The following is a 49,087-nucleotide window of genomic DNA, read 5'->3' on the forward strand; positions in this document are numbered from 1 at the left end:
TTGAACTTCTTGACCAAGTTTTAACAACTTTCTTTTCTCCGTTAGCGTTCATTTCTTCTATTTTCTTTAAAAGTCCTGCATGGACGAAAGGTCCTTTTTTGATTGATCTACTCACTATATTTGCCTCCCTTCATTTCTTAGGCTCTAGCCTTGAAGAGAATGAATATTCTCTTCAAACTACTTCTTATTTCTACCCTTAATAATTAACTTATCTGAGTATTTTTTAGTTTTTCTAGTCTTGTATCCAAGAGCTGGTTTACCCCATGGAGTCATTGGACTTGGTCTACCTACTGGTGACTTACCTTCTCCACCACCGTGAGGGTGATCGCAAGGATTCATTACTGAACCTCTAACTGTAGGTCTTATTCCCATGTGTCTCTTTCTTCCAGCTTTACCTATTTTAACGATATCGTTAGTAGCATTTGATACAACACCGATTGTAGCTCTACATTCAATTCTAACATATCTCATTTCACCTGAAGGTAATCTTAATGTAGCATACTTACCTTCTTTAGCCATTAATTGTGCTGATAAACCAGCAGCTCTTACTAATTGAGCTCCCTTACCAACTTGTAATTCGATATTGTGGATGAATGTACCAACTGGGATATTAACTAATGGTAATGCGTTACCTGGTTTAATATCTGCTTCTGGTCCTGATACAATTGTATCTCCAACTTTTAATCCTGCAGGAGCGATTATGTATCTCTTTTCTCCATCTGCGTATACAACTAATGCAATGTATGCTGTTCTATTTGGATCGTATTCTATAGTAGCAACTTTTGCTGGAATACCATCCTTATTTCTCTTGAAATCTATTATTCTGTATTTTCTTTTAGCTCCACCACCGTGGTGTCTTACAGTTATTTTACCTTGTGCGTTTCTACCACCAGTCTTCTTTAAAGAAACTAATAATGACTTCTCAGGTACATTTGTAGTTATTTCTTCAAATGTTGGCATAGTCATATTTCTTCTTGATGGTGTCATAGGTCTAAATGTTTTAACTGCCATTTAAATTCCCTCCTTCTTTCAGCTTATCTGGTGCCTTAGCACCAATAAATCACCTTATTGACGTCTATTGCATTCCTTCGAAGAATTCAATAGTGCTGCCTTCAGCTAATGTAATGATTGCCTTCTTAAAGTCAGCTCTCTTTCCTACATGTACGCCCATTCTCTTAGTTTTTCCCATAGTTCTTGAAGTAGCTACGTTAGAAACTTTAACGTTGAATACTTCTTCAACAGCTCTCTTTATTTGAGACTTGTTAGCATTGATATGAACTATGAAAGTGTACTTATTTTCTGCCATTGCTGCCATACTCTTTTCAGTAATAACAGGCTTTCTTATGATATCATGGCTTGTTAATTTCATTATGCGTACACCTCCTCAATCTTTGATACAGCATCTTTAGTCATAACTACTTTTTCAAACTTAAGTAAGTCATAAACGTTGATGTTGTTTGCAGGCATAACTGCTACTCCTTCAATGTTTCTTGCTGATTTATAAACAACTTCGTTTGATTCAGCTGTTATAATTAAAGTCTTTTTAGCTTCCATTGCGTTTAACATGTTAACTACATTTTTAGTTTTTATTGAATCGAATGCTAAATCTTCAACAACAACCATTTGTCCGTCTTGAACTTTGCTTGTTAATGCTGATAACATAGCAACTTTCTTCATGCTCTTTGGTATAGCCATTCTATAATCTCTTGGCTTTGGTGCGAATACAATACCACCTTTGATCCATTGTGGAGCTCTGATTGAACCTTGTCTTGCTCTACCAGTTCCTTTTTGTCTCCAAGGCTTGATTCCGCCTCCTCTAACTTCAGCTCTAGTTTTAGCTGATTGAGTTCCTTGTCTCTTATTAGCTAATAATGCAACAACAACTTGGTGCATAGCATTTTCATTTACTTCAACTGCGAATATATTTTCGTTTAATTGGAAATCTCCAACTTGTTTACCTTCTTTATTAAATAATCCTACTGTAGGCATTCCTGCTTCCTCCTTTCCTTAAGAAATTAAGCCTTAACTGTATTTCTTATTACTACTGTGCTCTTATTTGGACCTGGAATTCCACCCTTAATTAATATTAAGTTCTTTTCTGCGATAACTTTAACTACTTCTAAGTTTAACACTGTAGTGTTAGCAGCTCCCATATGTCCTGGCATCTTTTTATTTTTGAATGTTCTTGATGGGTCTGAAGCAGCTCCCATTGAACCTGGTGCTCTCTTAAATTTTGAACCGTGTGACATAGGTCCTCTTTGTTGGTTCCATCTTTTGATAACACCTTGGAATCCCTTACCTTTAGAAACTCCTGATACATCTACTTTATCTCCTACTGCAAATAAGTCAGCCTTTATTTCTTGACCTACTTCATATGCACTAGTGTCTTCTAATCTGAATTCTTTAAGAGTTCTTCTTAATGAAACTCCTGCTTTTGCGAAGTGTCCTTTAGCTGGTTTGTTAACTAACTTTTCTCTTACATCTCCAAAACCAACTTGTATTGCATCATAACCGTCATTTTCAACAGTTTTCTTTTGAGTTACAACACATGGACCTGCTTCTACAACTGTTACAGGAAGAACTTTACCATTTTCATCAAAAATTTGAGTCATTCCTATTTTTTTACCAATTATAGCTTTTTTCATGTATCTACACCTCCCAAACTTATTAGCGGATTGCCTTGCAATCATAATAGTTCAATGTCTTTATTATAATTTGCTATTATAGCTTTATTTCTATATCTACACCTGCTGGTAGATTTAATCTCATTAATGCATCAACAGTTTTTGGTGATGGATTAACGATATCTATAAGTCTCTTATGAGTTCTAATTTCGAATTGCTCTCTTGAGTCCTTATATTTGTGAACTGCTCTTAATATAGTAACAACATCTTTTTCAGTTGGTAGTGGTACTGGACCTGCAACCTTAGCTCCTGTTGATTTAGCAGTTTCAACGATTTTTTCTGCTGATTGATCTAATATTGTATGATCAAAAGCTTTTAATCTAATTCTTATTTTTTGTTTTGACATCTTGGTTTCCCTCCTTTTCATGTACGCTTTACTTCTAACGCACAACAGCGGTTCTTCTATAAACTGTTCCTGGTGTTTCATACTTTTTGAACAAAATTATAGAATCCCTGTCGTCGGATTCTAGATCCTGACATACTCATCAAGAATTACCCGGAAGTCCGGCAACCTCTTGATTCATCGCCGCATGCTTCACAACTTCTACATTATACTATGATTTTATCCACTTTTCAAGTAATTTTTATCACATTTTATGTAATTTATTTTCCCGTGTTAGAATTAGTTCGCTTTTTATATTTTAATAGTATTTTATACAAATAGCAAGTATTTTCTTAAAGTAAATTTTACTATCTCTATGTAAACTTTTAAACAATATTACTATAATTTTATCCAAAACAAAATATTTTAAAACATAAAAAAAATAGTGAAGGACGTCTCCTTCACTATTTTATATAAAAGATTTATTACTATTCGATTATGCTAGTAACAACTCCTGAACCTACAGTTCTTCCACCTTCTCTGATTGCGAATCTTAATCCTTCGTCCATTGCTACTGGATTGATTAATTCAACGTTCATGTCGATGTGGTCTCCTGGCATTACCATTTCCATTCCTTCTGGTAATTTGATTGATCCTGTTACGTCAGTTGTTCTGAAGTAGAATTGTGGTCTGTATCCATCAAAGAATGGAGTGTGTCTTCCACCTTCTTCTTTTTTAAGTACGTATACTTGACCTACGAACTTTTTGTGTGGGTTAACTGAACCAGGTTTAGCTAATACTTGACCTCTTTCGATTTCAGTTCTTTGAACCCCTCTTAATAATGCTCCGATGTTATCTCCAGCTTGCGCTTCGTCTAGTAACTTTCTGAACATTTCGATTCCTGTAACAACAGTTTTCTTGATTTCTTCGCTTAATCCTACGATTTCAACTTCTGCTCCTACATTTAATATTCCTCTTTCAACTCTTCCTGTAGCAACTGTTCCTCTACCAGTAATTGTGAATACATCTTCGATTGGCATTAAGAATGGCTTATCTGTTGCTCTTTCTGGAGTTGGGATGTAGCTATCTACTGCTTCCATTAACTCTTCGATACATGCGATTGAAGCTTCATCAGTTGGGTTTTCTAATGCTTTTAATGCTGAACCCTTTATTACTGGAATATCATCTCCTGGGAAGTTGTATTCGCTTAATAATTCTCTGATTTCCATTTCAACTAATTCTAATAATTCTTCATCATCAACCATATCAGCTTTGTTTAAGAATACTACGATGTGGTCAACTCCAACTCTTGATGCAAGTAGGATGTGCTCTCTTGTTTGAGGCATTGGACCATCTGCTGCTGAACAAACTAAGATTGCTCCGTCCATTTGTGCTGCTCCTGTGATCATGTTCTTAACGTAGTCTGCGTGTCCTGGACAGTCAACGTGAGCATAGTGTCTGTTTTCTGTTTCATACTCAACGTGTGCTGAGTTGATTGTGATTCCTCTTTCTTTTTCTTCTGGTGCTTTATCGATTTCGTCATATTTGAATGACTCAGCGAATCCTTTGTTTGCTAATACTGTTGTAATAGCTGCTGTTAATGTAGTTTTACCGTGGTCTACGTGACCGATTGTTCCAATGTTAACGTGTGGTTTACTTCTTTCGAATTTTGCTTTTGACATTGTAATTCCTCCTTCATATAAATGACATAAGTCATTATTTAAATCGTAATCTATATCTTAATATTTGGTATGAAATATTTTTAACATAAATATTAAAAATATCTTCAATCTTATTTATTTAATTGAGAGAAACTACTAAAGTAGATCTCTCATATTTGCAATTTTAATCAAGAATTATTTTGCTTTCTTTCCAGCTACTTCTTCTTGAATGCTCTTTGGTACTTCTTCATAATGATCAAATACCATTACATATGTTCCTCTACCTTGAGTTCTTGATCTTAATGCTGTTGCATATCCGAACATTTCTGATAGTGGTACAAAAGCTCTGATAACTTGACGACCATTTCTTTGTTCCATACCTTCGATTCTACCTCTTCTTGAGTTAATATCACCCATTACATCTCCCATGTACTCTTCTGGTACAACTACTTCTACCTTCATTGAAGGTTCAAGTAATGTAGGATCTGCTTTCTTCATAGCATTTTTGAATGCCATTGATCCAGCAATCTTGAATGCCATTTCTGATGAATCGACATCATGGTATGATCCATCGAAACATTTTACTTTGAAGTTTATAGTTGGGAATCCTGCTATAACTCCACTTTCAGCTGCTTCTTGGATACCATTATCTACTGCTGGAATATATTCTCTTGGAATAGCTCCTCCAACGATAGCATTTTCGAATTCATATTCTCCTTCTGTTGGCATCATTTCTATCCAACAGTGTCCGTATTGTCCTCTACCACCTGATTGTCTTACAAACTTACCTTCAGCTTTAACAGCTTTCTTGATAGTTTCTTTGTAAGCAACTTGTGGAGCACCTACGTTACATTCAACTTTAAATTCTCTTTGTAATCTGTCAACGATGATATCTAAGTGTAATTCACCCATACCAGCGATGATTGTTTGACCAGTTTCTTGATCAGTCCAAGTCTTGAAAGTTGGATCTTCTTCAGCTAACTTCGCTAAAGCTATACCCATTTTTTCTTGACCAGCTTTTGTTTTTGGTTCAATAGCTATTGAAATAACTGGTTCTGGGAATTCCATACTTTCTAGTATAATTGGATTTGCTTCATCACATAAAGTATCTCCAGTAGTTGTATTTTTTAATCCAACTATTGCACCTAAGTCTCCAGCTCTTAATTCGCTGATTTCTTCTCTTGAGTTAGCGTGCATTTTAACTAATCTACCAATTCTTTCTTTCTTACCCTTTGTTGAGTTAAGAACGTAAGTTCCACTTTCCATTACTCCTGAGTAAACTCTTGTAAATGCAAGTCTTCCTACGAATGGGTCAGTAGCTATTTTGAATGCTAATGCTGACATTGGAGCATCATCACTAGCTTCTCTTTCTAATTCTACTTCTGGATTATCTACATCGATACCCTTAACTGCTGGAATATCAACTGGTGATGGTAAGTAATCAACAACTAAGTCGATCATTTCTTGAACACCTTTATTTTTGTATGATGATCCACAAATTACTGGTACTATTTCATTATTGATAGTAGCTTTTCTTAAAGCTAATTTTAACTCTTCTTTAGTTAACTCTTCACCATCTAAGTATTTCATCATTAACTCTTCATCAGTTTCAGCAATAGCTTCTATCATCATATTTCTGTATTCTTCAGCTTTATCCTTTAATTCTGCAGGAATTTCTCCTCTTTCGATATCTTTTCCTAAGTCATCTTTGTGGATAAGAGCTACATTTTCCATAAGGTCAATCATACCTACGAAAGTATCTTCTGAACCTATTGGAATTTGTATTGCTACAGCATTAGCATTTAATCTATCTCTTACTGAGTTGATACAAGCATAGAAGTCTGCTCCAGTAGCATCCATTTTATTTACATAAATTGCTCTTGGTACTCCATAATTATCTGCTTGAGTCCAAACTGTTTCAGTTTGTGGTTCAACCCCACTCTTAGCATCTAGTACAGTGATAGCACTATCTAGACATCTTAATGATCTTTCAACTTCAACTGTGAAGTCTACGTGTCCTGGAGTATCGATTATGTTAATTGCATAACCTTTCCATTGACAGAATGTAGCAGCAGAAGTAATTGTTATACCTCTTTCTTGCTCTTGTGCCATCCAGTCCATTTGTGAAGCACCATCATGTGTTTCACCTATTTTGTGTGTTCTACCTGTGTAGAATAATATACGCTCAGTAGTTGTTGTTTTACCAGCATCTATGTGAGCCATAATTCCTATATTACGAAATTTATCTAAAGGAAATTGTCTTGCCACAATAAACTCCTCCTCTCAAATAGTGATTTTAAATTCAACAAAACTGTTTTGGCAAAAGCCAAAACAGTTTTAAAATTAGTATCTGTAGTGAGCAAATGCTTTATTAGCTTCAGCCATTTTATGAGTATCTTCTCTCTTCTTAACAGCTGATCCTGTGTTGTTAGCAGCATCTAATAATTCAGCAGCTAATCTCTCACACATTAACTTTTCTCCTCTTTTTCTAGCAGCAGCTAGTATCCATCTGATACCTAAAGTCTGTCTTCTTTCAGCTCTAACTTCTATTGGAACTTGGTAAGTAGCTCCACCTATTCTTCTTGCCTTTACTTCTAATAATGGCATTACATTGTTCATAGCTTCTTCGAAAACTTCTAATGCATCTCTGCCAGTTTTTTCTGCCATAGTTTCAAAAGCTTGGTAGCATATTTTTTGTGCTACTCCTTTTTTACCGTCAAGCATGATTCCGTTTATTAACTTTGTAACAACCTTTGAGTTGTAAACTGGATCAGCTAAAACGTCTCTTTTTGCTATATGTCCTTTTCTTGGCACTTTTCTTCCCTCCTTAACAATTTGAATTTAAGTTCATCGGTACTCGACAATATTTCATGTCGCAAAGTGCTTCTCTCATCATCTATATAAACTTAATTTATAAATCTATGTAAACTTGAAGATAAGCACTATTTTAATTTAAGAAATCCTATTTTTTAGGTCTCTTAGCACCGTACTTTGATCTTCCTTGCATTCTGTTAGCTACACCAGCACAGTCAAGTGCTCCTCTTACGATATGGTATCTAACCCCAGGAAGGTCTTTTACTCTTCCACCTCTTATAAGAACAACGCTATGCTCTTGTAAGTTGTGTCCTACACCACCAATGTATGCAGTAACTTCGTATCCATTTGTAAGTCTTACTCTTGCAACCTTTCTTAAGGCTGAGTTAGGCTTCTTAGGAGTTGATGTTTTAACAACTGTACATACTCCTCTTTTTTGTGGACAGTTTTTTAATGCTGGAGCTGTTGATTGGTTAACAGCAGCTTTTCTTCCTTTTCTTACTAATTGGCTTATAGTTGGCATTCTTTCACCTCCTGAATTTATTTATCTATATTAAAATTAGATAAGCTTTTTTAAAATTGACTACCTTTTACAAATTTCTTTATAAAAACTTCACGAGGTAAAGTCTAACTTTACCTCTATGAAGTCATGTAGACAATTATTTTGTCGCATATTCATTAAACATACAACACGTATTGTAACATTTAAGAATAAACATGTCAATAAAATTAATTTCTATTCAGCATTTACTATTATTTCTTCTTCTATTTTATTATCTTCAACATCTAGTCTAGCTGATCTATATCTCATCATTCCAGTACCTGCTGGAATTAATTTACCTATTATTACATTTTCTTTTAATCCTACAAGTGGATCAATTTTTCCTTTGATAGCTGCTTCAGTAAGAACTCTTGTAGTTTCCTGGAATGATGCTGCTGATAAGAAACTATCTGTAGCAAGCGCTGCCTTAGTTATACCAAGAAGTACTTGATCTCCTTGAGCTTCTTCTCCACCAAACTCTCTTACTCTTGCATTTTCTTCCTCAAAATCGAAAATATCTATTGTAGTTCCTGGTAGAAGATTTGTATCTCCTGATTCAGTAACCTTTATCTTTCTAGTCATTTGTTTAACAACTACTTCTAAGTGCTTATCGTTGATATCAACACCTTGTAATCTATAAACTTTTTGAACTTCTGATAATAAGTATCTTCTAGCACCATCAACACCTTTTATAGCCATGATGTCATGAGGATTTACAGAACCTTCAGTAATCTCATCTCCAGCTTCAACATATTGATCGTTAGAAACCTTAACTCTTGATCCAAATGGAATATCATAGCTTACTTCTTCTCCATCTGCACCCATTACATATACAGTTCTTTTCTTTTTAGTTTCTTCTATTCTTACATTACCATCAATTTCAGTTACTATAGCAAGACCCTTAGGCTTTCTTGCTTCAAATAATTCCTCAACTCTAGGAAGACCTTGAGTGATATCCCCAGCTGATGCAACACCACCTGTATGGAATGTTCTCATTGTAAGCTGTGTACCTGGCTCTCCGATTGATTGAGCAGCTATTATACCAACTGCTTCACCAATGTTTATTTTTTGACCAGTTGCCATGTTCATACCATAACATTTAGCACAAACACCTATTTTACAATTACATGTAAATACTGATCTTATCTTAACTTTTTTAACACCAGCATCTGATACTTTTTCTGCAAGATCTACATCCATATATTCATCTTTATGAACAAGGATTTCTCCTGTTTCTGGATGTATTATATCTTCTGCTGTATATCTTCCAGTTAATCTTTCTTTTAATTCTTCTATTATTTCGTTACCTTCTCTTATTTCAGTAACTACCATACCTTCATCAGTTCCACAATCATGTTCTCTAACTATAACATCTTGTGATACATCAACAAGTCTTCTTGTTAAATATCCTGAGTCAGCAGTCTTAAGCGCTGTATCAGCATTACCCTTTCTAGCTCCGTGAGTTGATAAGAAGTATTCTAATATATCAAGACCTTCTCTGAATGAAGCTTTAATTGGTAACTCTATAATTTTACCTGATGGACTTGCCATAAGTCCTCTCATACCAGCTAATTGCTTAATCTGTGACTTAGAACCTCTGGCTCCTGAATCAGCCATCATAAATATAGGATTCCATTTATCCAAGCTATCCATTAAGGCATCAGCAACATCTTCTGTTGTCTTAGTCCATTTTTCGATAACTCTTTCATATCTTTCATCTTCTGATATGAAACCTCTTTTATACATTTTTTCAATCTTTTCAACTGTTTCTTCAGCATCTTTTAATAAAACATATTTTTCATCTGGTACTATCATATCTGAAGCAGCAACTGTAACAGCTCCAATTGATGAATAATGATATCCTAATGCTTTTATTCTATCTAACATTATAGAAGTTTTTGTTGAACCATGTTTTCTATAACATCTATCAATAATTTTTCCTAATGACTTTTTAGTTATTAAAAAGTCTACTTCTAAGTTAAACATTTCTTCTGGATTAGTTCTATCAACAAATCCTAGATCTTGAGGAATTGATTCATTAAATATTAACTTACCTACAGTAGTTTTAATAATACCTGACTTCATTTCCCCATTTATTTCTTTAAACATTTTAACAAAAATGTCAGCATGAATTTCTATTGCTTTAACTTGATAAGCCATTATAGCTTCATCTTTTGATGAGAAGTATTTACCGCTACCTTCTGCACCTTCTTTTTCCATTGTCATGTAATATGATCCTAAAACCATATCTTGTGTAGGAACACATACTGGCTTACCATCTGATGGTTTCATTATGTTTCCCGCTGCAAGCATTAAGAATCTAGCTTCAGCTTGAGCTTCAACTGATAATGGTACGTGAACAGCCATTTGGTCACCATCAAAGTCAGCATTATATGCTGTACATACTAATGGATGAAGTTTTATAGCTCTTCCTTCAACTAATACAGGTTGGAAAGCTTGAATTCCTAATCTATGTAGAGTAGGAGCACGGTTAAGTAATACTGGATGATCAGCTATTACTTCCTCTAAAACATCCCAAACTTGTGGCATAACTCTTTCTACCATTCTCTTAGCACTCTTTATGTTGTGTGCTATTCCATCTTGAACTAATTTTTTCATTACAAATGGCTTAAACAGTTCAAGTGCCATTTCTTTTGGAAGACCACATTGATACATTTGTAATTCTGGTCCAACAACGATAACTGATCTACCAGAATAGTCAACTCTCTTACCAAGTAAGTTTTGTCTAAATCTACCTTGCTTACCTTTAAGCATATCTGAAAGAGATTTTAATGGTCTGTTTCCAGGACCAGTAACAGGTCTTCCTCTTCTACCATTATCAATAAGAGCATCTACCGCTTCTTGAAGCATTCTCTTTTCGTTTCTAACGATTATATCTGGAGCTCCTAAATCTAATAGTTTCTTTAATCTGTTATTTCTATTTATAACTCTTCTGTATAAATCATTTAAGTCTGAAGTTGCAAATCTACCACCATCTAATTGAACCATAGGTCTTAAATCAGGTGGGATTACTGGAATAACATTTATAATCATCCATCTTGGATCATTTCCTGATGATCTAAATGATTCAACAACTTCTAATCTTCTTATTATTCTTACTTTCTTTTGACCAGTGCTTTGCTTTAATTCTTCCTTAAGCTCTTTAGTAGTAGTTTCTAAATCTATTTCTCCTAAAAGCTCTTGAATAGCTTCAGCTCCCATTGCTGCTACAAAGCTTTCCTCACCATATTTATCTACAGCTTCCCTATATTCTTTTTCATTAAGAAGTTGTTTCTTTAATAATGGTGTTTCTTTTGGGTCAATTACAACATATGATGCAAAATATAAAATCTTCTCTAAAGATCTTGGTGACATATCAAGTATTAATCCCATTCTTGATGGTATTCCCTTGAAGTACCAGATGTGAGAAACTGGGGCAGCAAGTTCTATATGCCCCATTCTTTCTCTTCTTACTTTAGCTTTTGTAACTTCAACTCCACATCTGTCACAAACTATACCTTTATATCTTACTCTCTTATATTTACCACAATGACATTCCCAATCTTTCATTGGTCCGAATATTCTTTCACAGAATAAACCGTCTCTTTCTGGTTTTAAAGTTCTATAATTTATTGTTTCTGGCTTTTTGACTTCTCCCCTTGACCATTCTCTGATTTGTTCAGGAGATGCTAAACCTATTTGTATGGCATCAAAATTATTTAATTCAAACAAGGGTAATCCTCCCTTCAAAATTAGTGTTCATCGTTAAAATCATCAAGTTCTAAGTTATCTTGAAATTCTTCTAACTGAAAACCGTCAAATTCTTCTTCAATTTCTTCAGGTTCTACTTCTGAAGTATATCCATCTTCTGCATCTACTTCAGTTTGTTTATCTTGAACAAACTCTTCAGTTCCTTCAATATTAACTTCTAAATCCGCTGAATCTTCTTCTTCAGTAAATTCCTTAATTCTTACTTCTTGGTTATCATCATTAAGAACTTTAACATCTAAACAAAGTGCTTGAAGTTCTTTAATAAGAACCTTAAATGACTCTGGAACTCCTGGTTCTGGGATATTTTCTCCCTTAACTATAGCTTCATAAGTCTTAACTCTACCAACAACATCATCAGACTTAACAGTTAAGATTTCTTGTAATGTATGTGCAGCACCATATGCTTCTAGTGCCCAAACTTCCATTTCTCCAAATCTTTGACCACCAAATTGAGCTTTACCTCCAAGTGGTTGTTGAGTAACTAATGAATATGGACCAGTTGATCTTGCGTGAATCTTATCATCAACTAAGTGAGCAAGTTTTAAGATGTACATTATACCAACAGTAACTTCATTATCAAATGCTTCTCCTGTTCTTCCATCATATAAAACAGTTTTTCCATTAGCATTGTATCCTGCATCTACTAAACATTGTTCTATATCTTTTTCTGTAGCTCCATCGAATACAGGAGTAGCAATGTGCCATCCTAATGCACTAGCCGCCCAACCTAAATGAACTTCTAATACCTGACCGATGTTCATACGTGATGGAACCCCTAATGGGTTTAAGCATATTTGAAGTGGTCTACCATCTGGTAAGAAAGGCATATCTTCTTCTGGAAGAACCCTTGAGATAACCCCTTTGTTACCGTGACGTCCAGCCATCTTATCTCCAACTGATATTTTTCTTTTTTGTGCTATATAACATCTTACAAGTTCATTTACTCCTGGATTTAATTCATCACCATTTTCTCTAGTAAATACTTTAACATCTACTATAATACCAGCTTCTCCATGAGGAACTCTTAATGAAGTATCTCTAACTTCTCTTGCTTTTTCTCCAAATATAGCTCTTAATAATCTTTCTTCTGCTGTTAATTCAGTTTCTCCCTTTGGAGTTACTTTACCAACAAGTATATCTCCTGATCTTACTTCAGCACCAATTCTGATTATTCCTCTTTCATCTATATCTCTTAAAGCATCTTCACTTACATTAGGAATATCTCTAGTTATTTCTTCCGGTCCTAATTTAGTGTCTCTTGCTTCACATTCATATTCTTCTATATGAATTGATGTAAATACATCTTCTCTTACTAATTCTTCTGAAATCAGCATAGCATCTTCGTAGTTATAACCTTCCCAAGTTATGAATCCCATTCTGATGTTTTTACCTAATGCTATTTCTCCTAAATCTGTTGATGGACCATCTGCAAGAACTTGGTTCTTAAATACCATTTCTCCTACACTAACTAAAGGTCTTTGATTTATACAAGTTCCTTGGTTACTTCTTTTGAACTTTAATAACTTGTATGTATCTATTCCACCATCAATATCTCTCTTAATTTTAACTTCACTAGCACTTACGTAAGTTACTACCCCAGCATTCTTAGCCTTAGGTAAAACCCCTGAGTCTGTAGCTGCTCTAAATTCTATTCCTGTACCAACTATAGGCGCTTGTGGCTTTAATAATGGAACTGCTTGACGTTGCATGTTTGATCCCATAAGAGCTCTTGATGCGTCATCATTTTCAAGGAACGGAATCATAGCTGTAGCAACAGATACGATTTGTCTTGGTGAAACATCCATTAAATCTACTTCACTTGCAGGTACTACTAATACATCTTCTAAATATCTAACAGTTACCTTTTCATTTACAAAATGACCTTCTGAATCTAACGGTTCATTTGCTTGAGCTACAAGATATTGATCTTCCTCATCAGCTGTGAAGTATCTTATTTCGTTAGTTGCTCTCTTATTTTCTTTATCAATTATTCTATATGGTGTTTCAATAAATCCGTATTCATTAACTTTAGCATATGTAGCTAGAGAGTTTATAAGACCTATATTTGGTCCTTCTGGAGTCTCGATAGGACACATTCTACCATAATGTGAATGGTGAACGTCTCTAACTTCGAAACCAGCTCTTTCTCTTGAAAGACCTCCTGGTCCTAATGCTGATAATCTTCTCTTGTGAGTTAATTCTGATAATGGATTTGTTTGATCCATGAATTGTGATAATTGTGAGCTACCAAAGAATTCTTTAATAGCAGCAGCAACTGGTCTTATATTAATTAACATTTGAGGAGTTATTGCTTCTTGGTCTTGAATAGTCATTCTTTCTTTAACTACTCTTTCCATTCTTGATAAACCAATTCTAAATTGATTTTGTAATAATTCACCTACAGATCTTAATCTTCTATTACCTAAATGATCTATATCATCTATATATCCAATTCCATAAGCTAAACCTAATTCATAACTAATAGTTGCAAATATATCATCTTTAACTATATGTTTAGGTATTAGTTTTGTAATGTTTTTCTTAATTTCTTCCTTAATGCTATCTTCATCACTGAAGTTATCAAGTATTTCTCTTAATGTTGGGTAGTGAACTAATTCTTTAATATTTAAATCACTTATATCAAAAGATACTTGTTTTGATAAATCAACAAAATGATTACCTATTACTCTTATAACTCTGTCTTCTATTAATACATCTACTGAGTTAATTCCAGCATTTTGTATTTCTTCAGCCATAGTTCTAGTAATTTTTTGACCTTGTTCCACCATTATTTCCCCAGTTGATGGATTTACTATATCAGCTGCAGCAATTTGGTTTGCAAGTCTTAAATTGATAGCTAACTTCTTGTTGAACTTATATCTACCAACTCTTGATAAATCATATCTCTTTGCATCAAAGAATAAAGAATCTATTAAAGATATTGCACTATCAACTGTTGGTGGCTCACCTGGTCTTAATCTCTTGTAGATTTCAAGTAAAGCTTCCTCTGTTGTTTTAGTATTATCTTTTTCAATTGTAGCTTTTAATCTTTCTTCTTCTCCAAAGTATTCAATTAATTCTTGATCACTTCCAAATCCCATAGCTCTTGCTAATATACTTATTGGAAGTTTTCTTGTTTTATCAATTCTAACTGATATTATATCATTAGAATCAGTTTCATATTCTAGCCAAGCACCTCTATTTGGTATAACAGTTGATGAGAATAATTTTTTACCACTCTTATCTCTGTTTTGACTATAATAAACTCCTGGAGATCTTACTAATTGGCTAACTATAACTCTTTCAGCACCATTTATAATAAATGTACCTTGCTCTGTCATTAATGGGAAATCTCCCATAAATACCTCTTGTTCTTTAATCTCTCCAGTTTCAGTATTTGTAAGTCTTACTGAGACTTTTAAAGGTGCAGCATACGTTGCATCTCTTTCTTTACACTCTTCTACAGAGTACTTGATATTATCCATATCAAGTTTGTAATCAACAAATTCTAATACTAAGTTTCCAGTAAAGTTTCCTATTGGATTTATGTCGTCAAATACCTCATGAAGTCCTTCTTTCAGGAACCAGTCATAAGAATCTAGTTGTACCTCAATAAGATTTGGCATTTCTGTTACATCTTTAACTTTACCAAAACTCATTCTTGTTCTTTTTCCAGATTGGACAGGATGTACCATGAATTTTCACCCCTTGTATAAACTAAAATAACCAAAAGCATAACTTCCCTAAGGACTTTTGCTTTCGGACAGCGTCATCTTTTTAGTATAACCATATTCAAAAACAATTATACTCTTTCTTTACAATAAAATATACTTATCCATAATGAACAGTACATTAAATGATAGTATCATAACATAATATCATTGTCAATATATTTTAACAAACAATACTATCCATTTTTATTTACTTATAAATAAAACTATATAAAGTATCCATCTTTAATATAGGATATTTTATATAGTTTGAATTTTATCATTAGAATATAAAAAGGTGCTAAGACTAGCACCTTTTATATGAATTTTTGAAATTTCATTAAAGTAAAATTACTTTAATTCTACTTCAGCTCCAACTTCAGCTAATTTAGCTTTCATTTCTTCAGCTTCTTCTTTAGCTACAGCTTCTTTAATTGTCTTAGGAGCTCCATCAACTATTTCTTTAGCTTCTTTTAATCCTAATCCAGTTAATTCTCTTACAGCTTTGATAACTTTGATTTTGTTAGCTCCAGCGCTAGCTAAAACTACATCAAATTCTGATTTTTCTTCAGCAGCTGCTCCTGCTACTGCTCCTGCTACTGCTACTGGTGCAGCAGCGCTTACTCCGAATTCTTCTTCGCAAGCTGTTACTAATTCATTTAATTCTAAAACGCTCATTTCTTTTATAGCTTGAATGATATCTTCTCTTGTCATTTTAATTGCACCTCCAAAATTTTTAAAACATATTAACCTTTTAGTTAATTAATTATTCAGCTGATTCAGCTTCTTTCTTTTCTTTTATTGCATTTAGTAAGTATGCAAGGTTTGATAATGGTGACTTGATACTTCCAAGTAATTTTGCAATAAGAACTTCTTTTGATGGGATTGAAGCGATCTTCTTAATCATTTCTTGATCGTAGATCTTTCCTTCAACTACTCCAGCTTTTAATTCTAACTTCTTGTGATCCTTAGCGAAATCATTTAAGATTCTTGCTGCTGCTGTAGCATCTTCGTATCCGAATGCCATTGAAACAGGTCCTTCTAAGTATTCTTCTATACCTTCTAGTCCTACTTCTTTAGCTGCTAATGTAACTAAAGTATTTTTATATACTTTATATTCAACTCCAGCTTCTCTTAAGTTCTTTCTTAATTGTGTATCTTCTTCAACAGTTAGACCTTGATAGCTAGTTAAAACAACACTTTGTGCTTTTTCTAACTTTTCTTTAATTTCAGCAACTTTTGCTTCTTTTAATTGTCTGTTCTTGTTCACGTGTGTCCACCTCCTCACAGTATTAACTGCTTACTTATATTATAAAAGGTCTTCCCGTAGACAGAGGAAGACCTTAATAAACTTATGTTTATAGATAACCCTCGGTAGGTTGGTGTACGTTACGTGAAAATCACACCTACTGTCTACGGCACATTATTCATTTTCAACAGAACTTATTCTAACACATAAAGTTCTTTAAGTCAATAATTATTCTGTAACTTTTGCTGGATTTATTTTTGCTCCAGGTCCCATTGTGCTAGTTACTGTAACTGACTTAATGTATTGTCCTTTAGCTGCTGCTGGTTTAGCTTTAACTAAAGCTTCCATTAATGTTTTGAAGTTTTCGTGTAACTTTTCAGCTCCGAATGACTTCTTACCGATTGGGCAGTGTACGATAGCAGTTTTATCAACTCTGTACTCAACCTTACCAGCTTTTATTTCAGCAATTGCTTTAGCAACATCAAATGTTACTGTTCCTGATTTTGGGTTTGGCATTAAACCTTTAGGTCCTAAAACTCTACCGATTCTACCAACAACTCCCATCATATCTGGAGTAGCTACAACTACATCGTAGTCAAACCAATTTTCTGTTTGGATCTTTTGAACTAATTCTTCAGCTCCAACAAAATCTGCTCCCGCTTCTTGAGCTTCTTTAGCTTTATCTCCCTTTGCAAAAACTAAAACTCTTACGTTTTTACCAGTTCCGTTTGGTAATACTACTGCACCTCTTACTTGTTGGTCAGCATGTCTTGGATCTACTCCAAGTCTAACGTGTAATTCGATTGTTTCATCGAAGTTAGCTTTTGCAGTTTTAACAGCAAGCTCTAAAGCTTCTGTTGGATTATATAAAGCACTTTTATCTATTAACTTTGCACTTTCAACATATTTCTTTCCCATTAATAAGCCTCCTTTGTGGTATTAGCGGTTTGTACCTCCCACTATTTTTGTGAATTACTCTTCGATAGTTACACCCATACTCTTAGCTGTACCTTCAATCATTCTCATAGCACTTTCGATTGTAGCAGCATTTAAGTCAGGCATTTTCATTTCCGCTATTTTCTTAACTTGATCTTTAGTTAATTGTCCAACCTTTGTTCTATTTGGAACTCCTGATCCGCTTTCAAGTCCTAATTCTTTCTTAATTAGAACTGCAGCTGGAGGAGTCTTTAAGATAAAACTAAAAGATCTGTCTTGGTAAACTGTGATTACTACTGGTATTATTAATCCAGCTTGATTAGCAGTCTTTGCATTGAACTCCTTACAGAATCCCATTATGTTTACACCGTGTTGTCCTAAAGCTGGACCTACTGGTGGTGCTGGAGTTGCCTTTCCTGCAGGAAGTTGAAGTTTAATCATTCCAGTTACTTTCTTAGCCATTGTTTATTCCTCCTATACTGTGGTATATACGGACAATATGTATTGTTTTTTGTCCTCCCACTTAATTAAAACATTAGTTATAATCTAAATTATACTAATTTTTCTACTTGATTAAAATCTAGCTCAGCTAATGTTTCTCTTCCAAACATATCAACTAAAGCTTTAATTTTTTGTTTTTCAAGGTTTATCTCTTGAATTGTAGCCACGAATTCTCTAAGTGGTCCTGAGATAACTCTTATACTTTCACCTACTTCAAGATCAATATCTACAGGTAGTTCTATAACTCCCATTGATTCAATCTCTTCTTCAGTAAGAGGAACTGGTTTAGATCCAGGTCCTACAAATCCTGTAACGCCTCTTGTGTTTCTAACAACATACCAAGATTCGTCTGTCATTAGCATCTTTACTATTACATATCCTGGAAATTTCTTTTTAAGGGAAACTTTTTGTTTTCCATCTTTTTCTTCAATTACTTCTTCCATCGGTATTTGGATATCATGAATTAATGATTCAAGATGTCTGTTTTCAACAACTTTTTCTATGTTAACCTTAACTTTATTTTCATATCCAGAATACGTATGTACTACATACCATCTTGCTCTTTCACTCATATTAATCGGTGATTAACACCCAAACCTCCCTTTACTTAAGTTTCAAAACTACTTCGAAGAGGTTTTGAAAAATATAATCTAGTCCACCTACAAGTATAATATATACTATAGCGAACCCAAGAACTGCAATCAATGCTTTTTTTGTTTCATTCTTTGAAGGCCACGTAATTCTTTTAAATTCCGCTTTTACATCCTTAAAGAATTTAAACACGCCACCTTTTTGAGCGGCTCCAGTTTTTACATTATTACCAGCCATAGTTTCACATCCTTAATAATATTAAAGTCTGTGTCTTTACTTAAGCGCTAAACTATTTAGTTTCTCTATGAAGAGTATGCTTTTTACAGAATTTACAATATTTTTTCATTTCCATTCTGTCTGGGTTGTTCTTCTTGTTCTTCATTGAGTCATAATTTCTTTGTTTACACTCTGTGCAAGCTAAAGTTATTTTTACTCTCACGGTCTGCACCTCCAGTTTTAAATATATATTCTAAGAGATATACCTCTTACTGTATCTGTTTCGTGACTTCATGAGTTACTTTCTCACATTATCACAATTTATTTAAACTGTCAATAATCTATCCTTTGTAAAGGACTAGGTAAATTACCCAGTCCTTCTAACAAAATATTATTGACAGTTATAATCCATAATATACTTTTTTGTTACTATTCGATTATGCTAGTAACAACTCCTGAACCTACAGTTCTTCCACCTTCTCTGATTGCGAATCTTAATCCTTCGTCCATTGCTACTGGATTGATTAATTCAACGTTCATGTCGATGTGGTCTCCTGGCATTACCATTTCCATTCCTTCTGGTAATTTGATTGATCCTGTTACGTCAGTTGTTCTGAAGTAGAATTGTGGTCTGTATCCATCAAAGAATGGAGTATGTCTTCCACCTTCTTCTTTTTTAAGTACGTATACTTGACCTACGAATTTTTTGTGTGGGTTAACTGAACCAGGTTTAGCTAATACTTGACCTCTTTCGATTTCAGTTCTTTGAACCCCTCTTAATAATGCTCCGATGTTATCTCCAGCTTGCGCTTCGTCTAGTAACTTTCTGAACATTTCGATTCCTGTAACAACAGTTTTCTTGATTTCTTCGCTTAATCCTACGATTTCAACTTCTGCTCCTACATTTAATATTCCTCTTTCAACTCTTCCTGTAGCAACTGTTCCTCTACCAGTAATTGTGAATACATCTTCGATTGGCATTAGGAATGGCTTATCTGTTGCTCTTTCTGGAGTTGGGATGTAGCTATCTACTGCTTCCATTAACTCTTCGATACATGCGATTGAAGCTTCATCAGTTGGGTTTTCTAATGCTTTTAATGCTGAACCCTTTATTACCGGAATATCATCTCCTGGGAAGTTGTATTCGCTTAATAATTCTCTGATTTCCATTTCAACTAATTCTAATAATTCTTCATCATCAACCATATCAGCTTTGTTTAAGAATACTACGATGTGGTCAACTCCAACTCTTGATGCAAGTAGGATGTGCTCTCTTGTTTGAGGCATTGGACCATCTGCTGCTGAACAAACTAAGATTGCTCCGTCCATTTGTGCTGCTCCTGTGATCATATTCTTAACGTAGTCTGCGTGTCCTGGACAGTCAACGTGAGCATAGTGTCTGTTTTCTGTTTCATACTCAACGTGTGCTGAGTTGATTGTGATTCCTCTTTCTTTTTCTTCTGGTGCTTTATCGATTTCGTCATATTTGAATGACTCAGCGAATCCTTTGTTTGCTAATACTGTTGTAATAGCTGCTGTTAATGTAGTTTTACCGTGGTCTACGTGACCGATTGTTCCAATGTTAACGTGTGGTTTACTTCTTTCGAATTTTGCTTTTGACATTATAAATTCCTCCTATCACTCTAATAAACCTTGCCTAGTGTTTCTACTTTTTTATATGTTCCTGGAGCTCACGATCGGGATTGAACCGACGACCTCCGCCTTACCAAGGCGACGCTCTGCCGACTGAGCTACGTGAGCACTCATCTATTATGAGTTTTCTTTAATATACCAATTATAAAGTTTACTATCATTTTTTTTGTTTGTCAATAAAAAATAATCACTTTACATCTAAGCATTTTTCTAGTTTTCTCTTAACTCTTTGCAAAGCATTATCTATTGATTTTGCGTGCCTATCTAAATCGCAAGCTATCTCTTGATAAGACTTACCATCTAAGTAAGAATTAAGTACATTAAGTTCTAATCTAGATAGCACTCTTTCCATTTCACTTTCTATTCTTTCTTTTTCCTCTTGACTTATAATAAGTTCCTCAGGATCTGTAATTTTAAATCCAGCCAAAACATCTAATAGAGTTCTTTCTGAATCCTCTTCATAGATTGGTTTATTTAATGATATATAAGTATTCAATGGAATATGTTTTTGTCTTGTAGCTGTTTTTATAGCTGTAATTATCTGCCTTGTTACACATAATTCAGCAAATGCTTTAAATGTTGATAATTTTTCTGGATTAAAGTCTCGTATAGCTTTATAAAGACCAATCATCCCCTCTTGATAAATATCTTCCTTATCAGCACCTATTAAAAAATATGATTTAGCTTTTGATTTTACAAAATTTTCATACTTATTTATTAAGTATTCTTGCGCTTTTATATTTCCATTTTTAGCTTCAATTGCTATTTCTTCATCAAATTTATCTTCAAACTCTAAATACTTAATCATTAATAATCACCATTCTAAACATCTTCCCCTCAAAACCTAGTCCCTATTATACCTGCTATTATACTTAGCAAATTTAATCAAGTCAACATTACTAATGACTTCTACGAATCTTCTCAAGTTTATGAAAAATATCTTCATCAATATTATCACTTAAATTATTTTTTTGAGATATCATGTTCCTCTCTGCCTTAACCCTAATTTTATCTTCCACATTAACAACCTCATTATAAAATTCTATAGAAGATATTCTTGTTGCTCCTCTTTGAAATATCGTTTGTTGCTCCAGCCAATCTGACGTCACAACGCAAACTTCATATTTTCTACCAATTAAGTTTACTTCTTTTTCTATATATGCATCTGCTGTTTCACCATCTTTGGTAAACACTATCGATAAATTTCTATTAACATCTTCCTTGTTTTCTATATTTCCAGCAACTTTATGCCCATCAAATACTAAAACTATTTTACAATCATTATAACTACCATAATTGTGAAGTATATTTATCAATTTATCTCTAGCTCCATCAAAACTTATATTTTTTAAATCTTTTAAATTAGGCCAGCTGTTTAAAACATTATATCCATCTATAAATATAATCTTCACATCTCATCCCTCTTTTTATTTTAATCTACCCTTTAATACTTCATACATCATTATACCACCTGCAACTGATGCATTTAAAGAATTTATTTTTCCAATCATAGGAATTCTAACTAACTTATCACATTTCTTTAATGTTAACTTAGATATTCCTCTTCCTTCACTTCCTATTATTAAAGCACAAGGTCCACTAAAGTCAACTTCATAACTATATTCTCTTCCTTCTATATCTGCACCATATACCCATATTCCTTGTTCTTTTAATTCATCAATTATATTGTTTATATTAGTAACTTTAGCTATTTTCACATGTTCAACTGCACCAACTGATGATTTATAAACTGTAGGTGTTACACCAACATTTCTTCTTTTTGGAATTATGATACCATGTACTCCACATGTTTCCGCTGTTCTTATTATTGAACCTAGATTATGAGGATCTTCTAATTCATCTAATATTATTATAAAAGGTGCTTCTCCTTTTTTCTTTGCATCATCTAAAATATCCTTAACTTCAAAATATTTATATGGTGTTATTTTAGCTATAACTCCCTGATGAACCATTCCAGCTGACATAGAATCTAACTTTTTCTTATCTGCTTCTTTTATAACTATTTTGTTTTTCTTAGCAAGATTTATTATTTGATTTATAGATCCTTCTCTTGAACCATTTGAAAGATATAGAGCTTCTATTGTTTTATCATTCTTTAAAGCTTCCATAACTGCATTTCTACCAATTATTAAATCTTCTCTTACTTCTTGAACTTGATTATTAACCATCTTCTTTTCTTCTCTTTGCTTTCTTGGCTCTCTTACCTTTTTTGAAAAAGTTTCTTCTTGAAACTTTTCTTCTTTATTTTTATTATATTTTCTTTCATCTCTTCTTCTATTTTGATTACTCTTTTTTATTCTTGTCATATTAATAACTCCTTAACTAATTTTAAGTTACCATAAAAGTTTAATTTTATTATTTACAAATTTCTATACTCTTATTAAATATAAAGTCTAATCTTTTTTCATCATTTATCAAGTACAAATATCCAACTAATGCTTCAAATCCCGTTGCCATTCTATAATCTCTAACATCTGCATTTTTAGGAACAGTTGCTGATTTAGCATTTCTTCCTCTTTTGAATATATACAATTCTTCTTCTGTTAATTCTCCTTCTATGTTATGCATTATATCTGATTGACTCTTAGCCTTAACATAACCTATAGCTTTTTTATGTATTTTGTGAGCTGAAAGCTCTGTGTTATTTGAAAGTATATACCCTCTTATAAAAACTTCATAAACAGCATCACCAACTAAAGCTAACTGTAGGGGATTTAATCTTCTAGCTTCATCTTTACTAAATTCTCTTGTTCTAAAATTTTCTAACATAGTTATTACTCCTTTAAATAAGGGCTGCACTAAACGCACAGCCCTTTTAAATTAGTCTACCTTTTTCCATCTAACTCCTTGTGGAGTATCTTCTAACACAATTCCTCTTGCTTTTAAGTCATCTCTTATCTTATCTGCAAGGGCAAAATCTCTATTTTTTCTAGCTTCTTGTCTTTGTTGTATTAATCCTTCTATTTCTTCTGCTTCATCAGCTAAATCTACCTTAGTTGATTTCTGAAGTATTCCAAGTGGTGCACCAAGTTCTCTTATTAGCGCTAATGCACCTTGAGCTAATTCTTTTGATGACTCTCCATTTATATTTGTATTTATATCTTTTACTAAATCAAATATTGCAGTTATTGCATCTGAAGTGTTGAAATCATCATCCATTTTTTCAATATATTTTTCTCTATATTTATTTAAACTCTCAAGATACTTCTTCTCTTCTTCGTTCATCTTATCTCTTGAAACTTCATCTATAAGATTTTCAAGATTTCCTATTGCATTATAAAGTCTTGCAACTGATGCTTTTGCTGAATCTAAAAGATCAGTGCTGTAATTTAATTGAATTCTATAATGACATGATAACATTAAGAATCTTATTACATCAGCATCATATTCTTTTAATACATCTCTTGCTGTAAAGAAATTATTTAGTGACTTAGACATTTTTTTATTATTTACATTAACATAAGCTGAATGCAACCAATAATGGGCAAATGGCTTTCCTGTTAATGCTTCACTTTGCGCTATTTCATTTTCATGATGCGGGAATGCTAAATCCATTCCACCTGCATGAATATCTATTGTTTCCCCTAAGATATTCTTTGCCATGCATGAACATTCAATATGCCATCCTGGTCTTCCTTCGCCCCAAGGACATTTCCATGCTGGTTCTCCTTCTTTCTTTGCCTTCCATATAGCAAAATCCATAGGATCTTTCTTTCTTTCATCAACATTTATTCTTGCACCAGCTTGCAATTCATCTAAATTTTGACCTGACAGTTTACCGTATCCTTCAAACTTTTTAGTGCTAAAGTACACATCACCATCAACTTCATAAGCATATCCTTTATCTATTAAATCTTTAACAAATTTTATTATTTGACCAATATACTCTGTAGCTCTCGGATTTACTGTAGCTCTTTCTATATTTAAGGCATCAGCATCAGTATAATATTCTTTAATATACTTATCACCAACTTTTTTAACAGTTAAACCTTCTTCATTAGCTCTTTTTATCATTTTATCGTCTATGTCTGTAAAATTTTGAACAAATTTTACTTTATAGCCTCTATACTCAAAATATCTTCTTATAGTATCAAAAACTATAAAAGTTCTACCATTACCTATATGGAAAAAGTTATACACTGTAGGTCCACATACATACATAGTAACTTCTCCTGGAGTTATTGGTACAAACTCCTCTTTTTTATTTGTTAATGTGTTGTAAAGCCTCATTCTATACGCCTCCTAACTATTTTAGGTTATTTTTTTCGAATTCTGCTCTTACTCTATCTTTAGCTTCTTCTATTTTTATTGTTTCATTTTCTCCGCCAGTTCTTAATTTAAATTCAACTTCTCCATCACTTATCTTCTTACCAACAGTTATTCTCATTGGTATTCCCATAAGTTCTGAATCCTTAAACTTAACTCCAGCTCTTTCTTTTCTGTCATCTAAAAGTGCTTCTACACCCATAGACTTAAGTTCTTCATATATTTCTGTTGCAATTCTCATTTGATCTTCATCTTTTGAATTTACTGCTACAACTGAAACATGATAAGGTGCAACTTCTAACGGCCATATTATACCATTTTCATCATGATGTTGTTCTATTATTGATGCAACAGTTCTTGTTACTCCAATTCCATAGCATCCCATTATAAATGGTTTTTCTTTTCCATCTTCATCTATAAATTTAGCATTCATAGCTTCTGAGTATTTAGTTCCTAGTTTAAATATATGACCTACCTCAGTACCTCTTGCAATAGTAACCTTTCCGCCACACTTAGGACAAACTTCTCCTTCTTCTACATTTCTAAAGTCGCCAACTACTCCTTCAAATTCTCTTCCGTAATTAACTCCTGTTAAATGGAACCCAGTTTCATTTGCTCCCGTAACCATATTGTACATTCTGCTTACTTCTTCATCAACTAAAAGTAAATCTACCTTTAATCCAACTGGACCTGCAAATCCTGTTTCAGCACCTGTTGCTCTAAGCACTTCTTCATGTGAAGCTAATTCTATATCAGCTGATGCATTAGCTGCATTTGCAACTTTTACTTCATTAACTTCTCTATCCCCTCTTACTAAAACTCCAACTAATTTTCCATCTACATTGTATATTAAAGTTTTAACAGTTTTCTTTGGAGATACTTTTAAAAATTCTGATACTTCTTCTATTGTTCTACTATCTGGTGTAGATACTCTCTCCATTGCAACTAATTCTTCAGGTTCTGCTATTTCTGCTTTAGCTTCTGCTTTTTCTATGTTTGCTGCATAATTACATTCTGTACAGAATACTACATCATCTTCTCCAACTTCTGATTTAACCATAAATTCTGCTGAATTTGAGCCACCAATTGCTCCTGAATCCGCTTCAACACATTTTGCATCTAATCCACATCTATTAAATATTTTTACATAAGCATCATGCATTTTATCAAATGCAATATCTAATCCTGCTTGATCTTTATCAAAACTATAAGCATCTTTCATTATGAATTCTCTTGATCTCATAACACCAAATCTTGGTCTAGTTTCATCTCTATACTTTGTTTGAATTTGATATAAGTTTAATGGTAATTGTTTATATGATTTTATTTCATTTTTAACTATGTTAGTAAATACTTCCTCGTGAGTTGGTCCTAAACAAAAATCTCTTTGATTTCTATCTTTAACTCTAAACATTTCTGCTCCGTAAGCATCCCATCTACCTGACTCTTGCCATAATTCTGCTGGTATTACAGCTGAACATAAAAGTTCTTGCGCTCCAGCATTATCCATTTCTTCTCTAACTATATCTTCTACCTTTTTAAGAACTTTTACTCCTAATGGTAAATGATTATATATTCCTGATGCCATTTTTCTTATTAATCCTGCTCTAAGCATTAATTGATGGCTTGCTATTTCTGCTTCTGCTGGAACTTCTCTTAAAGTTGCAATTAGCATATTAGACATTCTCATATTTTTATCCTCCTATTTATATAAATTAATTATTTTCTTTAAAATATAAAAAAGCCACCCTATTAACAATAGGGCGACTAACTATCGCGGTACCACCTAAATTTTTTCTTTAATAATGATAACGGTATTAAACCGATAGTTTTTGCCTATTACTCAGAAGCTGGTTCAAAATCTATTTTGGAATCTTTCAGCCTAAGGATTCTCTCTCTGAAAACTTAGCGATTTCTACTATTCTTCATCATAGCCTTTAACTAGTATAAAATTATACTTAATTATAACTTTTTAAAAATATACTGTCAACAGAGTTAATTACTCAATATTCTTTGATAAATATTCCCCTAATACAAGGTCTTCTGGAGTAGTTATTTTAATATTTGTATACTCTCCATCATAAAGAAAAACTTTATTTCCAAATGCTTCTACAACCATAGTATCATCTGTAACACCCATATTTTGAAGCTTAACCTTTTCATGACAAGATAATATTAAGTTATAATCAAATATTTGAGGTGTTTGAACTGCAACAAGTTTTTTTCTATTTAAAGTTTGTTCTGATATTCCATAATCATCTTTAAATTTAATAGTATCTTTTGGCATAACCCCCGGAGCCACAGCTTTAAACTCTTTTGCAAAATTTATTCCCTCTGTTATTATTCTATCTGATACAAACGGTCTTGCTCCATCATGTATTAAAACAATATCACAATTTTCTAATGATCTTAAACCATTTAAAACTGAATCTTGTCTTTCTTTTCCACCACATACTATTTTGTTAACTTCTAAATTATATTTTTTTAATATTTCCCTTTTGCAGTATTCTATTTCATCTTCAGGAAGAACTAAAATAACTTCATCTATACTATCATTATTTATAAATTTTTTTAATGTATAATAAAGAATTGGTTTATTATTTATAAGTATATATTGCTTACTTATATCAGAACCCATTCTTCTACCTCTTCCTCCAGCTAATATAATTGCACTGTTCATTGAAAGAAATCTCCTTTAATTATCTTTAGGTTTTGCAAATATCATTCTTCCAGCAGCAGTTTGTAATACAGAAGTAACTATGACCTCTATAGTTTTTCCAATATATTTCTTACCACCTTCAACAACAATCATTGTTCCATCATCTAAATAAGCAACACCTTGACTTGCTTCTTTTCCATCCTTAACAACTTCAACTGTCATCTCTTCTCCAGGAATAACAACAGGTTTTATAGCATTTGAAAGTTCATTTATATTTAGTACTGGAACACCTTGAACCTCTGCAACTTTATTTAAATTATAATCATTTGTTATTACTTTACCATCTAAAGTTTGTGCTAATTTTAAAAGCTTTGCATCAACTTCAGCAATTTTTGGAAAATCTCCTTCCCAAATCTGAGTTTCTATATCAAGCTCCTTTTGAATTTTATTTAATATGTCTAATCCTCTTCTTCCTCTAGTTCTTTTTAAAGAATCTGATGAGTCTGAAATATGTCTTAATTCATCTAAAACAAAATTTGGAATAACAAGTGGACCTTCTATAAAGCCAGTTTGACAAATATCAAAAATTCTTCCATCAATTATTACTGATGTATCTAATACTTTTGGTATTTCTTTACCTCTTGTATTTTTTCCTTTTTTATCTTTAGGTGCTTTTTCTTTGTTAACATTTGCTTTTTTCATTGCTAAAAACATATTGCTTATATCGTCTTTTTTTTGAACCATTATCCTCATACCAATTATTGCAAATAATATATTTACCAAAATATAAAGTATTGGTCCTAAAGGTCCCCCAATATCATTTAAAGGTCTTGCTACAAAAAATACTATAACTAATGCTATTACAGCTCCTATAGCTCCATATATTATTTCTAATACAGTAAATTTTTTCATATTTTTTTCTATATAATCAATAACGTTTAAAATCCCTCTATATATTGATGGAGATATTAAATATAAAATAATTGCAAATAATACCGAAATAACTATAAGAAATGTTACTTTTCCACCTGTTCCTGATAAATATTTAAACCCTTGAACAGCCTGGATTTTTAAAACAGCTTCTCCTACAATATATCCTATTAACAATCCTATCAATGTAAGAATGTATCTAATTATTTTTTTTAACATCTTTTCACCTCCCTATTAATTATTAACAAAATCTCTATATAAAATTCTTAGTTAAATACAATTAATTGTAATTATATTTACTTATTAATTATAACATACCAAAAGATTCTCTTTCATGAAAAATTTCTTAATTTAAGAAACTCTCCACCATCTCATATTTCCATTGATTTTATTCCCCCTATATTTTATTGAAAAGATGTTATATTATTATCTTAAAGTTAATTATATACGTAATTGTTAATTGACAAATATTACCTTGTAATTCTATAATTAATTTATACTTATAAACTATTAGCAAGGAGTTGAAGCAAATGAAAGATATTATTTTTGATGATTTTCAAAACAATGTAAACGATTCTTTACTTAGACATAAAAGCATCCTTGATACTTTAAGTAAATATACTGAATCAAATTCTAGGGTTAATAGAGCAATTATTAAAGCTGTTACAAATTGTGGTTGTATAAAAATAAATGCAAGCAAACAATGTTTAGTTAACGAAGATTATTCAATAGAAAATATTTCTGAATGTCTTAAAAATCATTTAGAAGGTAAATTATGTAATAATTGTCGTGAAGTTATTGAACGTGAGATGGGTAACAATATTTTCTATCTTACATCCCTTTGCAATACTTTAGATATAAATCTATATGATATATTTTTAAAAGAAAATGATAAAATAACTACTTTAGGAAAGTTTAATTTTAGGTAATGAATTATATAAAAAGTTCAAGTATATAAAAAACGATATTCCAAGAGATAATTTATCCCTATAGAATATCGTTTTTTTATAACTCTACCTTTAATGATATTTGATCATTTATTCTTCTTAATCCGTTTTTTATTGCTTTAGCTCTAGCTTCTCCAATACCATCAACCTTATCTAAATCATCTATGTCAGCTTCTAATATATTATTAAAATTTTCAAAATGAGATATTAAGTTATCAATAACATTAGATGGTATTCTAGGTATCTTACTTAGCATTCTATATCCTTTTGGTGATATTAAAGTATCAGCAAGTGGTGCATATCCATATCCTAAAGTTTTTGCTATAGATTCTAAGTCTATAAGTTCTTCTGATGTTAACTTTTGAATATTTTCATATATTTCATTATGATCTTTTTCTGGACCACTATAATCTCTTATTAAAAATATCCCATCTCTTTCAACATGCTTTATTAATTCATTTAATTGCATAGATATAAGTCTTCCCTCATTACCTAACTCTAAAATATATATTCTTATTTCTTCAACAATTCTCATTACCATTTCTGTTCTTTGAATTGCAGTAACTACATCAAAAAGTGTTGTTAAATCTTGAAACTCTAAAAGATTTAAGTTATTTATTACTCTTTCTAATACAGAAACATACTTTTCAAGGGTTTGAACTGCCTGATTTGCTCTACCAAGAATTACACTACTTTCTCTTAATACATATTTTATATCGCCTTTATAAACAGTTATAATATTTCTCCTTTGAGATATTGCTACAACAACCTTTCCAGTTTCTCTAGCAACTCTTTGGGCAGTTCTATGTCTTGTTCCAGTTTCAAAGGTAGGTATTGATGCACTTGGTACTAATTGTGCATTAGCACAAACAATCTTTTTTATATCTTCACTTAAAACTATAGCTCCATCCATTTTTGCCAATTCATATACATAAGCAGGAGAATATTCTGAATGAATTGTGAATCCTCCATCTACTATATTCATGACATCTTCATTATCACCTAAAACAATTAATCCTCCAGTTTTTGCCCTTAATATATTTTCAAGCCCTTCTCTTAATTGAGTTCCTGGACACATCATTTTCAATATGTTTTTTATTTCAACATCTCTTTCTAACCTCATACGCTCACCTATTCTCCTAGAATATCTTACTTATAGCTTCTTTTATATTGCTAACACACATAATATTTATTGTCTTATTATTAACCTTATCTCTATTTCTACTAGGTATTATAGTATTTTCAAACCCCATCTTTTCTGCTTCATTTACAAGTCTATCTATTGATGTTATAGGTCTTATTTCACCAGTTAATCCCACTTCACCTACAACTAATACCTTAGGAAGTTTAATTCCTTTCCCCCTCATACTTGAAATTAATGCAATTGCAACGCCAAGATCAGACGTAGTTCCATCTAAATTTAATCCTCCAACTACATTAACATATACATCATGATTATAAAATGGTATTCTAAGCTTCTTCTCCAAAACCGCAAGTATTAAACTTAATCTTTGATTATCAATACCTACAGCTGTTCTTCTTGGCATAACAGCCTTAGTTTCTGTAACCAATGCTTGAATTTCAACAAGTATAGGTCGTGTTCCTTCCATAATTCCAATTACAACAGAACCTTCTTGATTAAATGTTGTATCTTCAAGGAACATGCTAGATGGATCATATACTTCAACTAATCCTTCTTGTCTCATTTCAAAAACTCCAATTTCACTTGTTGTTCCAAATCTATTTTTCATAGTTCTTAAAATTCTAAATTCTTCTGTTCTCTCACCCTCGAAATAAAGAACAGTATCTACCATATGTTCAAGAACCCTTGGTCCTGCAAGCTCACCTTGCTTTGTAACATGTGCAACTATAAATAAAGGTATATTTTTCTTTTTACCAATTCTCATCATTTGATTTGAACATTCTTTTACTTGTGACACACTTCCTGGTGCTGATGTAACACCTTCTTTGTATATTGTTTGTATTGAATCTATTATTACAAACTTTGGTTCTAATTCATCTATATAAACTTCTATTGTATCAAGGTTAGTTTCTGAAACAATATATAAATCATCACAGGTTACACCTAACCTATCTCCTCTTATTTTTATTTGTTCTTCTGATTCTTCTCCTGAAACATAAAGTACTTTACCATAATTTTTAGCTATATTATTAGCTGTTTGAAGTAATAACGTTGACTTACCAATTCCAGGGTCTCCTGATATTAAAGTTAATGAACCTTTTACAAGACCTCCACCTAAAACTCTGTTTAATTCATTTACTCCTGTATCATATCTTTCCTTTTCACCTGATTTTATATTTTTAATGCTTTTAGGCATGTTCTCAGGCTTAAGAATTTTTACTATATCATTTTTAATTTGAACTTTATTATCTCTAACTTCTTCAACAAAAGTATTCCATTCATTACAAGAGGGACATTTTCCAAGCCATTTTGCTGATTCATATCCACATTCTTGACAGATAAACATTGATTTTATTTTAGCCATAAAAGCACCTCAATCTATTTTTCACTTTATGAAATTTCGTTACATTTCACTTATATTATAATAACATACAATTGTAAAGTTAAACTATTGATTAATTAATTTTATTTTATAAAAATTTTTAAAAAGAATAGGCTGATATAAAACATTTTAAAATGCTTTGTATCAGCCTGTTATATATTTAAATTTTTACTTTATAAGTTTTGCTGCATCTTCATCTATAATAACTGTAACATCACTGTGCATATTAAGCATTGTAACTGGACATTCAGTAGTTATTTTTCCACTAAATAACTCTTTAATAGCTTCTGCCTTACTTTCTCCACTTGCTATTAAAAGAATTTTTTTTGATTTCATTATTTGACCAAGCCCCATAGTTATAGCTGTTTTTGGTACCTCTTCCATAGAATCAAAAAATCTTGAATTAGCTTTTATTGTGCTTTCTGTTAATCCAGTTAAATGAGTTCCTGATATTAAAACTGAATCTGGTTCATTAAATGCTATATGTCCATTATTTCCAACACCCAATAATTGTATATCTGTTCCACCTAACTCATCTATTTTTTTATCGTAAGCTTTTCCCTCTTCTTCTATATCTTTAGCTAATCCATTTGGTACATAAGTATTAGCCTTATTTATATTTATATGATCAAAAAGATTACTATTCATAAAGTGTCTATAACTTTGCTCATGTGTTCCAGAAAGACCTATATATTCATCAAGATTAACAGTTGTTACTTTTGAAAAATCTATTTTTCCATCCTTATTCATTTTTATTAATTCCTTATACATTCCAACTGGTGTTCCACCTGTTGCAAGACCTAATACAGCATCTGGTTTATCACTTATTACTTTTTGAATTACCTCTGCTGCTACTTTACTCATTTCATCATAATTTTTGACCATAATTAATTTCATTTCAATTTCCCCTCTCGCCTTGATATATTTACTTGTAATATATATTTATCTGATCTATAAATAGATTCTTCTACAAAAAGAACATTGTTATTTTCATCTAATGTTGTTCCAAATGTGCTTATTAATGGAAGTATATTATCCACCTCAAAAAGCTTTTTATAATAATCATCCATAACAATTGCCTTTATTGATGATTCAGAATGATTTATAAAATGACCTCTTTCTTCAATTAACTTAAATAAAGAACCTTTTAATTTTTCTTCATTTAATTCTCCACATATTCTAGGTGATATATGTACTAATTCATTAGCTATACATTCGCCATTTACTTTTCTTATTCTATTTATTCTATAAACCTTGTTGTCTTTTAATAACTCAACCATATCATCAGGAGTATCTATAATATTAAGTTCTAGAACCTCAGTTTCAAGTTTTCCACCTGATCTCTCAATAATATCTGTAAAACTCATAACATCTTGTTGCTTTACTTTTGGCTCACAAACAAAAGTACCTTTTCCTTTTTCTCTAACTAAAACTCCTTCTTGAACTAATTCCCCTAATGCCTGTCTTACTGTCATTCTGCTTACTTCATAGTGCTCAGAAAACTCTCTTTCACTATCAATGCATTCCCCAACCTTCCAATAACCTTCGGAAATCTTATCTAATATATCTTGTTTTAATTGAAAATAAACTGGAATTGGACTATTTTTATCTATCATATTTATTCCTCCTTAATTAATTATAACTAATTAATATATAGTTGTCTAGACCACTATACAATATGTTTTATTTAGCATAATAAATTTATTTTATACAAATAATAATTATACAATTTAAAAGGAGATGATGATACAATGATTGATAAATCAAAACTTATTAACACCAATATAATTCCAAAGAATACTATAAAATATAACAATCCAATAAATATAAGTGAAACTTTTTCCAATAATATAATAGAAGGAGATTACAGTAATCTTATATTAAATTCAAATTTAGAAAATGAAGATATAATAAAGTAAATTTATAAAATATTTGTTACACATTATACATATTAAGCAACTTGAATTTAATTGATTTATAGAGTACAATTTATTAAAAAAGATATTTAATTAATAATTATTATCGTCTAATTAAGGAGGAAGTATTATGGTAAAAGTATATACAACTAATTCATGTCCTTGGTGTGTAAAAGCTAAAGATTATTTAACAAAAAAAGGAGTAGAGTTTACTTCATTAAATGTTCAAGATGATATGGAAGCTAGAGAAGAAATGCTTAAAAAATCAAAACAAATGGGAGTACCTGTTCTTGATATAAACGGAACTATTATAATTGGATTCGATAAGCCTGCAATTGATAAAGCATTATCTAACGTTTAATATAAAAAGTCACTATTAAAATTTTAATAGTGACTTTTAATTTAAAAAATAAAAAAGTGAGCTAAAAACTCACCTTTTATAAATTAAATATATAAATATGTCCGAATATTTACTTATAAAATATTACCTTAAAGCTTCATCTATAGCTTTTTTGTCAAATCCAACAATAACTTTCCCATTAATATCTAATACTGGTACTGTTCTTTGACCTGATACTTCTTGAACTTCATTTCTATCTTCATGTTTATCTGCAACATTAATTTCTTGAAATTCTATTCCTTTCATATCTAAGTATTTCTTTGCCTTAATACAAGCTGGACACCATGATGTTGAATATATTTTTATCATTACAAATCACCTTACTTTCCTAATTTCTTTATATATTTTTCTGCTTCTAATGCAGCTATAGTTCCATCAGCAACAGCAGTTGTTATTTGTCTATATTCTTTCTCTCTAACATCTCCAACTGCATATACTCCTGGTATATTAGTTCTCATATTTTCATCTGTAATTATATAATTTCCTTTTGAAAGATTAATATAATCTTTAAATAGGTTTATCATTGGTTCATGGCCTATTGATCCAAAAACAGCATCTATCTTTATTTCTTTTTCTTCACCAGTTAATGTATTTTTAATTATTCCTTTTTCAACAAAATCATTACCTTCAACTGATATTAAATCTTCATTATAAAGAATTTCTATTTTATCATTCTTTTCAACTTCTTCTAAAACAGCTTTTTCACCTCTAAAGTAATCATATCTTCTTATTATATATACCTTCTTAGCAAAGTTTGTTAAGAATATCGCTTCTTCTAAAGCTGTATTTCCTCCACCGACTATAGAAATAATTTTATCTTGATACATAGCCCCATCACATACTGCACAATAGTGAACACCCTTGCCTGCAAATTTTTCTTCATTTTTTATAGGTAATTTTCTTGGTGATGCTCCTGTTGCAATTATTACTGCCTTCGGTTTATATATAACTTCTTCAGTCTCTATAATTTTTTCATTTTCATTAAACTTAACATTTTCTATAATATCAAACTCATCTATATTTGTTCCTAATTCTTCTGCCTGTTGTTGCATTATATCTGCAAGTTCAGCTCCAGATATTTTTTTAAATCCTGGATAATTTTCAACAGTATAACTATTCCTTACTTGACCACCAACTATTTTGTCTTCCAATAAAAGCAAATCTAATCTTGCTCTTGATGCATATATAGCTGCTGTTAACCCTGCTGGGCCTCCACCAATTATAATTAAATCAATATTTTTTATTTCCTTTTCCAATTTAATTACCTCCTTACCCCCCAGGGGTATATCCTATAATTTTATTATATCACTTTATAATTAGATATTTCAATAAAATTTTTTAATTAATAATTATTTAATTTTAAATAAAAATATAAAATTTAAAGGGAGTATTAAAAACTACTCCCTTTATAAGTTAACTTATACACTTAAATTTTATACATTCTTCTTTTATAAAAGCTTCTAAATTTTTACCTTTTTCTATATTTCCCATTAAAATTTCTTCACTAAGCCTATCTTCAATTTCCTTTGTTATTACTCGTCTAAAAGGCCTTGCACCATAATCATTAACTGTACATTTACTTAGTAAATAATCTTTTATATCATCATTAAAAATAATATCTATATTATTTTTATTTAATCTAATTTTTATATCTTTTAACATTATATCTAATATATCTTTTAAGTTATCTTTTTCTAACTTATGAAACACTATTGTGTCATCTATTCTATTTAAAAACTCAGGTCTAAAACTTTTCTTTAAATCATCTAATATATTTTCCTTCATAGATTTATATTCACTTTCATGTGAAACAGATGTTAAAAATCCTACATTTCTTTGCTTTGTTATTTTATGAGCTCCTATATTAGATGTCATTATTATTATTGTATTTTTAAAATTTACAAGTTTACCTTTTCCATCAGTAAGTCTTCCATCCTCTAATATCTGCAACAAAATATTAAAAACATCACTATGAGCTTTTTCTATCTCATCTAATAAAACAACTGAATACGGATTTCTTCTTATAGCCTCTGTAAGCTGACCTCCTTCATCATAACCTACATATCCTGGAGGTGCTCCTATAAGCTTAGAAACAGCATGTTTTTCCATATACTCTGACATATCTATTCTTACCATATTATTTTGATCACCATATACAGCTTCAGCTAATGCTTTGCAAAGCTCTGTTTTACCAACACCTGTAGGTCCTAAAAATATAAAACTGCCAATTGGTCTATTTGGATCTTGAAGTCCAACCCTAGATCTTCTTATAGCTTTTGCTATAGCAGATACAGCTTCCTTCTGTCCAATAACTCTTTTATGAAGTCTATCCTCTAGTTTAAGAAGCCTTTCACTTTCTTTTTCAGTTAGCTTTTCTACTGGTATATTGGTCCAACTTGATACTACTTTTGCAATATCTTCTGCATTAACTATTAACTCATCAACATACTTATTATCATTTAAATTATTTGATTTTTTTTCAAGTTCATTTTTTAAACTTTTTTCTTTATCTCTTAATGATGCTGCTTTTTCAAAATCTTGAACTCTTACAGCATCCTCTTTATCAATTTCTAATTTTTCTATTTTCTCTTTTAAAACTTTTATATATGGTGATATTTCAAGATTTGATATATTAACTTTAGCTGCGGCCTCATCAATTAAGTCTATTGCCTTATCTGGCATATATCTATCAACTATATACCTTTCAGACATTTCAACAGCTGCCTTTAAAGCTTCATCTGATATTTTAATTTTATGATGAGTTTCATATTTTTCTTTAAGGCCTCTTAAAATCTTTAATGTTTCCTCTTTATTAGGTTCACTAACTGTTACTGGTTGGAATCTTCTCTCTAAAGCTAAATCTTTTTCTATATGCTTTCTATATTCATCTGTGGTAGTTGCACCAATACATTGAATTTCTCCTCTAGCTAAAAAGGGTTTTAATATATTTGATGCATCAATAGCACCTTCTGCTCCTCCAGCTCCTATAATTGTATGAATTTCATCTATAAATAATATTATATTTTTATTTTCCTTAACTTCTTCAACTATTTTTTTTAATCTTTCTTCAAATTCTCCTCTGTATTTAGCTCCAGCAATTATATTTGATATATCTAAAGAATATATTTGTTTGTCTTTAAGTATTTCAGGTATATTTCCATATATTATTTTTTGTGCTAAACCTTCTATTATTGCAGTTTTTCCTACTCCTGGTTCACCTATAAGACAAGGATTATTTTTTGCTCTTCTACACAATATCTCAAGTACTCTTTGAATTTCCTTATCTCTCCCTACTAAAGGATCAAACTTCTCTTCTTTTGCTAATTTAGTCATATTAACACTATACTTTTTTAAAACTGGATTATCTTTATTTAAATTTTCATTATTATCTTCACTTATATGTTCATCGCCCGTATTTTCCAAAAAAGAAATTATATCTTTTTTTATTAAACTCATATCATTATCAAATTGAGATAATAAAGTATATGCAACTCCATCATTCTCTTTAAGAAGTGCTAAAAGTATATGTTCTGGATTTATATATGCATGACTAAAATTTTGAGCTTCCTTAGCACTAATTTCTAATAAATGCTTAGTTCTTGGCGTTAATAATAGCTCGTCTATCATTAAATCTACATCACCAAACCCTAAATAACTTTCTACTTTTCCCTTTACATCTTCATAACTTATATTGTATTTGTTAAGTAGAATGCTTGCATATCCACCTTCCTTTAAGATTCCAAGTAATATGTGCTCAGTACCAACATAACCATGCTTAAAATTAATAGACTCTTTTTTCCCCTCTAAAATTAAATTCTGAGTCCTTTCATTAAACCTTCCATTACTCATACATTTTATCCTCCTTACCCTTTATACCATACCAGTTACCCAAAAAGTTTTCTAACAACATTAGCTCTCTCTATATCTATTACTTCATCATTAACATTATCGTGTATCTTAGATTTTATAACTGAACTTTTAACTAAAAAAATTAAATTTTCTATATCATCTAAGTCAAATTCTAAAATGTTACATTCTACACCTAGTCTTAAATCCGATAATAACTCTAAGCATTCTATAAAATTTAATTTCTTTGCATACTTTAATATTCCATAAGCCCTAAAAATTTTATCTTCAATTTCAATTTTAGACTTTTTAAAAATATTATTTCTCTCTTTAAACTCCTCATTTATTATATTTATGATGTTATTTTCTAAATTAGTAATTATATCTTCTTCACTTAAACCTAAACACCATTTATTATAAACTTTATAGAAATTTCCATAAGCACATCCCATTTCTCCATATAGTCCTTCTATAGATAAATCATTAAGTTCTAGTTGTTTTGCTATGTTAGTGATTTTATTAAGCTTAGTTAATACAGGTAAATGTAATGTTATTGAAATTTTGAGACCTGTGCCTAAGTTAGATAAATCAGACATAAGATACCCTAATCTATCATCAAAGGCATACCTAAAATTATTTTCTAATAAATTATCAATTTTATTTAAGTATTTATATATTTCCTTTATATTATTACCATTTTTTTCATAATTTAATCTAATATGTTCATTTTCATTAATAATTATAGTAAAATTTTTTTCATCGCTAATTGCTATACTTGAAAATTCCTTATTTTTTATAACATTATTATTTATAAGACCAATATTTTTATAATAGTCTAAATCATCTACTTCCCAAAGATTTATTGGCTTAATATTTATAATACCTTCTAATAATTTCTCTAATATACTTTTTGAAAGTTCTCTTCCATCTTCAATACTTAATTTATTCGGAAACTTCTTTCCCTTTATATTTCTAAAAAGTTCTATATGACTTTTTACAACTAACTGATTATTTTCAAAATCATTAAAATTATTCATTCTTTAAAATAACCTCTCTAAAATTATTTTCTAACTCCTTTATTTTATCTCTTATATTTGCTGCTTCTTCATAATCTTCCATTGCAATCGAATCTTCCAAATCACACTTTAACTTTATAATTCTCTTTTTATTATTTAAAATATATTCTTCTATCTCTGGAAATTTACCAAAATGTCTGTTCTTTATATTATCTTTACTAAGCTTTTCATTTAAACTATTTCCAAAATATTTATAACACTTTTCACACCCAAATTTCCAATTCTTTGAAATATAATCATAATTCGTGCCACAATTTTCACACTTAACTTTTTTAACTTCATCTCTCTTCTTTTCACTTTTATTTTGTATAATACTTTCTACAAATCCTCTTAATAACTTATCAATATCTTTATCGTAATTGTTATCTAATGTAAATTCTAATTTAGCACATTTACTACATAACCATAATTCTTTAGTAGTATTATTAAGATTTTTTATAATCTTAACGTTTGCTTTATTTTTCCCACACCTCTCACATAGCATAAAAAACCCTCCTATTCAAGTATTACCATCATAATCCCTTTTAATATATCAGATCTTACTTTATTTTTATTATCAACATCTTTCAATGTTTTATCATTAACTGCTATTTTTATAATATTATATTCCTTTTTATTAATTACTTCTGTTTCTAATAAGTTATCTAATAATGCTACTGTATTATGATATGTTATACTATCCCCAATAGATTCATTTATTAATTTTTTTCTACTAACAGGACAAGTATGTTCTACCTTTTTTATAGATATATATCCACCGCCTCCTCTTCTACTTTCTATAACATAACCTTTTTCATAAGTAAATCTTGTACTTAATACATAATTTATTTGAGATGGAGCACATCTAAATTGATCTGCCAATTCATTTCTTTGTATTAAAATTTTATTATTATCATCTTCCTTTATCATTTCTTTTATAAATTTTTCAATTATATCTGTTAATCTTGCCATAATTTCACCTTCACACCTTTTGTTCTTTACTTACCTTGACTTTGTAACATTATATTAATACTTTTCTTACATTCATTCAAGATAATAGGTTTATATATTTTTATTTTGAGCATAATAAATTATATATTATGGAGGTTTCTTTTATGGAAATTACTTGGATTCAAAATTCAACTTTTTTAATAAAAACTTCTATAGGAAAAAGACTTCTTATAGATCCTTTTAATAAATTTAATAGTTGCGATTTATTATACTTAAATCCTAATGTTGTTACAGTTAGCAGTGAATTTTCAACTTCTTTTCCTGAAATATCTAAGGATATAGAACTAATAACATGTGTTGGTTCTTATAATACAGAAATAGGGAAAATAATAGGTTACCAATCTTTTTCAGATAGTTTAAAAGGAACTAAAAGAGGTTTAAATACTATATATACATATGAAATAGATAATCTAAAATTATGTCATTTAGGTTATATTGGTGAAATTCCATCTAAAGAGCTTCTAAGTAAACTAAATGATATAGATATATTATTTATTCCCGTAGGTGGTCATATAAATATATCTGGTAAAGATGCTTTTATTATAGCAAAAGATTTAAATCCCAAAATAATAATCCCTATGAATTACAAAACTTCATGCTCATCATTTTTATTTGAAAGTATAAAGGAATTTTTACTATTATCAAAAGATTTATATAAAAATAAATCTAATTCAATTACTATAAACGAAAGTAATATAAACGATTTTAATAAAATAATATTACTTCCCTCAACCAAATAAAAAAAGACCGTCAAAAGACGATCTTTTTTTCAATGAAATTACTCTTGAACTGGTGCTCCTACTGGACAAACGTTAGCACAATTTCCACAATCGATACAAGTATCTGCATCTATTACGAATTGAGTATCTCCTTGGCTTATAGCATTAACTGGACATTCAGCTGCACATGCTCCACAGCTTATGCATGTATCATTTATTACAAATGCCATATAAAACACCTCCTAAAAAATTATGGTAATTACACCATAATCATTTTATCATGTTTTATACAAATTTTAAAGTACTTTAATAAAAATTAGAATATGTTAATTATATTACTATATATCCGAATTTTTCTATATTATCTATTATATTCTCCAAGCTTATATAATTATTATTAAATATTATCGTTATTTCCTTTTTATCTGATGATATTTCGCTCGCTACTACACCTTCACAAATTGATATTGCACTTTGTACATTCCTTACATCAGTAGAACTTTTAATTCCAGCAACTTTAAGTACTGCTTTCATACTAGCCTCCTACTTTTCTTTTATTAGTTCTTTTATTAGTTTTTTATCTACTTCATCATCTACTACTAATTTTATATCATTTTCATCAATAGAATCTTCGTATGACCCTTCTATAAGTTCTACCTCAGTAATATTAAAGTTTTCTAAGACTTCTTCATCTTTTCTTTTTAATTTTACTTTAACACTTTCTTTTACAATATTATTTTGAACTACTTCTCCTGTTCCTTCAGGTGTTTTTACAATTGAGCCAACCTTAGGTAATTCTTTTCTTATGCTTTCATATGTGCTTTGCTCATAGTTTAAACAACACATTAATCTTCCACATATACCTGATATTTTAGTTGGATTTAATGATAGATTTTGCTCTTTAGCCATTTTTATTGAAACTGAAGCAAAATCTCCTAAGAATGATGAACAGCAAAGAGATCTTCCGCAAGGACCAAGCCCACCTATCATCTTAGCTTCATCTCTAACCCCTATTTGTCTTAACTCTATTCTTGTTTTAAATATAGTAGCTAAATCTTTAACTAATTCTCTAAAATCAACTCTTCCATCTGCAGTAAAATAAAATATAACTTTATTATTATCAAAAGTATATTCAACATCAATTAACTTCATAACAAGATTATGTTCTAATATCTTTTTTGTGCAAATTTCTAGTGCTTCTTTTTCTTTTGCTTTATTTTCCTCATGTTTCTTTATATCATTTTCATCAGCAATTCTTAAAACACTCTTAAGAGGTGATATTATATCTTCCTCTTTAATTTCCTTTATTCCAATAACACATTGACCAAATTCAATACCTCTAGCAGTCTCTACTATAACATAGTCTTCTTTATTTATATTTAAATTGTTTGGATCAAAATAATATATTTTCCCAGCCTTTTTGAATCTTACTCCAATTACTTTTACCATGTAATTATACCTCCAAAAATCCCATAAGCATAACACTAATGCTCATTGCAAAACTAATATTATGCTTTAGATTATCTCTTGCTTCTTCTATATATTTTAGCATTCCATTTAACTTTTTATATGACATCATTTCTATAAGTTCTTCTATATCATTAATCTTATCAGAATTTACTATAATACTCTTATTTCCCAATTCTTTATAAATAATTATATCTCTTATAAAAGTAGCTATCATATTTAATAGTTCTTCTTTTTCATCTTTAAATTCTTGAAATGCCTTCTCGTATTTTATTACTATTTCTGGATTATTATTATTTATATCTTTTAGCATATCTAATATAAGAGTTCTAAGATTTTGAAGATTTTCATCATTTAAAAATCTTAAAGCCCTTCCTGGAATACCTTCTGAATAAGCTAATATAGATAAGATTTCCTCTTCTCTTAAATTATAATTTAAATTAATAAATTCTATCATTTCATTATTATTAAGAGGTGTAAGCTTATATATCTGACATCTTGATTTTATAGTATCTAGTATACTTTCTAAATTTGTTGAAAGTATAATTATAAAAACTCCTGTAGGAGGTTCCTCTATTGTTTTAAGCAATGCATTTTGAGCTTGCATAGTAAGCTTTTCTGAATTATATATTATAATTACTTTTTTATTACCTTCATAAGGTCTTTTATTAACTTCTTCTATAATTTCTCTTACTTCTGAGACCCCTACTGATGATTTTTTACTCTTATAGAAAATAGCATCTACATGTTCTTTTCCAAGTGGCTTATTAAGTATTTTAGATACAAAAATATCAGATATGATACTCTTACCTATTCCATCTCTACCTACTATTAAATGAGCATGAGACAGTGTATTGCTTTCAGCCCTCTTCATAAAGCCATTTATAATTTTATTGTGTCCTACAAATCTACTCAATACACCCTCTCCTTTTTATTCTTATCTCATATTTTTATAAATTTATCTACATCAACAACAAAAACAGTAGCTCCCCCAACTTGTATTTCTATTGGATATTGCATACATAAACCTGCATTTCCTGTAATAGGTGCTGGTGTAGTAACTGTTTCTTTTCTCTTCTTACAAATATCTTTAATAATACTTATAACCTTATCTAAATTTTCTTTTTCTACACCAATAATTAAAGTTGTATTTCCAGCTTTTAAGAATCCACCTGTTGTTGCAAGTTTTGTAACTCCAAACTTATTCTCATTTAAAACATCAATCAAATCATCTGAATCATCATCATTTACTATAGCTATAACTAACTTCATAAATAACCTCCATAATAATTAAATACCCTTAATTATATTTTACCACAAAGTAATATCCATTTTAATCATTATTAAGCATATTAGATATGATATCTTTAACTTCATCAAAAACTTCATTAATTGTTTGCTCAGCATTTATTTTAAATTTATTTTTACTACTTTTATTATAAATTAAATTATATCCTTCTCTAACTTTATTATGAAAATCAATTTTTTCTAAATCTAATCTATTAACTTCTCTATCAGAATTTTTCTTTATTCTATTTAATCCAACCTCAGGGCTTATATCAAATAAAATTGATACATCCGGCATACAATCTCCTATAGCAAACTTATTTATACTATAAACTTCATCCATTCCAAGGCCTCTAGCATATCCTTGATAAGCTAAAGATGAATCTAAAAATCTATCACACAAAACTATTTTACCATCTTCTAATGCTGGAATAACTTTTTCTACTAAATGCTGTCTTCTTGCCGCCGCATAAAGTAAAGCTTCTGTTTTACCATCCATCTTAACATTTTGCTTATTAAGTATAACTTCTCTTATCTGTTCTGCTATACTTATTCCACCTGGTTCTCTAGTCTTTATTACACTATACCCCATTTCATCAAGCCAATCGTATATCATATCAATCATTGTACTTTTTCCTGAACCTTCTCCACCTTCAAATACAATAAAATTTCCTTTTTTCAATATCGTTACCTCTTTCTTTGAATTTATTTTAATATGCTTTTTATCTTTTTTACATAAAAATCATAATTATATTCATCTGGAGTAATATTTACTATATCTTCCTCACAGCAAGGGCAAATAAAATTGCCTTTTATCATTATACCATTGTCACTAATATTTCCACACACAGCACAAACATTTTCCTTTATTTTTTTATTAATTAATCCCTTCATAAAAATCTCTCCTTTATCCATAAATTTATTTATCTAGAGTTTGTCCATTTATTTATTTTTATATACTTTATATAAAAATAAATATTTTTTTATATATAGGTAAAAATAATAAAGAATATTTATCGGGAGGGCACTTTTATGAAACAAGAAATGATTAGTTATCTTTCAACTCATGATAAAGAAATTTCAGATTTATGTAAATATCTTTATCATAATGCTGAAGAAAGCTATAAAGAAACTAATTCTTCAAAATATATATCTAATCTTTTAAAAGAACATGGTTTTTCAGTAGAAAATAATTATTTAGATTTTCCTACAGCCTTTTATGCTAAAAAAGGTTCAGGACACCCTAAAATATGCTTTATATGCGAATATGATGCTGTTAAAGATAAAGGACATATAACAGCCCATAATGGTTTAAGCACAATATCATATATAGCAGCTATTTCATTAGGCCATATTATAAATAAATTAAATTATGGAACTGTTATAATTATAGGATGCCCTGGAGAGTATGCAGGCGGTACAAAAGATGTAATGCTAAAACAAGGTGTCTTTGATGATGTTGATGTAGTTATGGTTTCTCATCCTGATACTACAACTTGCGAAAGTGGTACATCTTCAGCTGTAATTCCACTTAGTGTAAAATTTACAGGTCATGATGGATTGAGTTTCCTAAATTCAAAACCTTATACATCATTAGATGCTATACTTTTAACTCTTAATATATTAAATTCTATTACTAAAGGCTTCTGCAATGATATTACAATTAACTCTGTAATATCAGAAGGTGGGGATACCCCTTTATTGGTTCCAAAAGAATCAGAATGTAAATTTTATATAAGAGCTTCAACTATAAATCATGCAAGTTTTGTTGAAAATAAAATTAAAGAAATTGCAGAATTCATATCTAAATTATTAAATATTGAAGTAAAAACTTCATTATATCAATTTTCTAGTGATGAACTTGTAAGTAATAAAACTTTAAATCGATTATACAATCATAACTTAAAGGAATGTGGAATTATAAATATATGTCCATCAAAAAATATAAATGCAGCAATTTCATTAGGATCTATAAGTAAAAAAGTACCTTTAATACATCCATATATATCAATAGTTGAAGATGAAAAAATTGCTTATGGAACAACTGATTTTGCTAACTGTACAATTTCAGATTTTGCTATTAATCAATATAAAAAATCTGGTTTAGCACTTGCTTGTACAGGTTTTGATATACTAACAAATCAAAACTTACTTTCAGAAATAAAATCAGAATTTTTTAATTATACATCTAATATTAAATAAAAAATACCCAAGAAACTAATTCTTGGGTATTTTTTATTTAAGTAATTTATTATCTCTTAATTTTAATATATTTCTTTTAACTCTATTAATAAAACATTCACTAGGTTGAAAATAAAACTTATAGTAATTATTATCAACTTTATATATGCAACAACATTGTTCAAATTTTAATTTATTACATCCATAGCTGCCAACAAGTTTTGCCTCTATATTTTTGGGTTGTTTACCTTTTTTGCCTAAATAAACAATATCTGATATTTTTATACTAGTTAAATTTTTCTCATCATTAGAAAAAATCTTATTCACTATAAGCTTGTTCGCTATTAAAGCGTATTTGTAAGAAACCTTGCATTTTAAAAACTCCCTTATTATAACTAAAACTGCTATCAATGCTATTATTAACTTACATAAAAGCAAAGTCTTCCTACTACTAAAATCAATAATTTTAAGAGCTTCTTGAGCATATAACATAAAAGTTATAACAAATAATGCTATTCCTATTACTGGAGCTTTCTTTTTGGCAACTATTTCCTTATGCATCATATTTAAATCCCCCATGATTTAATCAAATATTTATAAACATAGAAATGATTATACTAGTAATTCAAGTTTTATTCCATATTAATATAAGTCAAATTTTTTTATTATTAGCCTGTTAATCGTATTAAATAGGTTTTATCTTTATTTATCTAATTGTTTTTATATTATCCTTTGATTATCTTCAATTTTAAAAATAAAATTAGCAATATAATTGTATCTATATATTTTTTCTTTTTATTTATAGCTTTATTTTATATTTATTAATTAAATAGTATAATATAATTATATATTAATGGAGGTTTTAAGATGATTCAAATATTTAAAACAATAGATGATAATAATAAAAATCTCAAGCAGCTTGATAACATAGAGCAAGGTTCTTGGATAAATATAGTAGCCCCATCTGATGAAGAGCTTATTTTAATCTCAAATAAGACAGGTATATCTTTAGATTTTCTAAAATCATCATTAGATGATGAAGAAACCTCTCGTATAGATATAGAAGATGATGTTATTTCAATAATAGTGGATATTCCCTTCACAGAAATGGAGGATAATTCTTTAACTTATGATACATATCCACTATCAATAATACATACAGATAAATATTTAATAACAGTTTGCCTTAAAAATAGTAAAATTTTAACTGATTTTATAAATGGGAGAATAAAATCTTTTTATACATTTAAAAAATCAAGATTTATTCTTCAAATATTAAATAGAATATCAACATACTATCTTTTATATTTAAGACAAATAGATAAAAAAAGCTTAATGATTGAAAAAAGGCTTCATAAATCAATGAAAAATAGAGAACTTATTCAATTACATTCACTTGAGAAATCATTAGTTTATTTTTCAACTTCATTAAAAGCAAATGAAATAACATTAGAAAAAATGCTTAAACTAAATATAATTCAAAAATATGAAGCAGATAAAGATGTGCTTGAAGATGTAATAGTAGAAAATAAACAAGCAATAGAAATGACAGAAATTTATAGCAACATCCTTGCTAGTACAATGGATTTCTTTGCTTCAGTTATTTCTAATAACTTAAATATAGTTATGAAAGTATTAGCATCAGTTACTATACTTATGGCTATACCAACTATAATAGGTGGTATATTTGGTATGAATGTATGGCTACCAATTTCACCAAATGACCCATCTGGATTTTATATAATAATGTTTATGACTATATTTATTTGTGCAATAGCCGCTTGGATATTATATAAAAATGATATGTTTAGATAACATCTTTTTTTTAAAATCATAATATAAATATTATTAATAAATAGTGAGCTTAAATTAAGCTCATTTTTTATAGGAGGAATTTTATATTATGATAAAAGGTAAAATTTTAAATACTAATTCTACAATTGGTATTATTTCTCCAGCTTCTTGTAGCGAAGATATAATTATAAATACTTATATTAATAAATTTAAATCTCTAGGACTTAAAATTGTAAAAGGACATCACATTTATGATAAATATGGATACTTTTCTGGAACAGATCTAGATAGAGCAAAGGAATTAACTGATATGTTTTTAGATGATTCAATAGATGGAATTATATGCTTTCGTGGTGGATATGGATCTATTCGTACCCTTCCTTATATAGATATATCTATAATAAAAAATAATCCTAAATTCTTCTGTGGATATAGTGATATAACTATATTATTAAATTACTTTGCAAATAATGGTCTAATAACATTTCATGGTCCAATGATAAAATCTAACTTTGATGATATTTTAACATTATCATATCTAAAAAGAATGTTGTTCAATCCTACTAAAGGATTTATTTACGATTTTTCTAACTGTATAAAATTTAATAATAATTATTTTTCCGGTAAATTAATGGGTGGAAACTTATCAATGATATGTTCATCTATAGGTACTCCATATGAGATTAATTTAGATAATAGTATATTACTTTTAGAAGAAGTAAACGAACCACCTTATGTAATAGATAGATTATTAACCCAATTATTACTTTCATCTAAACTTAATAAATGTAACGCTATTATTATAGGACATATGACTAATTGCACTGATGATAATAATTATAGCTTTAATATCCTAGATATAATAAAAGATATACTTGTACCTTTAAATATACCTATAATACTAAATGTTCCTTTTGGACATTCTTATCCTAATTTAACTTTTCCAATAGGATGTTATGCAAACTATAATAAAAAAACAAATCAACTTGTATTATGTGAAAATTCACTTCTATAAAATTTAATCCACAAATATACAAGTTATTCACAATAGCATTTATATATTTAGTGGATAAGTTGTTATATAAGAGATATTTTTGTGAATAATTTTAAAAACAAAAAAGTCTGTAAACTTTGTTTACAGACTTTTTTTATGGAGGCGCCACCCAGATTTGAACTGGGGATGAAGGTGTTGCAGACCTCTGCCTTACCACTTGGCTATAGCGCCATATATGGTGGCTCGAGCAGGAATCGAACCAGCGACACGAGGATTTTCAGTCCTCTGCTCTACCGACTGAGCTATCGAGCCACACCATACCTAGCAACGTCCTACTCTCCCACACGGTCACCCATGCAGTACCATCGGCGCTATAGAGCTTAACTTTCCTGTTCGGAATGGGAAGGAGTGTTTCCTCTA

53 protein-coding genes, 3 tRNA genes, 1 rRNA gene and 2 other annotated features (1 of these 59 cut by a window edge) are annotated in these 49,087 nt (G+C 30.2%); of the genes, 7 read left to right on the forward strand and 50 right to left on the reverse strand.

The window, feature by feature from the left end:
• The 29 genes from rpsS to AC4FQW_RS10350 all read right to left on the reverse strand — a co-directional run.
• Positions 1–115, reverse strand: partial view of a 30S ribosomal protein S19 gene (gene rpsS, locus AC4FQW_RS10210; protein WP_491148904.1) — the beginning only. The gene continues 161 nt to the left of window position 1, outside the view; the window shows 115 of its 276 coding nt (coding positions 1–115); the start codon lies at positions 113–115; its stop codon lies off the left edge, out of view.
• Positions 116–177: 62 nt separating this feature from the next.
• On the reverse strand, positions 178–1,011 hold the full coding sequence (gene rplB, locus AC4FQW_RS10215) for a 50S ribosomal protein L2 (protein WP_491148905.1): 834 nt from the start codon (positions 1,009–1,011) through the stop codon (positions 178–180).
• 64 nt (positions 1,012–1,075) lie between these two features.
• The gene (gene rplW / locus AC4FQW_RS10220) at positions 1,076–1,369 is read right to left on the reverse strand and encodes a 50S ribosomal protein L23 (protein ID WP_491148907.1); all 294 of its coding nucleotides are present in this window, start codon (positions 1,367–1,369) and stop codon (positions 1,076–1,078) included.
• Positions 1,369–1,989, reverse strand: a complete 621-nt coding sequence (rplD, locus tag AC4FQW_RS10225) for a 50S ribosomal protein L4 (protein WP_491148909.1) — start codon at positions 1,987–1,989, stop codon at positions 1,369–1,371. Before rplD ends, rplW begins: the two co-directional genes overlap by 1 nt.
• 26 nt (positions 1,990–2,015) lie before the next feature.
• Positions 2,016–2,645 carry a 50S ribosomal protein L3 gene (gene rplC, locus AC4FQW_RS10230; RefSeq protein WP_491148910.1) on the reverse strand — a complete coding sequence of 210 codons (630 nt, stop codon included), beginning with the start codon at positions 2,643–2,645 and terminating at the stop codon, positions 2,016–2,018.
• Positions 2,646–2,721: 76 nt separating this feature from the next.
• Entirely contained in the window at positions 2,722–3,030 is a 309-nt protein-coding gene (rpsJ, locus tag AC4FQW_RS10235; RefSeq protein WP_021876938.1) for a 30S ribosomal protein S10, read from the reverse strand.
• Positions 3,031–3,494: 464 nt separating this feature from the next.
• Positions 3,495–4,688 carry an elongation factor Tu gene (tuf, locus tag AC4FQW_RS10240; protein WP_491148913.1) on the reverse strand — a complete coding sequence of 398 codons (1,194 nt, stop codon included), beginning with the start codon at positions 4,686–4,688 and terminating at the stop codon, positions 3,495–3,497.
• 174 nt (positions 4,689–4,862) lie between these two features.
• The gene (gene fusA, locus AC4FQW_RS10245; RefSeq protein ID WP_491148915.1) at positions 4,863–6,935 is read right to left on the reverse strand and encodes an elongation factor G; all 2,073 of its coding nucleotides are present in this window, start codon (positions 6,933–6,935) and stop codon (positions 4,863–4,865) included.
• A gap of 75 nt (positions 6,936–7,010) precedes the next feature.
• On the reverse strand, positions 7,011–7,481 hold the full coding sequence (gene rpsG, locus AC4FQW_RS10250; protein ID WP_491148917.1) for a 30S ribosomal protein S7: 471 nt from the start codon (positions 7,479–7,481) through the stop codon (positions 7,011–7,013).
• A gap of 148 nt (positions 7,482–7,629) precedes the next feature.
• Positions 7,630–8,004, reverse strand: coding sequence for a 30S ribosomal protein S12 (gene rpsL, locus AC4FQW_RS10255; RefSeq protein ID WP_024614758.1), 375 nt, complete (start codon positions 8,002–8,004; stop codon positions 7,630–7,632).
• Positions 8,005–8,217: 213 nt separating this feature from the next.
• Positions 8,218–11,754: a DNA-directed RNA polymerase subunit beta' gene (rpoC, locus tag AC4FQW_RS10260; RefSeq protein ID WP_491148920.1), complete on the reverse strand. Its 3,537-nt coding sequence runs from the start codon at positions 11,752–11,754 to the stop codon at positions 8,218–8,220.
• A gap of 20 nt (positions 11,755–11,774) precedes the next feature.
• Positions 11,775–15,488: a DNA-directed RNA polymerase subunit beta gene (gene rpoB / locus AC4FQW_RS10265; RefSeq protein WP_491148922.1), complete on the reverse strand. Its 3,714-nt coding sequence runs from the start codon at positions 15,486–15,488 to the stop codon at positions 11,775–11,777.
• A 366-nt stretch (positions 15,489–15,854) separates the two neighbouring features.
• On the reverse strand, positions 15,855–16,217 hold the full coding sequence (gene rplL / locus AC4FQW_RS10270; protein WP_491148924.1) for a 50S ribosomal protein L7/L12: 363 nt from the start codon (positions 16,215–16,217) through the stop codon (positions 15,855–15,857).
• Between the two features lie 52 nt (positions 16,218–16,269).
• Complete coding sequence (gene rplJ, locus AC4FQW_RS10275) at positions 16,270–16,773, reverse strand: 50S ribosomal protein L10 (protein ID WP_491148925.1); 504 nt, start codon at positions 16,771–16,773, stop codon at positions 16,270–16,272.
• Between the two features lie 32 nt (positions 16,774–16,805).
• Positions 16,806–16,940: a sequence feature (ribosomal protein L10 leader region), on the reverse strand.
• 40 nt (positions 16,941–16,980) lie between these two features.
• Positions 16,981–17,670 carry a 50S ribosomal protein L1 gene (gene rplA, locus AC4FQW_RS10280; RefSeq protein WP_491148927.1) on the reverse strand — a complete coding sequence of 230 codons (690 nt, stop codon included), beginning with the start codon at positions 17,668–17,670 and terminating at the stop codon, positions 16,981–16,983.
• A 54-nt stretch (positions 17,671–17,724) separates the two neighbouring features.
• Entirely contained in the window at positions 17,725–18,150 is a 426-nt protein-coding gene (gene rplK, locus AC4FQW_RS10285; protein ID WP_491148929.1) for a 50S ribosomal protein L11, read from the reverse strand.
• An 89-nt stretch (positions 18,151–18,239) separates the two neighbouring features.
• Positions 18,240–18,761 (reverse strand): transcription termination/antitermination protein NusG, encoded by a 522-nt coding sequence (nusG, locus tag AC4FQW_RS10290; RefSeq protein WP_491148930.1) that lies wholly within the window; start codon positions 18,759–18,761, stop codon positions 18,240–18,242.
• A 31-nt stretch (positions 18,762–18,792) separates the two neighbouring features.
• Positions 18,793–19,017 (reverse strand): preprotein translocase subunit SecE, encoded by a 225-nt coding sequence (secE, locus tag AC4FQW_RS10295; protein WP_491148932.1) that lies wholly within the window; start codon positions 19,015–19,017, stop codon positions 18,793–18,795.
• A 52-nt stretch (positions 19,018–19,069) separates the two neighbouring features.
• Complete coding sequence (gene rpmG / locus AC4FQW_RS10300; protein WP_024614767.1) at positions 19,070–19,219, reverse strand: 50S ribosomal protein L33; 150 nt, start codon at positions 19,217–19,219, stop codon at positions 19,070–19,072.
• A gap of 206 nt (positions 19,220–19,425) precedes the next feature.
• Positions 19,426–20,619: an elongation factor Tu gene (gene tuf / locus AC4FQW_RS10305; RefSeq protein ID WP_491148913.1), complete on the reverse strand. Its 1,194-nt coding sequence runs from the start codon at positions 20,617–20,619 to the stop codon at positions 19,426–19,428.
• Between the two features lie 62 nt (positions 20,620–20,681).
• A tRNA-Thr gene (locus tag AC4FQW_RS10310) sits at positions 20,682–20,757 on the reverse strand.
• Positions 20,758–20,836: 79 nt separating this feature from the next.
• Positions 20,837–21,457 (reverse strand): RNA polymerase sporulation sigma factor SigH, encoded by a 621-nt coding sequence (gene sigH, locus AC4FQW_RS10315; protein ID WP_303131179.1) that lies wholly within the window; start codon positions 21,455–21,457, stop codon positions 20,837–20,839.
• A gap of 91 nt (positions 21,458–21,548) precedes the next feature.
• Positions 21,549–22,061 carry an NYN domain-containing protein gene (locus AC4FQW_RS10320; protein WP_303131180.1) on the reverse strand — a complete coding sequence of 171 codons (513 nt, stop codon included), beginning with the start codon at positions 22,059–22,061 and terminating at the stop codon, positions 21,549–21,551.
• Between the two features lie 15 nt (positions 22,062–22,076).
• Complete coding sequence (gene rlmB / locus AC4FQW_RS10325; protein ID WP_491148935.1) at positions 22,077–22,976, reverse strand: 23S rRNA (guanosine(2251)-2'-O)-methyltransferase RlmB; 900 nt, start codon at positions 22,974–22,976, stop codon at positions 22,077–22,079.
• A gap of 49 nt (positions 22,977–23,025) precedes the next feature.
• Positions 23,026–23,439 carry a Mini-ribonuclease 3 gene (locus tag AC4FQW_RS10330; protein WP_303131183.1) on the reverse strand — a complete coding sequence of 138 codons (414 nt, stop codon included), beginning with the start codon at positions 23,437–23,439 and terminating at the stop codon, positions 23,026–23,028.
• Between the two features lie 51 nt (positions 23,440–23,490).
• A complete protein-coding gene (cysS, locus tag AC4FQW_RS10335; RefSeq protein WP_491148936.1) occupies positions 23,491–24,900 on the reverse strand; it encodes a cysteine--tRNA ligase in 1,410 nt (469 codons plus the stop codon).
• A gap of 16 nt (positions 24,901–24,916) precedes the next feature.
• The gene (locus tag AC4FQW_RS10340) at positions 24,917–26,626 is read right to left on the reverse strand and encodes a proline--tRNA ligase (RefSeq protein WP_491148937.1); all 1,710 of its coding nucleotides are present in this window, start codon (positions 26,624–26,626) and stop codon (positions 24,917–24,919) included.
• 66 nt (positions 26,627–26,692) lie between these two features.
• Positions 26,693–26,877: a binding site (T-box leader), on the reverse strand.
• 58 nt (positions 26,878–26,935) lie between these two features.
• Positions 26,936–27,616, reverse strand: a complete 681-nt coding sequence (gene ispD, locus AC4FQW_RS10345; protein ID WP_491148939.1) for a 2-C-methyl-D-erythritol 4-phosphate cytidylyltransferase — start codon at positions 27,614–27,616, stop codon at positions 26,936–26,938.
• Between the two features lie 15 nt (positions 27,617–27,631).
• Positions 27,632–28,744, reverse strand: a complete 1,113-nt coding sequence (locus AC4FQW_RS10350) for a PIN/TRAM domain-containing protein (RefSeq protein WP_491148941.1) — start codon at positions 28,742–28,744, stop codon at positions 27,632–27,634.
• 311 nt (positions 28,745–29,055) lie between these two features.
• Here AC4FQW_RS10350 and AC4FQW_RS10355 point away from each other — a divergent pair, with 311 nt between their 5' ends.
• Entirely contained in the window at positions 29,056–29,454 is a 399-nt protein-coding gene (locus tag AC4FQW_RS10355) for a nucleoside triphosphate pyrophosphohydrolase family protein (protein ID WP_303130059.1), read from the forward strand.
• Between the two features lie 76 nt (positions 29,455–29,530).
• Here AC4FQW_RS10355 and disA read toward each other — a convergent pair whose 3' ends face one another.
• From disA to AC4FQW_RS10375, 4 genes are all read right to left on the reverse strand, one after another.
• On the reverse strand, positions 29,531–30,595 hold the full coding sequence (disA, locus tag AC4FQW_RS10360) for a DNA integrity scanning diadenylate cyclase DisA (RefSeq protein ID WP_303130057.1): 1,065 nt from the start codon (positions 30,593–30,595) through the stop codon (positions 29,531–29,533).
• 16 nt (positions 30,596–30,611) lie between these two features.
• Positions 30,612–31,979, reverse strand: coding sequence for a DNA repair protein RadA (gene radA / locus AC4FQW_RS10365; protein ID WP_491148943.1), 1,368 nt, complete (start codon positions 31,977–31,979; stop codon positions 30,612–30,614).
• A 186-nt stretch (positions 31,980–32,165) separates the two neighbouring features.
• On the reverse strand, positions 32,166–32,894 hold the full coding sequence (nagB, locus tag AC4FQW_RS10370) for a glucosamine-6-phosphate deaminase (RefSeq protein WP_491148945.1): 729 nt from the start codon (positions 32,892–32,894) through the stop codon (positions 32,166–32,168).
• On the reverse strand, positions 32,891–33,613 hold the full coding sequence (locus tag AC4FQW_RS10375) for a GntR family transcriptional regulator (RefSeq protein ID WP_491148946.1): 723 nt from the start codon (positions 33,611–33,613) through the stop codon (positions 32,891–32,893). The genes nagB and AC4FQW_RS10375 overlap by 4 nt, the downstream gene beginning before the upstream one ends.
• A 135-nt stretch (positions 33,614–33,748) precedes the next feature.
• Here AC4FQW_RS10375 and AC4FQW_RS10380 point away from each other — a divergent pair, with 135 nt between their 5' ends.
• Both AC4FQW_RS10380 and AC4FQW_RS10385 read left to right on the forward strand, forming a co-directional pair.
• Positions 33,749–33,916, forward strand: coding sequence for a hypothetical protein (locus AC4FQW_RS10380; protein ID WP_303130050.1), 168 nt, complete (start codon positions 33,749–33,751; stop codon positions 33,914–33,916).
• A gap of 127 nt (positions 33,917–34,043) precedes the next feature.
• A complete protein-coding gene (locus AC4FQW_RS10385) occupies positions 34,044–34,274 on the forward strand; it encodes a glutaredoxin family protein (RefSeq protein WP_303130048.1) in 231 nt (76 codons plus the stop codon).
• A gap of 123 nt (positions 34,275–34,397) precedes the next feature.
• Here the strand turns inward: AC4FQW_RS10385 and AC4FQW_RS10390 are convergent, their stop codons facing one another.
• The 6 genes from AC4FQW_RS10390 to AC4FQW_RS10415 all read right to left on the reverse strand — a co-directional run bounded on the left by AC4FQW_RS10390 (position 34,398) and on the right by AC4FQW_RS10415 (position 40,186).
• Positions 34,398–34,622 (reverse strand): glutaredoxin family protein, encoded by a 225-nt coding sequence (locus AC4FQW_RS10390; protein WP_491148947.1) that lies wholly within the window; start codon positions 34,620–34,622, stop codon positions 34,398–34,400.
• An 11-nt stretch (positions 34,623–34,633) separates the two neighbouring features.
• A complete protein-coding gene (trxB, locus tag AC4FQW_RS10395; protein WP_303130044.1) occupies positions 34,634–35,569 on the reverse strand; it encodes a thioredoxin-disulfide reductase in 936 nt (311 codons plus the stop codon).
• Positions 35,570–35,726: 157 nt separating this feature from the next.
• Positions 35,727–38,162, reverse strand: a complete 2,436-nt coding sequence (locus tag AC4FQW_RS10400; RefSeq protein ID WP_491148949.1) for an ATP-dependent Clp protease ATP-binding subunit — start codon at positions 38,160–38,162, stop codon at positions 35,727–35,729.
• Between the two features lie 35 nt (positions 38,163–38,197).
• Positions 38,198–39,196: an ATP--guanido phosphotransferase gene (locus AC4FQW_RS10405; RefSeq protein WP_491148950.1), complete on the reverse strand. Its 999-nt coding sequence runs from the start codon at positions 39,194–39,196 to the stop codon at positions 38,198–38,200.
• The gene (locus tag AC4FQW_RS10410; RefSeq protein WP_491148951.1) at positions 39,189–39,719 is read right to left on the reverse strand and encodes a UvrB/UvrC motif-containing protein; all 531 of its coding nucleotides are present in this window, start codon (positions 39,717–39,719) and stop codon (positions 39,189–39,191) included. The genes AC4FQW_RS10405 and AC4FQW_RS10410 overlap by 8 nt, the downstream gene beginning before the upstream one ends.
• 11 nt (positions 39,720–39,730) lie before the next feature.
• Complete coding sequence (locus AC4FQW_RS10415) at positions 39,731–40,186, reverse strand: CtsR family transcriptional regulator (protein WP_303130039.1); 456 nt, start codon at positions 40,184–40,186, stop codon at positions 39,731–39,733.
• A 143-nt stretch (positions 40,187–40,329) separates the two neighbouring features.
• Here AC4FQW_RS10415 and AC4FQW_RS10420 point away from each other — a divergent pair, with 143 nt between their 5' ends.
• Positions 40,330–40,965 carry an MBL fold metallo-hydrolase gene (locus tag AC4FQW_RS10420; protein WP_491148953.1) on the forward strand — a complete coding sequence of 212 codons (636 nt, stop codon included), beginning with the start codon at positions 40,330–40,332 and terminating at the stop codon, positions 40,963–40,965.
• A gap of 38 nt (positions 40,966–41,003) precedes the next feature.
• On the opposite strand, the gene fdxA is transcribed toward AC4FQW_RS10420, so the two are convergent.
• The 7 genes from fdxA to AC4FQW_RS10455 form a co-directional block, all read right to left on the reverse strand.
• The gene (gene fdxA / locus AC4FQW_RS10425; RefSeq protein WP_024615902.1) at positions 41,004–41,174 is read right to left on the reverse strand and encodes a 4Fe-4S ferredoxin; all 171 of its coding nucleotides are present in this window, start codon (positions 41,172–41,174) and stop codon (positions 41,004–41,006) included.
• Between the two features lie 100 nt (positions 41,175–41,274).
• Complete coding sequence (locus AC4FQW_RS10430; RefSeq protein WP_303130035.1) at positions 41,275–41,478, reverse strand: heavy-metal-associated domain-containing protein; 204 nt, start codon at positions 41,476–41,478, stop codon at positions 41,275–41,277.
• Between the two features lie 9 nt (positions 41,479–41,487).
• A complete protein-coding gene (locus AC4FQW_RS10435) occupies positions 41,488–42,393 on the reverse strand; it encodes a PSP1 domain-containing protein (RefSeq protein ID WP_303130033.1) in 906 nt (301 codons plus the stop codon).
• Positions 42,394–42,397: 4 nt separating this feature from the next.
• A complete protein-coding gene (locus AC4FQW_RS10440; protein ID WP_491148955.1) occupies positions 42,398–43,327 on the reverse strand; it encodes a DNA polymerase III subunit delta' in 930 nt (309 codons plus the stop codon).
• Between the two features lie 26 nt (positions 43,328–43,353).
• Positions 43,354–43,683 (reverse strand): cyclic di-AMP receptor DarA, encoded by a 330-nt coding sequence (gene darA / locus AC4FQW_RS10445; RefSeq protein WP_491148957.1) that lies wholly within the window; start codon positions 43,681–43,683, stop codon positions 43,354–43,356.
• A 61-nt stretch (positions 43,684–43,744) separates the two neighbouring features.
• A complete protein-coding gene (gene tmk / locus AC4FQW_RS10450; protein WP_303130027.1) occupies positions 43,745–44,380 on the reverse strand; it encodes a dTMP kinase in 636 nt (211 codons plus the stop codon).
• A 23-nt stretch (positions 44,381–44,403) separates the two neighbouring features.
• The gene (locus tag AC4FQW_RS10455) at positions 44,404–44,592 is read right to left on the reverse strand and encodes a sigma factor G inhibitor Gin (RefSeq protein WP_303130024.1); all 189 of its coding nucleotides are present in this window, start codon (positions 44,590–44,592) and stop codon (positions 44,404–44,406) included.
• Between the two features lie 138 nt (positions 44,593–44,730).
• Here AC4FQW_RS10455 and AC4FQW_RS10460 point away from each other — a divergent pair, with 138 nt between their 5' ends.
• On the forward strand, positions 44,731–45,900 hold the full coding sequence (locus AC4FQW_RS10460) for a zinc-binding metallopeptidase family protein (protein WP_491148959.1): 1,170 nt from the start codon (positions 44,731–44,733) through the stop codon (positions 45,898–45,900).
• Between the two features lie 33 nt (positions 45,901–45,933).
• On the opposite strand, the gene AC4FQW_RS10465 is transcribed toward AC4FQW_RS10460, so the two are convergent.
• Positions 45,934–46,443: a hypothetical protein gene (locus AC4FQW_RS10465; RefSeq protein WP_303130020.1), complete on the reverse strand. Its 510-nt coding sequence runs from the start codon at positions 46,441–46,443 to the stop codon at positions 45,934–45,936.
• 303 nt (positions 46,444–46,746) lie between these two features.
• Between AC4FQW_RS10465 and AC4FQW_RS10470 the strand changes: the two genes are divergently transcribed.
• Together AC4FQW_RS10470 and AC4FQW_RS10475 are read left to right on the forward strand one after the other, a co-directional pair.
• Positions 46,747–47,694, forward strand: a complete 948-nt coding sequence (locus AC4FQW_RS10470) for a magnesium transporter CorA family protein (RefSeq protein ID WP_303130017.1) — start codon at positions 46,747–46,749, stop codon at positions 47,692–47,694.
• Positions 47,695–47,782: 88 nt separating this feature from the next.
• Positions 47,783–48,688 (forward strand): S66 peptidase family protein, encoded by a 906-nt coding sequence (locus tag AC4FQW_RS10475; RefSeq protein WP_491148962.1) that lies wholly within the window; start codon positions 47,783–47,785, stop codon positions 48,686–48,688.
• A gap of 136 nt (positions 48,689–48,824) precedes the next feature.
• Here AC4FQW_RS10475 and AC4FQW_RS10480 read toward each other — a convergent pair.
• The 3 genes from AC4FQW_RS10480 to rrf all read right to left on the reverse strand — a co-directional run.
• Positions 48,825–48,898, reverse strand: a tRNA-Cys gene (locus AC4FQW_RS10480).
• Between the two features lie 5 nt (positions 48,899–48,903).
• Positions 48,904–48,979: transfer RNA gene (locus AC4FQW_RS10485), tRNA-Phe, on the reverse strand.
• A 7-nt stretch (positions 48,980–48,986) separates the two neighbouring features.
• A 5S ribosomal RNA gene (gene rrf / locus AC4FQW_RS10490) occupies positions 48,987–49,087 on the reverse strand; the annotation flags it as partial.

The sequence above is a fragment of the Clostridium sp. TJA085 genome (genome assembly GCF_058310235.1).

Bases quoted from the DNA above. Each gene is read 5' to 3' on its own strand.
- AC4FQW_RS10460 (WP_491148959.1), top strand. From the start codon at position 44,731: ATGAAACAAGAAATGATTAGTTATCTTTCAACTCATGATAAAGAAATT.
- AC4FQW_RS10380 (WP_303130050.1), top strand. From the start codon at position 33,749: ATGATTGATAAATCAAAACTTATTAACACCAATATAATTCCAAAGAAT.
- AC4FQW_RS10410 (WP_491148951.1), bottom strand. From the start codon at position 39,719: ATGCTATGTGAGAGGTGTGGGAAAAATAAAGCAAACGTTAAGATTATA.
- sigH (WP_303131179.1), bottom strand. From the start codon at position 21,457: ATGATTAAGTATTTAGAGTTTGAAGATAAATTTGATGAAGAAATAGCA.
- rplD (WP_491148909.1), bottom strand. From the start codon at position 1,989: ATGCCTACAGTAGGATTATTTAATAAAGAAGGTAAACAAGTTGGAGAT.
- rplL (WP_491148924.1), bottom strand. From the start codon at position 16,217: ATGACAAGAGAAGATATCATTCAAGCTATAAAAGAAATGAGCGTTTTA.
- AC4FQW_RS10465 (WP_303130020.1), bottom strand. From the start codon at position 46,443: ATGATGCATAAGGAAATAGTTGCCAAAAAGAAAGCTCCAGTAATAGGA.
- AC4FQW_RS10405 (WP_491148950.1), bottom strand. From the start codon at position 39,196: ATGAATAATTTTAATGATTTTGAAAATAATCAGTTAGTTGTAAAAAGT.
- disA (WP_303130057.1), bottom strand. From the start codon at position 30,595: ATGAGGTTAGAAAGAGATGTTGAAATAAAAAACATATTGAAAATGATG.
- AC4FQW_RS10340 (WP_491148937.1), bottom strand. From the start codon at position 26,626: ATGAGAATGTCTAATATGCTAATTGCAACTTTAAGAGAAGTTCCAGCA.
- nagB (WP_491148945.1), bottom strand. From the start codon at position 32,894: ATGAAATTAATTATGGTCAAAAATTATGATGAAATGAGTAAAGTAGCA.
- tuf (WP_491148913.1), bottom strand. From the start codon at position 20,619: ATGTCAAAAGCAAAATTCGAAAGAAGTAAACCACACGTTAACATTGGA.
- rplB (WP_491148905.1), bottom strand. From the start codon at position 1,011: ATGGCAGTTAAAACATTTAGACCTATGACACCATCAAGAAGAAATATG.
- rplC (WP_491148910.1), bottom strand. From the start codon at position 2,645: ATGAAAAAAGCTATAATTGGTAAAAAAATAGGAATGACTCAAATTTTT.
- AC4FQW_RS10350 (WP_491148941.1), bottom strand. From the start codon at position 28,744: ATGTTAAAAAAAATAATTAGATACATTCTTACATTGATAGGATTGTTA.
- AC4FQW_RS10330 (WP_303131183.1), bottom strand. From the start codon at position 23,439: ATGTTAGAAAATTTTAGAACAAGAGAATTTAGTAAAGATGAAGCTAGA.
- rplK (WP_491148929.1), bottom strand. From the start codon at position 18,150: ATGGCTAAGAAAGTAACTGGAATGATTAAACTTCAACTTCCTGCAGGA.
- AC4FQW_RS10390 (WP_491148947.1), bottom strand. From the start codon at position 34,622: ATGATAAAAATATATTCAACATCATGGTGTCCAGCTTGTATTAAGGCA.
- cysS (WP_491148936.1), bottom strand. From the start codon at position 24,900: ATGAGGCTTTACAACACATTAACAAATAAAAAAGAGGAGTTTGTACCA.
- rpsL (WP_024614758.1), bottom strand. From the start codon at position 8,004: ATGCCAACTATAAGCCAATTAGTAAGAAAAGGAAGAAAAGCTGCTGTT.
- AC4FQW_RS10400 (WP_491148949.1), bottom strand. From the start codon at position 38,162: ATGAGTAATGGAAGGTTTAATGAAAGGACTCAGAATTTAATTTTAGAG.
- AC4FQW_RS10435 (WP_303130033.1), bottom strand. From the start codon at position 42,393: ATGGTAAAAGTAATTGGAGTAAGATTCAAAAAGGCTGGGAAAATATAT.
- ispD (WP_491148939.1), bottom strand. From the start codon at position 27,616: ATGAACAGTGCAATTATATTAGCTGGAGGAAGAGGTAGAAGAATGGGT.
- AC4FQW_RS10430 (WP_303130035.1), bottom strand. From the start codon at position 41,478: ATGAAAGCAGTACTTAAAGTTGCTGGAATTAAAAGTTCTACTGATGTA.
- AC4FQW_RS10420 (WP_491148953.1), top strand. From the start codon at position 40,330: ATGGAAATTACTTGGATTCAAAATTCAACTTTTTTAATAAAAACTTCT.
- rplA (WP_491148927.1), bottom strand. From the start codon at position 17,670: ATGGGAAAGAAATATGTTGAAAGTGCAAAGTTAATAGATAAAAGTGCT.
- rpsJ (WP_021876938.1), bottom strand. From the start codon at position 3,030: ATGTCAAAACAAAAAATAAGAATTAGATTAAAAGCTTTTGATCATACA.
- AC4FQW_RS10375 (WP_491148946.1), bottom strand. From the start codon at position 33,613: ATGATAGATAAAAATAGTCCAATTCCAGTTTATTTTCAATTAAAACAA.
- AC4FQW_RS10355 (WP_303130059.1), top strand. From the start codon at position 29,056: ATGAAAGATATTATTTTTGATGATTTTCAAAACAATGTAAACGATTCT.
- AC4FQW_RS10415 (WP_303130039.1), bottom strand. From the start codon at position 40,186: ATGGCAAGATTAACAGATATAATTGAAAAATTTATAAAAGAAATGATA.
- nusG (WP_491148930.1), bottom strand. From the start codon at position 18,761: ATGAGTGAAAGAGCAAGATGGTATGTAGTACATACGTATTCTGGATAT.
- AC4FQW_RS10385 (WP_303130048.1), top strand. From the start codon at position 34,044: ATGGTAAAAGTATATACAACTAATTCATGTCCTTGGTGTGTAAAAGCT.
- rplW (WP_491148907.1), bottom strand. From the start codon at position 1,369: ATGAAATTAACAAGCCATGATATCATAAGAAAGCCTGTTATTACTGAA.
- AC4FQW_RS10470 (WP_303130017.1), top strand. From the start codon at position 46,747: ATGATTCAAATATTTAAAACAATAGATGATAATAATAAAAATCTCAAG.
- radA (WP_491148943.1), bottom strand. From the start codon at position 31,979: ATGGCTAAAATAAAATCAATGTTTATCTGTCAAGAATGTGGATATGAA.
- AC4FQW_RS10475 (WP_491148962.1), top strand. From the start codon at position 47,783: ATGATAAAAGGTAAAATTTTAAATACTAATTCTACAATTGGTATTATT.
- secE (WP_491148932.1), bottom strand. From the start codon at position 19,017: ATGGCTGGTAATAATGTAAAAACTGGAGCCGCTCAAAAAGGTGGCGTG.
- tuf (WP_491148913.1), bottom strand. From the start codon at position 4,688: ATGTCAAAAGCAAAATTCGAAAGAAGTAAACCACACGTTAACATTGGA.
- darA (WP_491148957.1), bottom strand. From the start codon at position 43,683: ATGAAGTTAGTTATAGCTATAGTAAATGATGATGATTCAGATGATTTG.
- rlmB (WP_491148935.1), bottom strand. From the start codon at position 22,976: ATGACAAGAATAAAAAAGAGTAATCAAAATAGAAGAAGAGATGAAAGA.
- AC4FQW_RS10455 (WP_303130024.1), bottom strand. From the start codon at position 44,592: ATGAAGGGATTAATTAATAAAAAAATAAAGGAAAATGTTTGTGCTGTG.
- rpoB (WP_491148922.1), bottom strand. From the start codon at position 15,488: ATGGTACATCCTGTCCAATCTGGAAAAAGAACAAGAATGAGTTTTGGT.
- fdxA (WP_024615902.1), bottom strand. From the start codon at position 41,174: ATGGCATTTGTAATAAATGATACATGCATAAGCTGTGGAGCATGTGCA.